The 57,671-nt window shown below is 63.2% G+C and carries 51 protein-coding genes, 2 tRNA genes and 3 pseudogenes (1 of these 56 running past the window's edge); 21 read left to right on the top strand and 35 right to left on the bottom strand.

The window, feature by feature from the left end; translation table 11 throughout:
* The 4 genes from J2X57_RS16810 to J2X57_RS16795 form a co-directional block, all read right to left on the bottom strand.
* Positions 1-452 carry the beginning of a hypothetical protein gene (locus J2X57_RS16810; RefSeq protein ID WP_309868881.1) on the bottom strand. Its footprint begins 496 nt before the window's first position, so the window shows 452 of its 948 coding nt (coding positions 1-452); its start codon is at positions 450-452; the stop codon falls past the left edge of the window.
* Positions 449-1,207, bottom strand: a complete 759-nt coding sequence (locus J2X57_RS16805; protein ID WP_309868879.1) for a PAS domain-containing protein — start codon at positions 1,205-1,207, stop codon at positions 449-451. Before J2X57_RS16805 ends, J2X57_RS16810 begins: the two co-directional genes overlap by 4 nt.
* 291 nt (positions 1,208-1,498) lie before the next feature.
* On the bottom strand, positions 1,499-3,067 hold the full coding sequence (locus J2X57_RS16800; protein WP_309868878.1) for a peptidoglycan-binding protein: 1,569 nt from the start codon (positions 3,065-3,067) through the stop codon (positions 1,499-1,501).
* A gap of 43 nt (positions 3,068-3,110) precedes the next feature.
* On the bottom strand, positions 3,111-3,647 hold the full coding sequence (locus J2X57_RS16795; RefSeq protein WP_309868876.1) for a hypothetical protein: 537 nt from the start codon (positions 3,645-3,647) through the stop codon (positions 3,111-3,113).
* A gap of 123 nt (positions 3,648-3,770) precedes the next feature.
* Here J2X57_RS16795 and J2X57_RS16790 point away from each other — a divergent pair, with 123 nt between their 5' ends.
* The gene (locus J2X57_RS16790) at positions 3,771-4,202 is read left to right on the top strand and encodes a hypothetical protein (protein ID WP_308851832.1); all 432 of its coding nucleotides are present in this window, start codon (positions 3,771-3,773) and stop codon (positions 4,200-4,202) included.
* Positions 4,203-4,239: 37 nt separating this feature from the next.
* On the opposite strand, the gene J2X57_RS16785 is transcribed toward J2X57_RS16790, so the two are convergent.
* From J2X57_RS16785 to J2X57_RS16660, 26 genes and pseudogenes are all read right to left on the bottom strand, one after another.
* Positions 4,240-4,773, bottom strand: coding sequence for a hypothetical protein (locus tag J2X57_RS16785; RefSeq protein ID WP_036114789.1), 534 nt, complete (start codon positions 4,771-4,773; stop codon positions 4,240-4,242).
* Positions 4,774-4,823: 50 nt separating this feature from the next.
* Positions 4,824-6,506, bottom strand: a complete 1,683-nt coding sequence (locus J2X57_RS16780; protein ID WP_309868874.1) for a type IV secretory system conjugative DNA transfer family protein — start codon at positions 6,504-6,506, stop codon at positions 4,824-4,826.
* 112 nt (positions 6,507-6,618) lie between these two features.
* Positions 6,619-6,930 carry a hypothetical protein gene (locus J2X57_RS16775; protein WP_309868873.1) on the bottom strand — a complete coding sequence of 104 codons (312 nt, stop codon included), beginning with the start codon at positions 6,928-6,930 and terminating at the stop codon, positions 6,619-6,621.
* A 98-nt stretch (positions 6,931-7,028) separates the two neighbouring features.
* Complete coding sequence (locus tag J2X57_RS16770; protein WP_309868967.1) at positions 7,029-8,462, bottom strand: XVIPCD domain-containing protein; 1,434 nt, start codon at positions 8,460-8,462, stop codon at positions 7,029-7,031.
* Positions 8,463-8,464: 2 nt separating this feature from the next.
* Positions 8,465-9,052, bottom strand: coding sequence for a hypothetical protein (locus J2X57_RS16765; RefSeq protein WP_309868871.1), 588 nt, complete (start codon positions 9,050-9,052; stop codon positions 8,465-8,467).
* 23 nt (positions 9,053-9,075) lie between these two features.
* Positions 9,076-9,438 (bottom strand): annotated as a pseudogene (locus tag J2X57_RS16760) (XVIPCD domain-containing protein); the annotation flags it as partial.
* 66 nt (positions 9,439-9,504) lie between these two features.
* A pseudogene (locus tag J2X57_RS16755) lies at positions 9,505-10,341 on the bottom strand (peptidoglycan-binding protein); the annotation flags it as partial.
* 87 nt (positions 10,342-10,428) lie between these two features.
* Entirely contained in the window at positions 10,429-10,938 is a 510-nt protein-coding gene (locus J2X57_RS16750; RefSeq protein ID WP_309868869.1) for a hypothetical protein, read from the bottom strand.
* Between the two features lie 124 nt (positions 10,939-11,062).
* Positions 11,063-12,361 carry an XVIPCD domain-containing protein gene (locus J2X57_RS16745; protein ID WP_309868867.1) on the bottom strand — a complete coding sequence of 433 codons (1,299 nt, stop codon included), beginning with the start codon at positions 12,359-12,361 and terminating at the stop codon, positions 11,063-11,065.
* Between the two features lie 19 nt (positions 12,362-12,380).
* On the bottom strand, positions 12,381-12,947 hold the full coding sequence (locus tag J2X57_RS16740; RefSeq protein WP_309868865.1) for a hypothetical protein: 567 nt from the start codon (positions 12,945-12,947) through the stop codon (positions 12,381-12,383).
* Positions 12,948-13,049: 102 nt separating this feature from the next.
* Positions 13,050-14,300 (bottom strand): XVIPCD domain-containing protein, encoded by a 1,251-nt coding sequence (locus tag J2X57_RS16735; protein WP_309868864.1) that lies wholly within the window; start codon positions 14,298-14,300, stop codon positions 13,050-13,052.
* Positions 14,301-14,381: 81 nt separating this feature from the next.
* The gene (locus tag J2X57_RS16730) at positions 14,382-14,972 is read right to left on the bottom strand and encodes a hypothetical protein (RefSeq protein WP_309868862.1); all 591 of its coding nucleotides are present in this window, start codon (positions 14,970-14,972) and stop codon (positions 14,382-14,384) included.
* A gap of 4,198 nt (positions 14,973-19,170) precedes the next feature.
* Positions 19,171-20,352 (bottom strand): type IV secretion system protein, encoded by a 1,182-nt coding sequence (locus J2X57_RS16725; RefSeq protein ID WP_309868860.1) that lies wholly within the window; start codon positions 20,350-20,352, stop codon positions 19,171-19,173.
* 87 nt (positions 20,353-20,439) lie between these two features.
* Complete coding sequence (locus tag J2X57_RS16720) at positions 20,440-21,351, bottom strand: hypothetical protein (protein ID WP_309868858.1); 912 nt, start codon at positions 21,349-21,351, stop codon at positions 20,440-20,442.
* Between the two features lie 26 nt (positions 21,352-21,377).
* Positions 21,378-23,849, bottom strand: coding sequence for a VirB4 family type IV secretion/conjugal transfer ATPase (locus J2X57_RS16715; protein ID WP_036114754.1), 2,472 nt, complete (start codon positions 23,847-23,849; stop codon positions 21,378-21,380).
* A 65-nt stretch (positions 23,850-23,914) separates the two neighbouring features.
* Positions 23,915-24,223, bottom strand: coding sequence for a VirB3 family type IV secretion system protein (locus J2X57_RS16710; RefSeq protein WP_309868855.1), 309 nt, complete (start codon positions 24,221-24,223; stop codon positions 23,915-23,917).
* Positions 24,216-24,665: a TrbC/VirB2 family protein gene (locus J2X57_RS16705; RefSeq protein WP_081907540.1), complete on the bottom strand. Its 450-nt coding sequence runs from the start codon at positions 24,663-24,665 to the stop codon at positions 24,216-24,218. The genes J2X57_RS16710 and J2X57_RS16705 overlap by 8 nt, the downstream gene beginning before the upstream one ends.
* A gap of 214 nt (positions 24,666-24,879) precedes the next feature.
* Positions 24,880-25,899, bottom strand: coding sequence for a lytic transglycosylase domain-containing protein (locus J2X57_RS16700; protein ID WP_309868852.1), 1,020 nt, complete (start codon positions 25,897-25,899; stop codon positions 24,880-24,882).
* 37 nt (positions 25,900-25,936) lie between these two features.
* On the bottom strand, positions 25,937-26,977 hold the full coding sequence (gene virB11, locus J2X57_RS16695) for a P-type DNA transfer ATPase VirB11 (RefSeq protein WP_036114748.1): 1,041 nt from the start codon (positions 26,975-26,977) through the stop codon (positions 25,937-25,939).
* A 17-nt stretch (positions 26,978-26,994) separates the two neighbouring features.
* Positions 26,995-28,269 carry a TrbI/VirB10 family protein gene (locus J2X57_RS16690; protein ID WP_036114745.1) on the bottom strand — a complete coding sequence of 425 codons (1,275 nt, stop codon included), beginning with the start codon at positions 28,267-28,269 and terminating at the stop codon, positions 26,995-26,997.
* Entirely contained in the window at positions 28,266-29,048 is a 783-nt protein-coding gene (locus tag J2X57_RS16685; protein ID WP_051943819.1) for a TrbG/VirB9 family P-type conjugative transfer protein, read from the bottom strand. Before J2X57_RS16685 ends, J2X57_RS16690 begins: the two co-directional genes overlap by 4 nt.
* Positions 29,048-29,977 (bottom strand): type IV secretion system protein, encoded by a 930-nt coding sequence (locus J2X57_RS16680; RefSeq protein WP_036114742.1) that lies wholly within the window; start codon positions 29,975-29,977, stop codon positions 29,048-29,050. Before J2X57_RS16680 ends, J2X57_RS16685 begins: the two co-directional genes overlap by 1 nt.
* Before the next feature lie 185 nt (positions 29,978-30,162).
* Positions 30,163-30,573: pseudogene (locus J2X57_RS16675) on the bottom strand (hypothetical protein); the annotation flags it as partial.
* Between the two features lie 758 nt (positions 30,574-31,331).
* Positions 31,332-31,883 (bottom strand): hypothetical protein, encoded by a 552-nt coding sequence (locus J2X57_RS16670; protein WP_043693060.1) that lies wholly within the window; start codon positions 31,881-31,883, stop codon positions 31,332-31,334.
* Between the two features lies 1 nt (position 31,884).
* Entirely contained in the window at positions 31,885-33,054 is a 1,170-nt protein-coding gene (locus J2X57_RS16665) for a peptidoglycan-binding protein (RefSeq protein WP_309868848.1), read from the bottom strand.
* A 12-nt stretch (positions 33,055-33,066) separates the two neighbouring features.
* On the bottom strand, positions 33,067-33,732 hold the full coding sequence (locus J2X57_RS16660) for a hypothetical protein (RefSeq protein ID WP_309868847.1): 666 nt from the start codon (positions 33,730-33,732) through the stop codon (positions 33,067-33,069).
* A 283-nt stretch (positions 33,733-34,015) separates the two neighbouring features.
* Here J2X57_RS16660 and J2X57_RS16655 point away from each other — a divergent pair, with 283 nt between their 5' ends.
* The 7 genes from J2X57_RS16655 to J2X57_RS16625 all read left to right on the top strand — a co-directional run bounded on the left by J2X57_RS16655 (position 34,016) and on the right by J2X57_RS16625 (position 40,120).
* Complete coding sequence (locus tag J2X57_RS16655) at positions 34,016-34,525, top strand: CinA family protein (RefSeq protein WP_036114736.1); 510 nt, start codon at positions 34,016-34,018, stop codon at positions 34,523-34,525.
* Between the two features lie 97 nt (positions 34,526-34,622).
* Positions 34,623-35,663 (top strand): recombinase RecA, encoded by a 1,041-nt coding sequence (gene recA / locus J2X57_RS16650; protein WP_036114733.1) that lies wholly within the window; start codon positions 34,623-34,625, stop codon positions 35,661-35,663.
* Positions 35,650-36,156, top strand: a complete 507-nt coding sequence (locus J2X57_RS16645; RefSeq protein WP_036114731.1) for a regulatory protein RecX — start codon at positions 35,650-35,652, stop codon at positions 36,154-36,156. Before recA ends, J2X57_RS16645 begins: the two co-directional genes overlap by 14 nt.
* A 71-nt stretch (positions 36,157-36,227) precedes the next feature.
* The gene (alaS, locus tag J2X57_RS16640) at positions 36,228-38,861 is read left to right on the top strand and encodes an alanine--tRNA ligase (RefSeq protein WP_308847972.1); all 2,634 of its coding nucleotides are present in this window, start codon (positions 36,228-36,230) and stop codon (positions 38,859-38,861) included.
* A gap of 302 nt (positions 38,862-39,163) precedes the next feature.
* Entirely contained in the window at positions 39,164-39,367 is a 204-nt protein-coding gene (gene csrA, locus J2X57_RS16635; RefSeq protein ID WP_036114720.1) for a carbon storage regulator CsrA, read from the top strand.
* A 77-nt stretch (positions 39,368-39,444) separates the two neighbouring features.
* A tRNA-Ser gene (locus J2X57_RS16630) sits at positions 39,445-39,537 on the top strand.
* Positions 39,538-39,715: 178 nt separating this feature from the next.
* Entirely contained in the window at positions 39,716-40,120 is a 405-nt protein-coding gene (locus J2X57_RS16625) for a globin (RefSeq protein ID WP_308851849.1), read from the top strand.
* A 104-nt stretch (positions 40,121-40,224) separates the two neighbouring features.
* Here the strand turns inward: J2X57_RS16625 and J2X57_RS16620 are convergent.
* Positions 40,225-40,301: transfer RNA gene (locus J2X57_RS16620), tRNA-Pro, on the bottom strand.
* A 157-nt stretch (positions 40,302-40,458) separates the two neighbouring features.
* On the opposite strand from J2X57_RS16620, the gene hisS reads away from it, so the two are divergent.
* Positions 40,459-41,850, top strand: a complete 1,392-nt coding sequence (hisS, locus tag J2X57_RS16615) for a histidine--tRNA ligase (protein ID WP_308851850.1) — start codon at positions 40,459-40,461, stop codon at positions 41,848-41,850.
* A 34-nt stretch (positions 41,851-41,884) separates the two neighbouring features.
* Positions 41,885-43,780 carry an aromatic amino acid lyase gene (locus tag J2X57_RS16610; protein WP_309868843.1) on the top strand — a complete coding sequence of 632 codons (1,896 nt, stop codon included), beginning with the start codon at positions 41,885-41,887 and terminating at the stop codon, positions 43,778-43,780.
* Here J2X57_RS16610 and J2X57_RS16605 read toward each other — a convergent pair whose 3' ends face one another.
* Positions 43,781-44,482, bottom strand: coding sequence for a response regulator (locus J2X57_RS16605; protein ID WP_051943797.1), 702 nt, complete (start codon positions 44,480-44,482; stop codon positions 43,781-43,783).
* A 149-nt stretch (positions 44,483-44,631) separates the two neighbouring features.
* Here J2X57_RS16605 and J2X57_RS16600 point away from each other — a divergent pair, with 149 nt between their 5' ends.
* Genes J2X57_RS16600 through hisIE form a run of 9 tightly spaced genes read left to right on the top strand, consistent with a single transcriptional unit; the run spans position 44,632 to position 51,964 of the window.
* Entirely contained in the window at positions 44,632-44,949 is a 318-nt protein-coding gene (locus J2X57_RS16600; protein ID WP_309868840.1) for a YerC/YecD family TrpR-related protein, read from the top strand.
* Positions 44,946-45,839: an ATP phosphoribosyltransferase gene (gene hisG / locus J2X57_RS16595; RefSeq protein ID WP_036114639.1), complete on the top strand. Its 894-nt coding sequence runs from the start codon at positions 44,946-44,948 to the stop codon at positions 45,837-45,839. Before J2X57_RS16600 ends, hisG begins: the two co-directional genes overlap by 4 nt.
* Positions 45,836-47,143: a histidinol dehydrogenase gene (hisD, locus tag J2X57_RS16590; RefSeq protein WP_308851851.1), complete on the top strand. Its 1,308-nt coding sequence runs from the start codon at positions 45,836-45,838 to the stop codon at positions 47,141-47,143. The genes hisG and hisD overlap by 4 nt, the downstream gene beginning before the upstream one ends.
* On the top strand, positions 47,140-48,198 hold the full coding sequence (hisC, locus tag J2X57_RS16585; RefSeq protein WP_309868838.1) for a histidinol-phosphate transaminase: 1,059 nt from the start codon (positions 47,140-47,142) through the stop codon (positions 48,196-48,198). The genes hisD and hisC overlap by 4 nt, the downstream gene beginning before the upstream one ends.
* Positions 48,195-49,259 (top strand): bifunctional histidinol-phosphatase/imidazoleglycerol-phosphate dehydratase HisB, encoded by a 1,065-nt coding sequence (gene hisB / locus J2X57_RS16580; protein ID WP_036114631.1) that lies wholly within the window; start codon positions 48,195-48,197, stop codon positions 49,257-49,259. Before hisC ends, hisB begins: the two co-directional genes overlap by 4 nt.
* On the top strand, positions 49,259-49,849 hold the full coding sequence (hisH, locus tag J2X57_RS16575) for an imidazole glycerol phosphate synthase subunit HisH (protein ID WP_308851853.1): 591 nt from the start codon (positions 49,259-49,261) through the stop codon (positions 49,847-49,849). The genes hisB and hisH overlap by 1 nt, the downstream gene beginning before the upstream one ends.
* Positions 49,846-50,598, top strand: coding sequence for a 1-(5-phosphoribosyl)-5-[(5-phosphoribosylamino)methylideneamino]imidazole-4-carboxamide isomerase (gene hisA, locus J2X57_RS16570; RefSeq protein ID WP_079523001.1), 753 nt, complete (start codon positions 49,846-49,848; stop codon positions 50,596-50,598). Before hisH ends, hisA begins: the two co-directional genes overlap by 4 nt.
* Complete coding sequence (gene hisF, locus J2X57_RS16565) at positions 50,592-51,362, top strand: imidazole glycerol phosphate synthase subunit HisF (RefSeq protein WP_036114622.1); 771 nt, start codon at positions 50,592-50,594, stop codon at positions 51,360-51,362. Before hisA ends, hisF begins: the two co-directional genes overlap by 7 nt.
* On the top strand, positions 51,359-51,964 hold the full coding sequence (gene hisIE, locus J2X57_RS16560; protein WP_309868836.1) for a bifunctional phosphoribosyl-AMP cyclohydrolase/phosphoribosyl-ATP diphosphatase HisIE: 606 nt from the start codon (positions 51,359-51,361) through the stop codon (positions 51,962-51,964). Before hisF ends, hisIE begins: the two co-directional genes overlap by 4 nt.
* Positions 51,965-52,095: 131 nt before the next feature.
* On the opposite strand, the gene J2X57_RS16555 is transcribed toward hisIE, so the two are convergent.
* Genes J2X57_RS16555 through J2X57_RS16545 form a run of 3 tightly spaced genes read right to left on the bottom strand, consistent with a single transcriptional unit; the run spans position 52,096 to position 55,409 of the window.
* Positions 52,096-53,724: a pseudouridine synthase gene (locus J2X57_RS16555; RefSeq protein ID WP_309868834.1), complete on the bottom strand. Its 1,629-nt coding sequence runs from the start codon at positions 53,722-53,724 to the stop codon at positions 52,096-52,098.
* Positions 53,721-54,578: an SMC-Scp complex subunit ScpB gene (gene scpB, locus J2X57_RS16550; RefSeq protein WP_309868832.1), complete on the bottom strand. Its 858-nt coding sequence runs from the start codon at positions 54,576-54,578 to the stop codon at positions 53,721-53,723. Before scpB ends, J2X57_RS16555 begins: the two co-directional genes overlap by 4 nt.
* Positions 54,579-54,602: 24 nt before the next feature.
* Positions 54,603-55,409, bottom strand: a complete 807-nt coding sequence (locus J2X57_RS16545; RefSeq protein WP_176167901.1) for a ScpA family protein — start codon at positions 55,407-55,409, stop codon at positions 54,603-54,605.
* 394 nt (positions 55,410-55,803) lie between these two features.
* Between J2X57_RS16545 and dinB the strand changes: the two genes are divergently transcribed.
* Together dinB and J2X57_RS16535 are read left to right on the top strand one after the other, a co-directional pair.
* Complete coding sequence (gene dinB / locus J2X57_RS16540; protein ID WP_309868830.1) at positions 55,804-56,991, top strand: DNA polymerase IV; 1,188 nt, start codon at positions 55,804-55,806, stop codon at positions 56,989-56,991.
* A 133-nt stretch (positions 56,992-57,124) separates the two neighbouring features.
* Positions 57,125-57,475, top strand: a complete 351-nt coding sequence (locus J2X57_RS16535) for a PilZ domain-containing protein (RefSeq protein WP_043693093.1) — start codon at positions 57,125-57,127, stop codon at positions 57,473-57,475.
* Positions 57,476-57,671 lie beyond the last annotated feature (196 nt).

The raw sequence follows: 57,671 nt of genomic DNA, 5'->3' as shown, positions 1-57,671 counted from the left end.
TTGGCCGGGTCGAGCAGCGCGGTCGGGCCCGATGCCGTAGACACGTGGACCATGCGGTCGCGCGTTTCCGCTCGTGCCACTTCGTCCAGCCAGCGATCGAGCGGGCTGGGAGGAAGGGCGGCGGTCATGTGAGGCGAATTCGCGGCGGCGGGCAGGTCGCGCACCGGCGTGCGAAGCAGCGACATCACATCGGACATCTGGCTGATGTTGGGCCAGCGATCCAGAAAGATGGCGGGAACCGACGAGGCGCGACGCGGACCCGCGATGACACAGCGCGGGCCGCCACGGACGGCGGGCGGGAGGTCGCCCAGGCTCACCGCGAAGAACACGTCGCATTTCTCACGTGGCGCGGTGTGCCATGTGATGCCCGCCAGACGGAGTCCCGCACGTAGCAACATGGCGTCGCCCAGCGGCATGGGGCCGAAGGCGATGGCAAGGGTGGCCTCGCTCATGCGGCCCCCGTACCGACCAGGGTGCGATCGCGACGCTCGCGGACGATACCCACGAGCCAGCGCACCTCGTTGTGATCGTCCGACACCGGCGAGACGTAAAGCTCGTTATCGAACGCTTCGCCATTCTTGCGGTAATTGCGGACCACGACCTGGGTGGCCTGCTTGAGTGCGATCGCACGACGCAGCGCCGAAATCGCCTGGGGATCCGAATCCGGACCCTGCAGGAAGCGGCAGTTGCGCCCGATACACTCCGCGGCTGTGTAGCCGGTCAGCTGTTCGAAGCGACGGTTGACGAAAGCGATGGGCTGATCGACCGCCTGTGCGTCGACCATGATGACGCCCGCACCGATCGCCTCGAGCGTGCTCTGCAGATCGCTGAGACGCCCACGGCTGACGCCGAAAAGACTGACATCCATGACGCTGATGACGCGGAACCGCTCGCCCCGCTGAGTGACGGTACGCGCCTGGAAGAGAAGAAATTTCTCAATCGCGCCATCGCGGCGAAGCTGGCCTTCGGTGCTCAGCTCCGCACTGTCGATATCCAGCAAGGGGGCGGCCTGGGGCAGCATGAGGGTGGCCGGCATGCGAAGGCGCAGCTCCGCGCCGAGCAGGTCCTTTTCAGTGATGCCCAGCCGATCAGCGAAATCACCGGCCGTCTGTACGACCCGACCCGATGCGTCGGTGATGCAGAGGCCGAGCCGGGTGGCCCGTAATCCCTCACGAAGAAGCGCGTTCTCTGCTTCCAGATAGTCCATGACTCGCGTAACCCCTGTCCGGCGTGCGATTGGATCGATTTAGGCAATTTTGCCGAATTTTACTACTTAAGTGTGACTTAGTGCACATATACGGCCGTCGCTCCCGCGACTTGAGGACGCAAATGTGAAGACGCCCCCAGTGGGGGCGTCTGATTTCGTCTGCTATGCGCGGCCACTGGGCGCGACTGGTCAACCCAGTCGTGCCATTTATGTGCATTCTGAGGTACGAGTGGATGGCGTGCTGTTACCGGCATCCGCTTATTGAAAATCGTCCCTCGGGTCACCCTCCCGTCATGTCCGGGAGGGGGCGCTCTGCACAGCTTCGTGGTTCTGCGTGATCGACTGCGACGGCTGGGCCTGCTGGCGCGCCAGGTCGCTCGCAACGAATGCCTCGGCGCTGCTCTGCGCCAAGGGTGTATTGGCCGCTTTCACCACATCGACCTCCGCATGCTGCTTGAAGGGCGAGTTCTCGGCGCCCTGCATGGCATAGACCTTGGTCGCGTCCTGGTTGAGCACGACCTGATCGATGCTCCTCATCCCGGCGACGGTCGCTGCCGACGTGAGCGAGCCCGCGATGTTGGTGGTGTGCGGGCCGGACTCGCGGCCATGCTGTGCATCGAGACCCTGCACACGGTCGAGCGCCTGGCGGAACATGCCGTTGGCGGGATGACTTGCGTCGGCGAGTGACGGTATGCCCGCCTGGCGTTGCGCGCTTTCGATCGCCTGGAAGGTCTTCGGGCCTGCTATACCGTCGGCCTCGAGGCCATGCGCACGCTGGAAAGACTGCAGCGCTTCCCTGGTCTGCGTGCCGAAGTGTCCGTCCGCGGCAAGCGGGCGCCCGTTCGAGCCGGTGATGCCCTGATCGCGCAGGTGGGCTTGCAGCGCTTCGACCGACGCGCCCGTGGCGCCTTCGCGCAGCGAAGCCGCCGTCGGCGAGTGTGTTGCGGAGGGTGTTGCCGGCGCCGGTGCCGGTGCCGCCGGTGCTGCCGGCGTTGCGGCGGGCTGCGCCTTGTCATGCTGCAGGTTCCGCTCGAGCGCCTTCAGCGTGGCCGGTCCAACGATGCCGTCCGCCTTGAGATGATGGTCCGTCTGGAACCGCTCGATGGCGAGCTTGGTTTCCTTGCCGGCGTGGCCGTCCACGACCAGTGGCTTGCCGTTGGTGTCGGTGTAGCCATGGGCGTTGAGCAGGGTCTGGACGTGCTCGGCTTTCTCTTTGCTCATCCGGTGGCCGCCGCCACCGGCCAGCGGGATCGGATCCGGACCGCCGGGCTTGTATCCCTTGTCGAGCGCGCCTTCCCATGCCTGCGCGGCGTTCTTGCGCTCGGCAAGGCCGTTGTGGCCGCCATTGATGTCCTTGCAGGCACCTGTGACATCGGTCTGATGACCGTGGGGCTGGACGCGATCCTTCCAGTAGTGGATGGCGATCTTTGCGGCGACATCGCGATCGGCGGCCAGCTCGGGGTGGTTGACCAGATCAAGCCCCAGCTCCTTGCCGACGGCCTCGTAGTTCGCACGGCCGGTCAGCTGCACATAGCCGCGACCGTGGAATTTCCAGCCGTCGCCCGGCTCGGTGTTTCCAAGATTTTTCTTGCCCCAGCCACCGCCGTAGATTTCGTTGGCGATCGCCTCCTGACCACCCGCGGCGACCTTGTTGGCTTCAGCGAGCGTGTTCATCCCGTTGCGGCCGGGGAAGACTTCGAGCAGGCGACTGCCGGAGTAGCCCAGGCCTTCGTTCATGCTCGAGTAGCCTCCGCACTCCACCTGCATCTGGCCCATGAAATTCGCCAGTTCCCTGGGGTCGGTAATGCCCGCCTTCGTGGCGGCGTCCATCAGATAGTCGGCGTTTTCTTTCGCGGACATGGTGTAACTCCTGGTTGACTTAAAAGGGAAGGTCGTCCGCGGCTTATTGCCCCGGGACGCCGTTCTTCTCGATCGCCGGATCGCTCTTGAGCTTGAGCGTCGCGTCGATCAGTGCATCGTCATCCGTGTCGGTGACCTTGCCCGCCTGGCAAGCGCTCTGTTTCACCGGTTTGTCCTGGCCGTCCTTGAGTACCACCAACCCGCCGTCTTGCAGGTTGTTCGAGCCTGAAACCGAATAAACGACGTATTTGAACCCAGCGTTGGTGAACGAATACGCATAACCGCCGGTATTACTACCGAAGCCGAGGTGAGTACGCGTGAATTCGGCCGGAGCATTGGCAGCGGGATAGGTGAGCTCCGGCTTTGCCGCATCGCGTCCGTAGGCGTAGTAGAAATGGCCGCTGCCGTGCGTAACGTCGCCCGCCGCGCACATGGAGACCGTCTTGCCGCCTCCGGCAAGCGGGCACGAAAACACCGGTTTGTCGCCGTTGGCGCACATCGTCGGCGCGGGCGCGGCAGCGCCGATAGCGGGGGCGATGAGTGCGGCGGCGAGCAGAAACGCGTTTGCATAGGTCTTCATGGTGGAACTCGACTCCTGGATGACGTGGTGGCGGGAAGTTCGCGCCGGCCTCAGATGTTAAGTGGCTCGACCTTAGCTTTTTCCATCAGCCGCGAGGTGAAGTACTTGTCTTCGTAGTGACGGATGTACGTCACCCTCCTTGCCCTCGATGTGCCCCGCTTCCTTATGCAGGATGAGCATGTCGCGCTGCCTGGTGGCACCGCCGCTTTCATTCTCAAAAACGGCTACGGCATCGGCACCGTCGGCGTCGCCGCTGGATTTGAAGGCGACGAGCTTCGTACCCGCGGGAGCAAAGGCGGCAACCTCCGTTGGCGCAGAGGGCTGCGCGGCCGCCGCTATCAGATTAGCGGGGAGGGCTATCGCTGCGATGGTTACCAGGGCAACGCGCATGCTGCGGACGTCCTGTTCGACGGGATGAATCGTGGTCATTTTATGGCGGATTTTTCGACAGTCGCGCATCTGTGCCTGCGCATATCATTGTTCGCCTGGATTCTGTGCCAGCCGATAAATCGGTGTCCGCGGCGCACATATTTTGCAGGGTCATGCCGCACATAGGTGTAACTCCTGTTGGAACGCCGTAATCGATGGTTCGTTATGGCGTGGGTATGCCCTGATCCTCGAGCACCGGGTCGCTCTCCCACTTCAGGGTCTTTTCTATCAAAGAACGGTCCGGCGCAACGCTGACCTTGCCGGCTTCGCAGCGGGATTGCCTGATGGGCTTCGTCTCGCCGTCTTTCAACACGACCAGCCCCTGGTCTTCCAGATTGTTTGACCCAGAAATCGAGTAGATGACGTACTTGAATCCCCTATTGGTGAAAGCGTATGCAAAGCCGCCGGTATTACCGCCGAACATCAAGTGAGTTCGAGTGAACTTGGCCTCGTCGCCCGCACCGGGATACCGCAACTCCGGTTTCGAAACGTCGCTTCCGTAGGCATAGTAAAACTGACCTCCACCATGGGGTGCACCAGCAGCGGCACAAAGTGAAACGGTCTTCTTGCTTCCGGCCAGGGGACACGAGAAGACCGGCTGGTCGCCCCTTGCGCACATCGTCGGCGCGGGCGCGGCGCCGACAGCGGGAGCGATGAGGGTGGCGGCGACCAGAAGCGCGCTTGCACAGGTCTTCATGATCGAATTCGACTCCTGGATGACGTGGTGGCGGGACGTTCGCGCCGACCTCAGATGTTAAGTGGCTCGACCTTGGCTTTTTCCATCAGCCGCGAGGTGAAGTACTTGTCTTCGTAGTAACGGATCTTCTCGCAGAGGACCGGATGCGGAATGCCTTCGTAGAGGAATACTTCCTTGTCCGTGCCCATCGCCTTGAGTTCCTGCGGCAGCATGAGCGCGCGCTTCTCTTCGGTATGGCTGGTCGAGACGTCACCCTTCTTGCTCTTGGTGATGTTCTCGCGACGCACCGTGGTGTAGCCCAGCATGTCGGAGTAGTCGTTGGCGTCCTGCTGCTCGCGCGGGGCGAAGACGATCTGCAAGGCATGGTTGGTGATGACCGTGCGTGAGACGTCCTTGCCGTAGGTCGCGTCCAGCTGCGCCATGCTCTGGATGATCGGTAGCAGACGGATGTTATAGCCGGCCATGTACGAAACGGCCGAGGCGATGATTTCGACCTTGCCGATAGAAGTGAACTCGTCCATGAGCAACAGGCACTGATGCTTCAGCTCCTTGTTGTTCTGTGGCAGTTCCTTCGTGTTGAGGTTGATCAGCTGGCTGAAGAACAGGTTTACGATCAGTCGGCTTTCGGACAGCTTGTTGGGCTGGATGCCGATATAGATCGTCATCTTCTTCTTGCGGACATCGGTCAGCAGGAAGTCGTCTTCGCTGGTGGCCGCGTCCAGCACCGGGTTGATCCAGGCGTTTAGCGGCTCCTTGAAGGTACCGAGGATCGAGGCGAACGTTTCGGCCGCCTGCGAAAGCATGTTGGCGAAGGCCGACTGGGCATTCGAACTCAGGAACGGCTGCTTCGACAGGGTGGTGTACAGCTCCCGCAGGTCGGTACCGTCGCCCGACGACAGGCGATAGATCATGCCGAGCGTGGGCTTGCTGCGCAGCATCAAGGGCAAGTTGTTCTTCTCGTCGAACTCCCACTTCTCGCAGAGGTAAAGCGAGAAGGCCATGAAGGCGTTACGTGCCTGGCTGACCCAGAACTTCTGGTCATCGGAGCCGTCCGGGTACAGCATCGTGGCGATGCTCATCAGATCGGACACGCGGAAGGCGGGGTCCTTTGAGACATAACTCAAAGGATTCCAGCGGTGCGTGCGACGGTCTTCCGCAAACGGGTTGAACAGGTAGATTTCCTGTCCCTGGGATTTACGCCAGCCGCTGGTCAGGTCGAAGTTTTCCTGCTTGATGTCCAGGACCACGATGGATTCCTGGTAGTCGAGCAGGTTGGGGATGACCACGCCCACGCCCTTGCCCGAACGGGTCGGGGCGGCGAGGATGACGAACTGCTGGCCCGGCAGGCGGACGAGGTCTCCCTTGAACTTGCCGACGAGAATGCCATTGTCCGCGGGGGAGAGCATCTTTTGCTTGCGCAGGTCCGACGCATGGGCGAAGCGTGCGTCGCCGTGCATGGCTTGCTTTTTCTTCCTGAGCAGGAAGTAGAGAGCTACCAGCCACGCGATGATCGGCAGGAGGAAGCCTATCATTCCTGCGGTCTCGATCTTCCATGCGTAGGGCTTGACTTCCGGCAAGCCAAGCGCCCGGATATAGGTCCAGTAGGTGTTCCATTTCAAGGATATGTCTCGCAGCCCAAGGAACAGGAGCGTGAGATAGCCGGAAAAAGAGTTGCCCGCAACAAGAGCCGCCGCGCCGAGGCCGGCTGCCCAATATCCCCTGGTTTTACTCATGCGCGATCTTGCCTTATGTCCTTGAATGTTTCGTGGTCGCTTCAATACCAACGCGCAGGCCGGTCAGCCGGCCGCCAATCACCCCGTCGAACGAGACGGTACGCCGCATGTTTCACGGACTCAGATCGGCACTATCCCTGGTGGAAACCGCGCTTTTGGAGCTGCCCCCGCCGCCCATCGGAAAGGCCTTGGGGCACACCCGCGCAAACATGGTCGCCGAATACGCATTGAAACAGTATTGGTTAGTCACAGTGTAGATGCCCAGCTCCTTACTGACGGGAGCCCAGCAGTCTTGCGGAACGCCTCTCGTGCAGAAGGTAAACGGGTCATTGTTGTAGTACGGTATATATTCATAATACCCGTCGGCCCAGGCGATGCCTGATGTCATGCAGAAAAGTAGTGCTGTCCAGAGTAACTTTTTCATCGTCGTTTCCCTCTGTGATGGTAACTATCAGTTAGCGCAGGCCCGGCGCCTTGCGGGGCCTTCATGCATGTATGTTGCCGCCTACGTAAGGCGTGGTATTAACGCGACGCGGCTCGCCCTCCCTGATCTGGTTGCATAGTCGGTTGCTCGCCTTGCTGGGCAACAGCCTGCGATACACTATGCTGACGGATCGCTTCGCTGCTTTTATCGATGCTCGTTGACAGCGCCTCTTGAGTATTGACCTCAGCTACTTGCTTGAACGGTGAGTTGAGGTCGCCCTGCACGGCGTACGCTCGACTGGCATCGGCATTGAGTGCCACGTGGTCGATCCGGGTAAGTCCCTGATGGACGGCACTTGCCGTCACGGCGCCGGCGAGCTGGTTGCTTTGTATGTCCGGCGTGCGGCCGTGTTCGGCGTCGAGCTTATGCACGCCGTTGCGCGCCTGTTGGAACATCGCGTTGTGAGGGTGCTCTGGCGAGTCGATCCGTAGGGGCTCATCGTGCTTGAACCAGGACGAAGGGTGGGTGACGGTATCCCACGCGTGCGACGCCTTTTGTCCCACGGCGTGCAGCCCCTCAGAGACGTCTTCCTTGACGTGCTGATAGGCCTCTTTTACCTCATGGGCAGCATGCTCGACGGATCTCTCGACGGCATGGACGCCAGCCTCGACCTTGTCCACCACAGCATGGCCCACTGAGGCGACTTCTTCGGCAATCGTCTTGGGTACTTCCCAAGGGGCTGAAAGACCTTTGCGTATGCCCATCACGTCGCCGCGATAGCGGTCGATCATGCCCTCATGCTCCTTGTAGAGGTTCTGGGCGCCGTCGTTGATGATGCTGTGGCCAAGTGTCTTGCTATCGGGTACGAAGTTGTCGATGGCATGCGACCCGAAGTCGATGGCTTTGACCGGGTTGCGCAGGTTTAAGGCGCCGCCATGGTCTCGATACCCTGCGTTGGAGAGCGTGTCGATATCCTTCTGGTCGGCATAGATGCGCACTTCACCGAAGTGAGGACTGCCGGCGCTTACTACGTCGCCTGCGCGTACATGGTCGATCACCTGATTGCCGCCTTCGGGCACGCCGAACAGGCTTGCAGCGCCGTAGGCGTTGAAGGTTTCGCCCTTCAGCCCGAACTTTGCGGCTTCGATTTCGGCGAGCGTTCCACCCAGCGAATGTCCTGTGACGGTGACCTTCATGGGGTGGTGATTGACTTCGGCATCGATCTTCTCGGCATCCAGAACGCGCTGCGTGAAGATAGCGGCGTCGTGTGCCTGCAGATTCACGCCGGTCAGCACCATGCCAGCATCGACGCCACCGTCGTGCACAGGCTCGCGCCCAAATTCCGTGCCGCGGTAGGCGATGACGACCTCGTTGGTATCGATCCTCCGGTACGCGGTGCCCTGAAACCCGGTCTCCGGGTTGTCCATGAAGTCGATCGCCTTATAAGCGACGCCATCCAGGATAATTTCCTTGTTTATCTCGGGATTGAGGTACGAGTTTTCCGCGAGCAGGGCGTAGTCCGTTGAACGCATGGTCACGGCGTCTTCTCCCTGGCTTTCAGTTCGATCGAGAAGGTGTGGTCAGCGTCTTCCTTGAAGTCTTCACGGCGTGCGTTGCCGGTGTCGACGCGCTGGGTGGTCGACATCTGGTAGGACCGGTCGGCGAAGAAACGAATCACTGGATGCTGAGAAACCAGATCGTCATGAAACAGGCTCGGTGAGAAGTAGAGCTTGTTCACTTGGAAGGTGACGTCCGCGCCGATGAGATTCCAATGGCAGACACCCATGCCGAAGTAATCCTCGTCCTGAAGCAGATCGAGGTAAATATCGCCCGTATACGTGTGGTCGTCCACACGGTGCAGTTCAATCGGCACACGCTTTTCGGGAAACTGGGCGGCGCCCGTGACCGGGGTCAGTGGCACACACTGGCGGTCGGTTACCTTGTACTGCACGGCGCCTTCGATCCGGTCGAAGTTGCCCGGAGCGTCCTGCACCGTCGCGACGATTTCGTAACGCTGGCGAGGATTCGGGTTGAGCTTGATGTCGGGGGTCTTCATGGTGGCACCGTAGGCGATAGGAGTCAGGGCGAGGAGCAGGGCGGCGATGGCGAGGCGTGGTTTCACCCGGTTTCGATCCTCTGTCATGGTCAGGACAAACCCGGCGTGGCCGGGCCCTGCGGCTGACGCGTGGGCTGTTTCTGTGCCTCGTCCTGCGCGGGAGCCTGCAACGCGATGGCGCTGCTTTGCTCCAACGGTGTGCTGACGGCTTTCTGCGTCTCGACTTCAGCGATTTTCTTCAGCGGCGAGTTCAGGTCGCCTTGTACGGCATAGGCGCGCGCGGCGTCTTCGCTCAAAACGACCTGATCGATTCGGCTAAGCCCTTGTGTCCTGGCTTCCGCAGTCAGTGAGCCGGCGAACTGGCTGCTCTGCTGGTCGGGCGTGCGCCCATGCCGGGCGTCGATGCGGTGTACTCCGTCCAGGGCCTGGGTGAACATGGCATGGTCGGGATGCCTCTTGTCATCGAGCCGGAGGGCGGGTGGGATCTGCCTGGTAGCGTCGACATGTTTCTGCTGGTCGATGGCGGCCAACGACCGTGGGCCGGCAACGCCATCGGCCTCGAGATGGTGGTCGCGCTGGAACGACTTCAGTGCCGCCTCGGTGCCAGGGCCGAATTTGCCGTCGGTATGCAGCGCGTTACCGGCACCGTCCTTGTAGCCGAGCCTTGCAAGATTGGCCTGCAGCATGCGGACATCTTCACCCTGCATGCCTGCCTTCATGGTGTGGCGTGCCGCGTCGGCCTGCGCCGGCTGACGCTCGCCTTTTTCCAGGCGATCCATGAGTTCGGGCGTCAGTTTTTTCTGCCACTGCTCGAAACGGGCCTCGCGGTCTTCGAGACCGTTGTACTTGCCGTTGACCGCCTTCGTAGCTGCTCTGACATCCTCACGAGCGTTCTCGGGAACACGGTTTTCCCAGTACCACGTGGCGATCTTGGAGGCGTTCTTCGGGTCGGCGGCCAGTTCGGGATGCTTGACCAGGTCGAGGTCAAGTGCCTCGCCCGCAGCGCGGTAGTTGTCCTTGCCGGTGAGCTGGATATAGCCGCGTCCGTGGTATTTCCATCCGTCGCCGGGCTCGTCGTTGCCGTTACGGCCGCCGTACATCAGTTCGGCCAGGTGCTCGGGCTTGCCTTGCAGGGCTTCCTTCCGCGCGGCTTCGAGCACCTTGGGGCCCTCGCGCCACGCGGACTGCACGGGGATCTGCGAGATGTCGCGGGTATAGCGAAAGCTTTCCTCGAGCCGGTTCAACCCATTGGACTCATGGGTAACCTGTGCCATGAAGTTGGCCAGTTCTTTCGGTGACGTGATGCCCGCCGCCGCTGCGTCGTTCAGCACCTGAGTTTCACGATCAATCGCCATATGTAGCTCCTGTCTGACACCCACTTTCGAGATCGCATCCTGCGAGTACAGCACCCATCGGCCATGACGGGCATGTCATCGCCCCGGTCAGGGCAGGGTCACCTCAGGGAGGTGCGACGGATCGAAGTCGGCGAAGGTCACCTCGCCCAGCGTCTCGGGTGTGAGCACCAGTTGCCGGTGCTCTCCCGATTCATTGTCTTCCACCTGACGAACCACGCGGGCGACCAGCCAGGTGCCGGCCGCGGGCGTGTAGCGAAAAGTGAATTCATCCGACCAGCGCTCACGACTGCCTCCGCCGTTTGCGATGGTGAAACCGCCCTCGTCGATGCGCGTGTACCCGTAAGGATCGCCGGCGAGTCCACCACTGGTCGAGCTGGGAATCACGGCGAGGCTGGACCCGACCCGTTCAAACCGGCCGTGCGCGTCACGCAGGAGAACCATCAGCTCGCGCGCGGGACCGTCGCCCAGCCTTGGCAGGCCGGAAACGGGAGGATCGAGCACGAGAAGGGCGCCCTGCCTTCCGTCTCCGGTGAGATCGCCGATCAACATGTCGAGGATTTTCGCCCCCTTTGTTGCGAACGCCTTCAATTCATCCATCTGGCACGTTTCCCGTCCTGTCCGTCCCACGATTCTAATGGACCGGGTTCTCCGCCTGTCCACTCTGGAATGGCATTTACGGTATTCGCCAGTACCTTCCGGTAGCGGGCCTGCCCGGCGTACATCAGACCGACCGCTGCGGTTGCTGCTGTTGCAGGGCCAGATCCTGCTGCTGCATCTGCCCCTGCACGGCGACGGCGGGCTGGCTGGCGGTGTGCTGGGCTAGCGTTGCGGTGCTCTGTTCCAGCGGGGTCGCCATCGCCTGTTGGGTCTGCACCTCGGCGATCTGCTTGAAGGGCGAATTGAGCTGTCCCTGTACCGCGTAGGCCCGGCTGGCGTCATCGCTGAGCGCGATGTGATCGATGCGCGTCATGCCTTCCCTCACCGCGCCCACGGTCACCGAGCCGGCCAGCTGGTGGCTCTGCTGATCGGGCGTCCGCCCGTACTGAGCATCGAGCTTGTGCACAGCATCGCGTGCCTGCAGGAACATGCCGTTATGAGGGTGGTCGGCGGAATCCAGGCGAGGGCCCGTGTGATTGAGCTTGTTGAGCGCGCCCAGCGTCTTGTCGCCCGCGACACCGTCTTTTTCCAGGTGGTTTGCCTGCTGGAAACGCTCGAGGGCAGCCTTGGTATGCGCACCGAAATGGCCGTCCGGCTTGAGTTCGTGGCCGTTTTCGTCACGATAGCCGAGTCGCTTGAGCGCTTCCTGCATGTCCTGCACGCGCTTGCCTTCATCACCTTTGCGCAGGACATCGGTCGCGTGTTCCGGTGCGTGTGGCGACGATGGCGCGGCTGCCTTTTCTGCCGCTGGCGCGGAGGGTACGGAGCGCACCGGCGCCTGATCCTTCGCCGGTGTGCCATGCAACGGGGCGGGTTCGTGCGTACGGAACTCGGGCTTGGCACGCAGGGCGCCTACGACCTCCATATTGGTGTCCCAGTAGCTGCCTTCTTTCATCGTCACCTTGCCCGGTCCGCCGTGGGTCTGCGAGCCGATGAACTCGAGGTTGCCGTTCGCGTCATAGCCCTTGACGATGCCGACGTGCTGGTCCGAGCCGGTACGATTTTTCAGCATGATGATGTCGCCGGCCTGGAGATTGCCGGGCGGCTTACCGCCCGCGGCGGGTGGGATCACATCGAAATGCTGCCGGCTGTAGGGAGTCACGTGATGGCCGTTGTACAGCTTTGACGTAGCGAACGCCTCGTTGCCGACGTCGTACCCGGCGTCCTTGAGGCCGCGCCAGACAAAGGCCGAGCAATCGACGCCGCGAAGACCGTCGTGATCGTTGTCCTGCTCGTTACGGCTACTGTCGGTCGTCCTGTTGCCGACCTTGTTCCAGGTCTGCATGTCGGGCCGGCCATACTCATACCCAACGCCTGAGTTAAAGAAGTGATCGTTGGCGTGTTCGTAGATATCGCGACTCATGGCATTGTCTCCGGCGAGGTCACTTCAGGCCCATGGAATAAACGTCGATCGCGTCCGCGTCGACCCACCCGGCGACGCAGCCTCCGGTGAAGTCACCGGAGGTGCCGATCCACTCGCACTTCGTGGCCGGAGGCGCACCCACCCACTCCACCGGAAAGCTCTGGCACAGATGATTGCCCTTGCAGTCCGGTACGTGATCCGCCGGGAATGCCTCAACATAGTAGCGCTGCACTTCACCCGACTTCTTCGCCACGCCGACAATGCAGAGAAACTGATGTGCCTTGAGTTTCGCCACCGGCTTCGAGTGGTCGGCGTCGAGTCGCGTGCCGAGCGTGGCGCCTGCAGCGTCGATCACCTGGCCGAACAGCATGTCGTTGTCGCAACCGGAGATCTCAACGGCATGACTGCCTGACGTACAGGCGGCATTGCCATAGCTGTCCTTGTGGCACTCCGCCTGCGCGCCCGGATCCATTTTCAGAAGCAGCGCCTGCTGGGCAGCGACGGTCGGGACCTGCGGCGTCGCCGCGAGGGCGGTGCCGGCGAACACACACAGTGCGAGCAGGCCCGAGATGCGTGGAGAGATCATGGATGTTCCCTGAAGTTGAAAGTATCAAGCCGTGTGAGAAGCCCCGGACCCCCGGAGCTTGTCGAAAAAAGGCGCTTCGCTGCGACCCGGAGGCCGCCGCCGTCACATACCGTGCCCCGTTCCCGGTAGATGAGGCAACGGTTGATGAGCGTGTTCCGTGCCTTGCTGCGGAGCTTTCGCAATGCGGTCGAGCACCTCGGTACTTTTCTCCACGGGGGTCGCCACGGCTTGCTCAGTGGGAACTTCGGCGACGCGTTTAAGGGGTGAGGCGGGATCGCCCTGCACGACGAAGGCGCGGCTGGCATCGTCGCTGAGCGCCGCGTGATCGATGCGCTGCATGCCCTCCCTGTGTGCGGCGACTGTCAGCGCGGCCGCGAGATTCTCGCTCTGCGTATCAGGGGCGCGTTGATGTTGCTCGTCCAGGCGGTGCACGGCATCGCGCGCCTGCGAGAACAGGGCATGGTGCGGATGTTCCGGCTGGCTCATCATCGGGGCCTGGCACATGCCCGGCATTTCGCCGACGGCGTATCCGTAGCCGGGGGCTTGACGGTGACGGTGGTGCGGCTTCACGGGCTCGGGCGTGAACTCACCCGATTCCTCCATGACGCTGCGCTGTTGCTCCATCTCAATCAGGGGGTCGTTGTCAGGGCCAGTGTTATCGTCGGGCAGGAGACGGCGCTTCGATGCCTTGGCCATTTCGCGAGCGGCGCGACTTTTCGCGTCGTGGCCGGGCGAGGGCAGGGGATGACCCACCTCGCCACTGGCCAGGCGATCCATCACTTCAGGCGTGAGCCGTTTTTCCCAAGCGCTGAAGCGGTCGGCACGATCCTGCAGGCCGTTGAGCTTGCCGTTGACGGCGCGGGTCGCTGCCCGGACATCGGTGCGCGCGTCTTCCGGCACGCGGTTCTGCCAGTACCAGACGGCGATCTTCGACGCGTGCGTCGGATCCGCGGCCAGTTCGGGCTGGGTAGTGAGGTCCATATTGAGGGCATTGCCAGCCGCCAGGTAATTGGCCCTGCCAGTCAGCGGAATATAGCCGCGTCCGTGATAACGAAACCCGTCACCGGGCTCATCGTTACCGTTTCGGCCGCCGTACATCAGTTCGGCAAGTTTCTCAGGCTGGCCGCGCAAGGCGTCCTTGCGAGCCGCATCGAGTGCGTGCGCACCCTGACGCCACGCAGCCTCCACGGGAATCTGGGTGATCCCCTTGGTATAGCGGAAGCTCTCCTGAAGGCGATTCAACCCATTGGACTCATGGGTAACCTGGGCCATAAAGTTGGCCAGTTCCTTCGGAGAGCGGATACCCGCCGCATAAGCGTCGGACAACACTTGTGTTTCGCGGTCAATCGTCATGTGTAGCTCCTGTTTGACTCTCGGCCGGCCTTGCTCCCTGCGTTGCCGTTACCCGCCGTCCAGGCGAGGTGTCACAATGGATCAGGGAAGCGTCACCTCCGGCAGCTTCGACGGATCGAACTCCTGAAAACTCACGGAGCCCAGATCCTTTGCCGACAGCTGGATGGCCTTCTGCCTGCCAGTTACGCTGTCTTCGACTTTTCGCGCTACCTGGGCGACGAACCAATCTTTCTTTTCTGCCGAATACGTGAACGTGTATTCGTCCGACCAGTGTTCACGACCACCACCGCCGTTGACAATGGTGAAGCTGCCCGGGGCGACCTTGCTGTAGCCGAAGGGATCGCCCGAGCTGCCGCCGCACTGCTCGCAGGGCACGAGGTGCGCATTGGACGCGACTTTCTGCAACTGCCCAGAGGCATCGCGCACCACTAATACCACCTCGCGTGCCGGGCCTTCACCGAGTTTGGCGTCCGCGGGTGCCGGTGGGTCGAGCACCAACAACGCATCGGGGCGGCCATCGCCATTGAGATCGCCTTTTTGCGACTCAAGGATGCGGGCACCACCGGTCGCGAACGCCTTGAGATCGTCCGCCGGAGCAGGCGCGCCCACGGCCCAGCCCGTCCACGACAAGGCGGCGACCCAGAGCAAACCGTAATGAGGGGAAAGCTTCACGTTCATCCTTTTCGCGTCGGAGCCGGACCAACCACATTAGGACGTGAGTTTAGCCGGAAGAGGTTGCGGAGGGACGTCTCCCGGTCCGTGCATTGTGCGTTGGGTCACACTGTGACCGTGGTGTCTGTGTAAACGACTATGGGCAATTCGGCTCCATCGCCAAGGCAATGGCTGTAGGCGGCATGCAGCGGGGATTGCCTGCCCCGGGAATACCGGGGGCACACTGGGCGCCGGCAGTCGACGCATGAACCAGCAAAATCAGGAGCACGAACTTAATACGTTTCATCGATCATCACAATTGGCCGTTATTTGGCGTGGTTCCACATTTCATTGCATCTGATTGCGCGGCACTATTCGCGCCACCAGTGTTCATCGAGCGGGTTTCTGGCGCCTGCACGGAGCCTGCGCCCGCCGGCCCTCCCCACCCCTAGCTGCGAACCTAAGTCACCGAACGAATGCGACAGCCATCGGTGGCGCCATGACATGAGAGTGGAAAGCAAGAGACCGACGCCTCCCTGCTGCAGTAAATCGATGATGGTAATCGAACCTGGATCTTAGGCTTTTAGCGTACGGGATGAGGAGCACTGCACTTGTAATAGATCACGTGGCAAGTCGTTCCCGATTTGCGGAGAAGCCGGTAATGTTGGAGGGATGCATCCTGGATTGCCAGCGCCAGGAATGCCGGCGCCGCACTGTGCCCATGGTGCCAGAGGTGAAAGCAGTACGAGTAACAGCGCGGCTTGGCAACCGTTCGGAATCATTCGATGTCCCATTGGATGTGTTCGTCCGTTGGCCGTCGGTTTGAGCACGATCCGTCGTGTGGAGCAAGCGAGAAGTGCTTGTTCATGCTTGATCCAATCCACGAGTGCTGCGGAATTCTGCGTAACAAGCGTTCGCTACCCGAAAAGCCAATATCCTGACGTTCATATCCACGTCGATACGCATGGGCACGAACTGTCGGAGGCGACGACTTACCAGGCAAAGCTGTGACGCGAATGCAGTCGGTTAGTTCACTCGTTCCGGCATGCTGCAGTCACTATAGACAACGCGGCAAGATGAATCGCCGCATTCGGTAAGTGCGTTCGACTTTGCCATGCTGACGGTTGGCGCAGTTGATGTGCCCATAATTCCGCCGGATGGCTTTTGCGCGATCGCCGCGCACTGGTTGTAATACGACACGGCGATGTCGCACGACGTCCCGCCACTTGAACTGCACTTCCGGAGCGCGTCGTGTTCGGCGGAAGACTTACTCACTGCCCCGGTAACGATGCCTACGTGTCCCCGTGGGTCGACCGAGACCGCCCCCCATCTGTCTTCCCATCTGGCAGTCGGAGCAGGTTGGGCCGGAAGCTGCTCGCTCCCCTGATAATAAGACGATCCCTGTTGGGTAGGAGGTATGCAGCCAGGGTTGCCAGCGCCTGGGATTCCAGGCGCACACTGCGCCCACGCCGCGCAAGTCATCAGTGTCGCGCTAACGAATGCCAGGACCTGTTTCATCATTGTGGAGTCTTTCCGGTTCCGGTGAGTGACGTAAATTTACTGCCGTCCTGGGCGAATCGGGAGCTACTCGCTCCGGAACATGCGGCGGAATCGAGCGAATCATAGCTAGACTGCCCATCGTGCCTAGTATCCACAATGGTATTTGCAGGCTAAGGTGGCGGCGTATTCACCGCAGCCTGCTTACTGTTAGCAATGGCCGCCTGATCCTGCCCACCAAGCTGGGATCCGACGCCACTGAACGACGAGTACGAAGCAACGTGACCCAGCATGCCCTGGAAGCATGCGGCGGCCATCGGCGGTGCTATGGCAATCAGCATCGGTGTCAAGGCCGATGCAACCCAGTTGCAGGGGTACGCTGTCGATCCTGTCGTTGTTGCCGATGCCTGCAAAAGCTCCCGGTCAGTTCACTAGTTCCGACATGCTGCAGCCAGTATAGGCAACTCGGCAAGATGAATCGCGGCATTGGGTCAGCGCAGTGGATCTCGCAATGTCAATGGTCGGTGCCGATGCAGTACCCATGGTTCCACCCGACGGTTTTTGAGCGATGGCGGCGAACTGGTCGTGATACGACAGCGATATCACACGCAGTTCCGCCGTTGTCACTGCACCGCTGAAGGGCTTCTTGCTCTGCTGACCACTTACTCACGGCCCCTGTGACTATGCCTGCACGCCCCGAGGGAGCGACCGCGACAGCCCCCATCGACGCTCCCAATGGCCAACTGGAGCAAATGGGGAAGTTTGGGCCGGGAGTTGATCGCTCCCCTGGTAGTACGGGGACGCCGGTTGCGTTGGAGGTATACAACCGGGATTGCCGCCGCCTGGAATGCCGGGTGCGCACTGTGCCCAGACTGCATCGCTCAAAAATAGCGTGATTGTCAGTAGCAGGACTTTCGTAAGTTTCAGTCGACTCCGCCTCACCCTGTTGGAACTCCTTGAGTAGGCGTAGTTTCCGCAAGCGCGTTATAGGGGCTGAAATTGCTCTCAAGGCTTGCAGAACCATGTTGCTGATGTCGTCGGTGGTGCCGATGCTGGCGAAGGCTCTCGTTCTGAAACACTGAACCACGCGCGGGCGCGCTGCGGAAGACTTGTTTCGGTTTGCATGCTCGTCAGTAGCGCCTTAAGCCCTTGCGCTGAGGCCTGTAGCAACCGCGCCAAATGGACTTGGACAAGGAGTGGCCGCAGGCCTAACGTCGAGAACAGGCCAACACGGTTGTTTGCACAACCTCTTACTGAACGCGTACGGCATATGTACACAGCGTAGCTTTGACTTTGCAAGCCTCGCCGTTACCGCACTTGCGAAAAGCTCGCGCAGTTGCTTCATTCGTATCTGCAGCAGTAGCTGGATAGACCAATCCACCGCCCGTTTTTTGAACGATCGCGGCGCACTGGTTAACAAACGATACCGTGACCTCACACCGCGTGCCACCGGAATGTTCACATCTTTGCATCGCCAGTTGGATAGCTTCGTCTTCTGACCTTCCCTTATCCGCGCCGCCCGCTGCCCCATTTTGATAGTCAATGGCGATCGCACCCCATCGGTCCTCCCACACTGCAGCGGGACCTGCGCTGGGAGACGCAAGACTCGGGTCGCCTGGTTGCGCGTACCGAGAGCCAGGTGCTGTTGGAGGGATGCACCCTGGATTGCCGGCGCCAGGAATTCCGGCTCCGCATTGTGCCCATGCTGCCAGAGGTGATAGCAGTACGACTAACAGCGTGGCTCGGCAACCGTTGGAAATCATTCCATGTCCCATTTGATGTTTTCTTCCGTTGACCGTTGAGATCTACTGAACGCGGACGGGCAGTGCGCACGGACTGTAAGGAAATCTGCATGTTCGCTCGTCCCCACATTTCGTCACGACTCGCGATTCCGCACGAGATCTTGTAGCTGCTGTCGCGCTGCTTAAGATACCCTTGGCTAACTGCGTGATAGCGGCACACTGGCTGTAATACGTGAGTACGACCTCGCAATGAGTTCCGCCTTGCTCCTCACATTGTAAAAGCGCCCTCCGGCACAAGATATGCGGGAAGCACACTGCGACCATGCCAACGAGCGTAAGCAAGATAGACGAGGGTATTTATGAAGTTTTTCTTGCCAGCTCGCGATCCGTCGTGCGGTACCTAGTCGACTCTGATGCGGCCAACTTGTTGCAACCTCTTGACGGACGAGGCGCGGCGGACACTGCGAGGCGTTAGTCGACTCTCTCAGCGAGGCTGCAGGCACTGTATACGATTTGGCACGAAGCCGTATCTCCACACTCCTCCTTGGCAGCAGCCTTGGCGACTTCAAGGGTCGGACCGCTAGCACTTCCCATCACTCCTCCCGTGGATCGCTGAGCGACGGCGGCACATTGATTGCGATACGCGACGGAAATGGCGCAGGCCTGGCCTCGGTTCTCGCGGCATTGGTCCAAAGCCTCACGCTTTGCCTCGGCCTGCGTCTTCATGCCTGTCGATACGCCGGCACTTCCTGTGCTGGCATCCAGGGCCACGGCGCCCCAGCGTTCTGCCCATCGCGCTGCGGGAGGTGGAGAGCTAGACGAGAACGAATTGGCATCTCCCTGTTGGCCGTAAGGGGAGCCAGGTTGCGTCGGAGGAATGCATCCCGGATTCCCCGCGCTCGGAATGCCGGGAGCGCACTGCGCCCAGACAGCATTGCTGGCAAATAGAGTGATTGTCAGCAGCAGGACTTTCGTAAGTGTCACTCGACCTCGCCTCGCCCCGTTGGAGCTCTCTGAGTGGGTGCAGTATCCGCAAGCGCCTTGTAAGAGCTGGCATTGCCCCCGAGATTAAAGTTTCCGCCGGTCTGACCTTGCCCCGTCTGGTTGCGGTGGACCGCTTGATCAGTGGGCGCAAGACTATTGTTGTTCATTGCAGCCTGCCTACCCTGAGCAATGGCCGCCTGATCCTGCCCGCCGAGCTGCGAACCCACGTTACCGAACGAAGAGTACGACGCAAACTGGCCCAGCGTGCCCTGGAAGAATGCGGCGGCCATCGGTGGTGCCATGACAATCAGTGTCGACAACAAGAGACCGACGCCGCCCTGCTGCAAGGCCATGCTGTTGATGCCGTCGGTGCTGCCGATGTCAGCGAACGTCGCGAGGTATTTCGCGGCGAAGGCGGCGGTGATGGCTTTCATCATCTTCATTGCGATGGCGACCATGACGGACAGGACGGCGAGAGAAAACACGGTGCCTATGCCGTATAGCAACCACTTGCTGAACAGTTGCTTGGTCTGCTCGAACAGCAGGCACATGATAAAAATGGGCCCGAAGCCTATGAAAAGCGCGAGAGCAATCTTGTTCAGCAAAAGCATCGAGCCAGCGATGACGCTGGGGCCGGCGATGCCGATGCCCGTAAACCAGCGGTTGCGATCCTTGGACGCCTGTTCCTCGTCGTTCTTCCCCGAGTTGCCAGGATCGACGCTGTCAATGATGGCCAGGGCGACTTCCATCTGGGCGAGGTTGTCGTCGATGGACTGAAATGGGCTGCTGCTGTCGGCTGTAACGTAGCTGGCGATTGTCGACGACATGCCGTCACTGAGTTTCCAGTAGACCGAGCTCGACGAGTAGGCGGCAGTCGTAGCGATGAAGACGATGAGCGTCGCGCGAAGCGCGTCGCCGACCAGCACCATCATGGGCTGGCGGGACTGACCCGTAACGATGCGGAAGCCCTGGAACATGATCCATACGGTAAGCACGACCACGGCGACGAGGCCGATGATGGACGCTGCACTGGAAAGCAGGCGCCACTGCATGTAGTCGATCTCATCGCGCAAGAAATTGTTGATCTGCGTGAAGAAGACGAAGTTGGTAGCACCGCCGAGCGGGTCGGCAAGCGCCACGGCCGACTTGCTCACAAGATTTCCCATCATGCCGATCATGTGAGCGAGTTCCTTTCCGGATGAAGTGTCGCGTCGCGGTGATGCAACGAACAGGTTTGAGTTGCACCGATGTGGTGCTGGCGAGTCTTATAGGCCATTGGAGTCGCCGATGGACAGCCTCTGCATGCCGCTGGGCGCGGTCGACTTGACGCTCTGCAGCGCGGCCTGGAGGGCGGCGCCACTGATCAGTCCGCTGATCGCCGGACCGAGATCGATCGTGTCGCCAGTCGGGAGCGAGATGTTCGTCCAGGAGTCGGCCTTCTTGCCCGTATTAGCGCCCCGTGCCATTAGCGCCTGGGCCTTACGGAGGTACTCGATGTTGGCATCGTATGCATAGTTGACCGTGGCCATCTGTTGCTGGTCGAGCGAGATCAGGTTGTAGAGGGCCGTGAGCTTGTTAGTGTTGTCCTCGAGCTTGCCGTACTGATTGGCATCGCTCGCCGTGATCTTCGAGCGCTCGATCAGGAGCTCGCGGAGCATGTCGTCTCGCTTCTTGTTGGTTTCGTACATCAGAAGCATGTACTTGTACTTCGCGTTCTGGATAGCAACGATCTTGTTACAGGTCGCCTGCTGCGCATCAGCTACGGCCTTGCAACCCGCGCCGTCGTCCAGCGCCGTGGACGTTGATGCCGGCAGCACCTCATCGGGATCGACCACGCGTGCTCCCGGTTGGCTGTCCTTGTAGGGCTGGTTGTTTTCACTGTTGCCGATGATCAGCTTCTTGTTGATCGCGTCGAGGTTGGCGTTGACGGTGTTGCCGCCGCCAGCGTTCGTATCACCGATGGCGGTCTTCAGTGCGGTAGTGTCGGTGTTCGTGCCTTTGGTGTTGCCCTTGATATCGGACAGCGTGCTATTCGCGTCACTGTCATGGACTGCCCATTCTTGCTGGGCGTGAACGGCGGGCGCAATAACGCAGGCAAGCAGAAGCGCCGCCACGGCGCCGAAAAAACGCCGGCCGGTGGCGTGTGACCGCACGGAGGTGCAATTGATCGTTGGCATGAGAGTCTCCATCGTCAAAGGGAATGTCAGATGGCAGCGCTGCGCGCGGGGCGCGTGGACTGCGGGCCGGAGGGCCTGGGCTTCTTGCCGCTGCCCTTGCGGTGCTCGTAAAACGATTCGAGCCATTGATCGGGGGTGAGATCGTCGGACGAGATGCCTTCATCAGCGGCACGCTGCGCGAGAATCTCGTGCATGATCTCGATGTTGTCGGTCGACGCGGAAATGACGGCCAGCGAATCGTCCATGCCGCGCAGATTGAGCTGGCAGACGGCCGATGCGTGACCCTGCTTGACCAGGAACCGACGCGAACGCTCGTCGAGGCTGACGACCACCTGGTATTCGGCTTCGGTCAGCTTCAGGCCGTTGACGTAGTCCTCGCGGCTCGCGTTCGGGTTCGGCAGCAGGATCATCGTTGCGGTCTGTTCGATCAGGGCGGCGGAGATGTCGCTGGCCAGGGCGTCTTCCGGGCTCTGCGTCGCGAAGATGCCCATGCCGTTCTGTTTACGGATGGTCTTCTGCTTGTTCTTCGCGAACTCTTTCAGGCCGCCCTTGCCGTCGAGGATCTTCCAGAACTCGTCCATCACGTAAATGAGGCGGCGACCGTCGATCAGCGCTTCGAGACGATGCAACAAGTAATTGATGACCGGCGCGCGAACTTCCGGATTGTCGATGATGTCGGTGTAGTCGAAGCCGATGATGTTGGACCGGGTGAGGTCGACCGTGTCCTTCGGGTTGTCGAATACCCAGCCCAGCGAGTTGCCAGCCGTCCACTTGCGCATGCGGATGAAGAGGCCGTCGTCGCCGAGGTTAGGCAGGCTCTTCTGGAAGTTGGTCATGTTACGCAGGTGCATCGGGGTGTCGAGCATGTTCTCGACTGCCCGGAAGATATCTTCTTCCTCGCGCGAACTGTAGATGCTCTTCGCCGCCAGAACCTTGATCAGATCGGCAAGGAACTGGACGTTTTCTTCGGTACGCTCGCAATGGAATGGGTTGAAGCCGGTGGGCTTGCCGTTCTCGAGGGCGAGATAGTTGCCGCCACAGGCACGCACGAAAATCTCGGCGCCGCGGTCCTTGTCGAAGAAAAAGATCGTCGGTGACGGATCGAGCTTCTGCACCTGGCTCAGCAGGAAGTTGATCAGTGCCGTCTTACCCGTACCCGACTTACCGATCACCATGGTATTGGCTATAGCTTTTTCGCCGAACGAATTCTCGGCGGGATGGGTGGCGTGGAAGTTGAAGTAATACGGCTGGCCATTGGTCGTCTGCAACGTGGTGACGGCGTCACCCCACGGGTTGTTTTCCTTCTTGCCGGTGGCGAAATTGTGCAGCGGTGACAGGCCGAGGAAGTTCAGTGAACTGATGTTCGCCAGCCGGGTGCGGTACTTCCAGTTGCCCGGGAACTGCGCGTAGAAGGCTGCCGTGACGGCCAGGTCTTCCTTCACAGAAACGAAGCCTGCGTTCGACAGCTCCGCGCGCGTGGCGGCAATCTGCTGCGACAGGGCTTCCTGGGAAGGCGCGTAGATGGTCATCGAGAAGTGGTATTCACCCAGCACGAAATTGCCGGAGGCCAGCTGGTCCATCGCCTGGTCCATCTCGACGATCTGGCTTACCGCCTTATCGCCGGAGGAGATCATCATGCCCTTGGTGCGTTCGAGTGCCTTCAGCGCATCCTGGCGGCCCATCGGGCTGAACGAGTGGGTGACGATATATTCGAAGTCAAGGTATTTCAGGCCATTGAGGATGCCAGGGAACGTCCCGTCAACGAATTCCTTGATGTTGAGGATGGCGCCGAAATGGTTGATGCCACTGGGTGTGGTCAGAACGAAGTCACCCGTCTTTGCCGAAAAGCGCTGGCGGCTCACCGGCAGGTAATCCTTCACGGGGGCGCTGAGCACCGGAACGGGCTCGTCGATGCGATTGAGCACGTAGCCGAAGAGCTCCAGCACCTCGGAGAACACGATACCGTTCGGGGCCTCGTACATACCAAGGCGCGATGGCGCGTAGTCTTTCAGCACAGCCTCGACGTTACCGGCGAGCTCGAGAATGGTGGCGATCGCCTGATTCTGCTCCGAGAGCAGGCGGGCGGCGTCGCTGGATTTTTCTGCGAAACGCTTGCCCGAGACGACCGGGCGGTAGAGCATCGTCAGGTATAGCTCATTCTGCATGAGCTTCTGGGAGGACAGCGCCTCATAGTACGCGTCCGACATCGTCTGATTGAACGCGTGGTTGAACTTGTCCTTCTGCTTCAGACTGCGACGGCGGCGAATGTCATGGACCCAGAAGGCCACATTAACGAAGTCCGGCGCGCGCAGGGTCTGCAGCATGCGGTTGAACGTATTGTGGCGGTGCTCGAGGTCCCACTCTTCGCGACCTACGAACGGCAATCCGGCCAGTCGCCAGACCAGCATGTAATCGCCCCCGGTCGTCTTGAGGACGGTCGGCGAGACGTGGGTGGATAGTGGAATGTGTTCGCCGATCGGAGCGTCTGGAGTGAACATGGCTGGTTACCGTAAGGAAACTCGAAAAGGCCCTGGCAGGAAATCTGCCAGGGCGTCTGTGTCGCTTATCGCTTCGCCTTCCCGGGCTCGCGATAGTTGTTCGGCGTGAACACCCACATGCCGTCGTGCTCCTGCACGTTCCGGATTTTCGTGCGGAACTGCAGGCGCAGCCCCAGCAGCCGGAAGATCATTTCGTCACGACGCGCCATCTGACGCATGATGAAGACGTTGATCGGAATCAGCAGGAGAAACCACATGTTGAAGTACATCGCCATCAGCAGTCCGCCGCCCGCACCGACAAAGAACGGCACGTAAGGAACGCCCATGAACATGGGCGGGCGCGTGCAGCCGCGAAAAAGCGCGTTCTTATACACTGAGGTGCAGCAGGCTCATGGCGGCGTTGGCGGCATCGAGGATCATGCCGACCTTACCGCTGGACGAGGTGCAGGCGGTGGTGCCGGTGCCGGAACCGGTGCCGCCGACGACCATGCTGGCGACCTGCGCCGCGGCACCGATCAGCACGCCACCGATCAGGGCGGGGGCCACGTCGGCGATGCGCTTATGCGCAAAGGCGATCTGGTAACCGGAGAAGATCACGGCGATCGTCACGACGACGATGGATGCCGCATTCAGCAGGCCGTTGATGCTCTGGAAGAAGCCGCAGACCTTCGTGCCGGTTTCGCCGGTACCGTCGCCGTCGGCACCGAAAACGATGGTCGGCAGCATCATGGCGAGCACGATGGCGAAGAAGGCGATCTTGCGGGACAGCGACGTTTTCGACGGATCGTAAATGGTGTTGAGGGAGGGCAGGGCCATCTCAAAAGTTCCTTAGTGGACAGTGTAAACGTGAATGCGGAGGTCGGATGACCGCCGCGCGGTGGTGGCGGCGCGAAGGCCACCGGCTGACGAAACGACATGCGGGAAAACCCTCTTCCCGCACGGGGCGGCCCAAAGGCCATCGCGACTACCGGACATGCCGATAACCGTGCGACACATGGTGGACATCCTTTGCATGGATGATCCGGAGTACTCAGAAGACGAAAGCGCCATCGCCCCCTCCTTGTCGAAGGTCGGCCTGATCCCGCCTCTGCCCCGGTGCTCCGCTACCGGATGACGGACTGATCGCCGGTGCAGGATCGTTGGGACCGTGGACTTCGGGCACGAAGACCGAATTGGGATCGTCCGCGGCGGCGGCGGGAGCATTGCCCACCTGATTGGCCGAAATGCCGATCTGCGCCATCGCGGCAGCGGTCGCCGCGTCGGTGGGGATCCGTCCCGGCTGCGGGGCAGGGAGATTGGTGGGCAAGGCTGCGCCGACCTGCGCCATGGCTGCCGCGGTGGCCGAATCGGCTGGAATCCGCCCGTTACCTTGCGAGTAGACGACAGCCGCTGGGTCGGCACTGACCATCGGCATCTGCACCTGACCGTTGACGCCGGCGGCGGACGCGACGGCAGGAGCGACCGCGGTGGAAAGCGCCGCATCGACCACACTCCGCATCGCGACGCGATAGGCGCCGTCGTCAGCGCGGATCACCGGTGTTCCGCGCGTGGCGGCTTTGCTCGCACCGTTGTTCACCAACTGGATCGGGATTGCGCTGGCATTGGTCGCCATGGCCTGGCGGGACATGGAGGCGAACACTTTCTGGACGTAACCATCCTGGTAGCCGGTCGTGAAGTTGCCGGAGTAGTAGCAGCTGAATGCCTTGCCCCAGTCGCCACCGGCGCTCGTGTAGCACTGAGCGAGGATTTTTGAACCGGCAACGAGGTTGGGGCAGAGTTCAAAGGCTTTTTCGTAGCTATCGAGGCCATACTTGCCGAAATTGGCACGATTGACCTGGGCCACTCCCAGGGAATAGTTGTAGCCCTTTTCTTCGAGCATGCGGACGGTCGCCACGGCCTCATCGAGATTCTGAGGCTGGCGAACGAGCTGCGCGCCGACGACGCCGATCGCAAACGGGTTGCGCGACGACTCGACATTGACCACGTGCTGCATCACCTCCGCCGGTACGGCAAGGTTGGGACACGCCATCATTTCCATTCCTGGTACCACCGTTACAACTCCTGATTAATCACCGGTTGTCCGAGCGTTACCCCCCGTCCGCCGATAGTGCGCGAGCCGGGTTGAAGTCAATGCCGGTGATGTGTCGACGCCCGGCATGGGCTTTGATGTGTACGACGATGTCGATAGTCATCATCAACAAACGTTTGATGGTCGAAAACTCAAGTCCCGACCCTTCATTGGATGCCTTGACCATGAGGGCCAGCTGGTCCCAGGTCTGCTCCACACTTCCTGCGTGACAGCTTGTGATCGAACCGGGATGCCCCGATGCGCAGTTTCGGATGAAGTAAAACGACTCGTCGCCGCGAAGCTCGGCAAGGATGATCCGGTCCGGCTTCATGCGCAGGCAGGCCTCCATGCAACTCTTCGCGGTGATGTTACTGGTGCTCTGGCCCCCCTTGGAATAGAGCAGGTGGACCACGTTGGGCTGGTCGATGAAGAGTTCTCGGGCGTCTTCAATGGTGACGAGCCGCTCATCGACAGGAATATGCCCGACCAGCGACTTCATGAATGTCGTTTTACCGCTACCCGTGGCGCCGGCGACGACGATGTTCTTCTTGCTGACGACGGCATGGCGGAAGAAATCCGCGTAACGACGCTCCGCACGAAGCTCGAGCAGCTCGCGATCGACCTGGCTGATCGCGTTGCCACCCTCCAGAATCTCGTCGAAGAAACCGTCTTCCTGGTACTGGGCGAGCGATTTGCTGTGCTTGGAAGGCAGGCGGATGGTGATCGACACACGTCCGGCTTCGACGGCCGGGGGAATGACGAACTGGGCACGCTGGCCGGTCGGGAAGGTCAGTGACACGACCGGATCGGTATCCGTGATGCGCTGACCGGTGTTGCTCTCGTTGACCACCGCGGTGCAGAACTGACGCGCACGCTCGAAGGTCAGCGACGGAATGTCGACCCGCTCCCATGCACCGCGCCGCTCCAGGTAAAGCTCACCTGGGCGGTTGATGCAGATTTCAGTGACATCCGGCGAGGCAAGGAAGTCCCGGACGCCCAGTACTTCGTACTGATAGTCCAGGAATTCGTTACCAACAGCGGCGAGGGCGGATTCGTTCATGCTCTATCGAATCCGCATCAATACCGGGCGACCACGCCGCTGAAATCGACGTCCTTCGCGACATAGATCGCCAGGACCGTACCCTGGTTGATCGTCACGGTGGCCGGGCGATTCGCTGCGCGTTGTACTGCGCTGTTGGCGATCTGTTGGATGGTCATGGCGGTGTTGCTCTCGAACGGGTTCTGCGTCACGACGCCATTGCTGATCGTCGTCTGCTTGGGACCATGCTCGGCGGCCTCGTACTTGAACGCGTCGCTGAACAGCGAAATGAGCAGGGCTGAGCCGATGCGGCTACCCCAGTGCGCGTTGTAGTAACCGGGGTGACCGGCGCCACCCAGCGTATCGATACCCGGGCTGGCCATCTTGACGTCGATCCCCGTCGGAGTGACGACACGATCCCAGATCACCGCGACGCGCGGGCCGTTCGGTTCCATCTCATACTTGCCCAGCACCTTCGAGCCCTTCGGGAGCAACAGGCGCTTACCCGTAAAGGAGTACACCGGCTCGGTGACCACGCAGGACGTGAAGCCCGGGATGTCGGTGATGATGCGGGTCTCGAGCACGCAACGAATGAACGTGCCCCGCAGCATCAGCGTGTCCGGATGCGTCAACGGTTCGGCACTCGAGACGTCGGCGAGTTCCTTGGCGCCATAGGCACTGTTGACCGGTACGCCGTTGTTCGGAAGCGGGCCGCCTGGAAAGCCTGGAATGCCAGCACCTCCCATGAAGCCCTGCGGGCCACCGCCGGCCTGACCGCCACCGCCGCCATTCGCATTGCCGGCGATCTGTGCTGCGTCGTTTGCGGCCATGATGCGACGCTCGAGCAGGGTCGGACCGCGCGACGCCTCGGGCATGGAGGCGGGGCGCAACTGTTCGGGGGTCGGCAGAGGCGGGGGCGGAGCCAGCGCGATAGGCTGCGCACGGTTCTCTGTGTTGGGAAGGGCGGGCGTCGGCATGACGCGTGGCGCTTCGGGAACGTTGACCTGTTCCTCGCGCGGCTTCTCCACGACCTGCTGCTTGGAGCTACCTCCGCTGAGAAGCAGGTATCCCGCGGTAAGCAGCAGAACGATGATGCCGGCGAGGAATACCAGCGCCCGCCTGTTCATCCGCCGAACGTCGTTCGCCGCAAGTGTCGGCGCGCCCGCGTCCAGGTCCGGCTGCGGCGCTTGCTGGCGCTGTTGTGAATAGGGGTTGCTGGCCAGAGGATCGGGACGGTCGCCCACGCCCTCGTGCGGCGGGACATGACCGGCCTGGTTCTCGTCGTCCGGATGATAAGGATTGTTCGGGGTCACTTCTTTGTGTTCCTTCGCAGGCCCACGACGTTCGAGTCGTGTCGGATGACAAGGTAGTTGTACGTGCCATGGACGACGAGCGTATTGCCCTCGACCGTGGTGTTAACGACCTGATCTTCACCGTGTTCCTTTTCGCGCATGTACACCGTGGGGAAATTGCCCGTCGGGAACTGCTTTAGGTCTGGCATCTTGATGTACGTAAAGCGCCCGTCATCGTACACATTGACTGGCACGATCCACGGTGCGGTCTTGCGTGTCTTGGCGTAGTCGTAGTCGAAGTTGTAGTCGCGACCCTTGACCAGCGACGTATCCAGTTCCGGGGTCTCGGATACCTTTTTGGTCTCCGCGATGAAGCTGGTGTCCGACGGATAGGTGAACGTCACCTTGTACTGCACGCCGGCGCGGCGCGCCTGTTCAAGCGTCTTCCAGTCCGTCGCTACTACCTTGAGCTCGAAGATATAGGAGTGCGTCGCCGTACGAATCATCATGTTCGTATCGACGTCGACGTTCTTCGGCTTGATATAGAACACGTTGTCGCGGCGCGTCAGTTCCCAGCCGCTGCTGAAACCGGTGCTGAAATCCAGCACCTTCTCGTTCGGGTTCAGCTCGATCTGCGTGGTGATGCCAAGGCCTGTACGCACGGTGTAGATGTGGTCGGGCTGGTATTCATACGGGGTCACGACCTGAGGGGTGACGACCTGGGCGCTGACGGCGCCTGCCAGCGAGGTGATCGCGAGGCAGGTGAGCATGGCCAGTCGGAGTGTGCTGGAACCTTTCATCAACGGCGCCCTCCATTGGCGGCGTTTTGCGGGACGGCCTGCGGCGCGACCGGCGCGGCAGATTCGGGAATGGGCGGTGCCGAGAGAGGCGCAGCCTGCGCGCCCTGCGGGATGGCGGAGGGTGCGCCCGACGTTTCTGGAGCGGTCGACGGCGCGCCAGTCGGCGCAGCGGAAGGATCCTGCGTGGCGGGTACCTCCGGCGGCGGGCCTTCGGCGTAATCGTTGTCGACGCGATATGTGGTGACCTGGAATCCGAGCGGATTCTCGACGCGATACTGATCGTCCATCTTCAGGTTCGGCTTATAGGTGAATTCCATTGTCGCGATCTTGCTGTCGAGAGGCACCGTCACACCAGTCTGCTTGTTGAAAACAGACCGCTGGAAGCGAACGGTCGCGCCCTTGGGCGTCGCACCGTTCCCACCGCCGATCAATACGATGCTGAGGATCTTGACGCGGATCGCGCGCTCGCGACCATAAGTCTTGAACGGGGCGTCGGGATTCGACTGGGCGTGCAGGTTGACATAGACCTGCGCGACGGAAGGCGACGACATGGTCAGCACCGTGGCCCAATCACGCATATTGATGATCGCGACGTCGAACGATTCACGCGCGAGAATGAAGTGCGCAATGTTGCTGCGGTTCACGGCCTCGCTGGCCGTGACGCGGCGGCTGAACACGTCGTCCGTCAGCTGGGCGACTGAGCTAAGGCCCGAATTCGCGTCCGCCATGACGATGTACGGCACTTTTTCCTTCAGCGGAAGCATGTAGAAATAGCCGCCGAGGAGGATCAGCGACATGATGATGGAGGCGAACGCCACCATCCATGCGCGACGTTCGCTGCGCCGGGCGAGGTCGCCTACCGCGATTTCGAAATCGACGGATTTCGCTACCGCGGCGTCGATCTTCGGAGATTCTTTTTTGTTACGCATTTAACGAATGCCTGCCTTGGTCACAACGCTGGATCGGATCAGTTAGCGGCCGTCTTCGCACCAGGAACCGGTGCGGCGGAAGTGTGGTTCGTCTGCGGAGCATCTGGCGTGGCGTTGTCGGCACTGGCCTTGCGTTCAGAGGCCGACGCGGGGGTGCCGGCGGCCGGGACGATGGCACTCGCTTCCTCGACCACGATGACCGGGCCGTCGATAAGTACGACGACACCCTGCGGCGCGTAGATGGCGCTCAGCTGAGAGGCAGCGTCGCGTCCTTCGGTCGTATGGATCGACGAGGTGCTTTTCGGCAGCGTGAAGTCGGACCGAAGTTTGTAGTTGAGCTTCATGCCGGTGTCCGAAGACCAGCGCGTCAGCATCACCTTCAGCGTGCCGTCCATCGGCGCCGCGTAATACGTGTACGGCACGGCGAGCGGGATCTCGACCACCTTGTCGTCGTACTTGTTGACCGGACGCCAGCGACCGCCGAAGTCCTTCGCCGGCGGCGTGCCGCATGCGGACAGCAGCAGGACAAACCCGGAGACGAGGAGGAGAGTAAGGGCAGGGTGCAGGATTTTTTTCACGCGTGGCTCGTAAGTCATGAAAAGCAAACAGAAAACATCAGCGGCCCTCGTCGCGGAAGCCCGGACGCGGGGTCGAGAAACCGTTTACATCGCTACGAAAATGACGACGGAACGTGCGGCCTGGCGACTTGCCAGACCGGTATCGGTCGATGAGCCGTGGCGCGACGCGCGCCAACGGCAAAAGACTCCCCTGGAGGAGCTGTAACCTCGGGCCAACCGGCCCCGAGCGATATGCAAATCATCCATAGAACATCCTGTATCGAGCGCCTGCGCGCCCTTGCATTACGTGCCAGCAAAGAATGGCCGCACGACCCCCGGAGCGATAAAGATATCGCCACTCGCAGTTGCCGCACCGAACCAGTGATTCCCCAAAACGCTTCTGCGGATCTCAGTCCACGTTGTTAAGATAGCGCAACGTCGCATTCCTGACTAGTGGGCTGTATAACCGTTTTCTGTGGCGAATATCACACAAATCCAGCCCTTATCATGTCTTTAACTAACCGAAAGTTGACGCAGATCACATTCTTGCTGTGCGTTAAGGCTTACGAAAACGTTTGGAATGTGTATGTCTCGTGAAGGTTGCGCTTGAAACCAAGGCGCACGCTTCCGTGCGGATGCAAACGTTGTCACTTTGCGATGTCACTCGTGCGACAGCCGTGTCTCTGGCTGAGTTTTTGCCGCATTCAAAAATGGGGGTGCCATGCTGAAGGAGGAGCGCCGGTGATGGCAATGTGCGCCGCCCTGAAAAACATGTGAGCAACGGCCAATCGTTGCCCTCAGTGGCCCAGGCGGTGCCAGCGTTTACCGACATAGACGCATACGCCGCCTTCAGGGCAGGGTTGCAGGCGCCCATGCGCGCGCGCTTCCTGCACCTCGTCGAACCACGCGGCGTCGTCCATACGCTTGTAAGTAGTCCAGCTGAGCACGCAGGCGCCACAGATCGCGAAGGCCGCCGCCGCGCCTGCGGCGGCCAGCGCCTTCCACGCGCTGATGGCGTGCAGGCGTCTCAGGGCGTGGACGTTCGCTTCCAGCGCCGTACTTGCACGTGTCAGCCGGGTCGACGCCTGCGTCATCGCACGCTCGAGATCGCCGGCGGCAGCGGCGGCGCTGGCGACGATCGCGTCGCCAGCGCGCAGGGCAAGCTCGGCGGTCGCGTCGCGTGCGCTTGTCTCCGCGGTCAGTGCGAGCGACTCCGCCGCGCGGACGAGTTCGGCGTGCGACAACTCCGCCTGTCGTGTCAGGCGCTCGCCCAGGCCCTGCAGGCCCGAAGCGAACATGCCGAGCTTGACCGTGATCTCTTCAGCGTCGGTCCGGGTCATCGGTAGCATGTCAGAGCGCCATCGCTGGAGCGCTTTGCTCCGCGACCTGAGTAGGCGCCTGTTCCGCTGCGGGCTGCACCGAGAGCGAATCGGTCAGGGCCTGCTGGTTGCTCCGTTCACCCTGAAGCAGCCAGGTCTGCCCGTCCAACGTTTCGCCATAGGTCCGACCGACCCGGCACAAGGCGTCCACGTCGCCCTCGGCGCCCGAACGGCACAATGCCTCGAACATGTCGTGCGTCGACGTCTGCCGCGTGACATTTCCATCAGGTCTGTCGGGTGCGCTGACATATGGGCCCCTGTTCTGCATGAGCGCTTCATGCGCCGTTCTGGCGTGATCGACGGTCCGCACTCCCGCGACCCCGTCGACGACCAGGTCGTGGTTCTGCTGAAACGCCATGACGGCGAGCCGCGTGGCGTTGCCGTAAGCGCCATCCGGGCGCACCGCGTAGCCGAGGTCATGCAGTTGCGTCTGGAGTTCACGGACCCGATCCCCACGAGCGCCTTCGCGCAGCGTGGAAGAAGCCGGCGCCTGGTGCGACGCACTCATCGCCATGAGGTCTTCGGTGCCGATGGTCTGGTTACGGATCCCTTCGACGAGTTCGGGCGTGATGACGGTCGACCAGTGATTCACCGCCGCGACGCGCTCGGCGTAGCCATTGCTGCCGCCATTGATGGCCTTGGTCGCCGCGCGTACATCCGAAGGATCGATGTCTCTGCATCGTTCCTTCCAGTAGGCGATGGCGACATCGGCGGAAACGTCGGGATCGCTCGCAAGATGCGGGTGCTCGACCAGGTCCACGCCCACGAGTCGCCCGAACTTTTCGTAATTGGAGCGTCCGGTCAGCTGGATCACGCCGCGCCCGTGAAAACGCCAGCCATCTCCCGGCTCCCGGTTACCAAGCTTGGGGTGGGTGTCGTAAAGGAGGTTTGCGATGGTCTCGGGATCTCGCGTAGCCAGTGCCGCGTCGACCTCCTCGCGGGTGTGTCTGGAGCTAAGGCCTTTGATCTGGCTGAGCGCGCGATCGGCGCTCGAATACATCATGCTTTCGTTCACGCGATGAAAGTTCATCGACTCCACCGAGGCCTGGCCCATGAGATTGGCCAGCTCAGCGGGCGAGGTGATTCCTTTGTCGATCGCGCGCTTCAGCAGTGTCGTCGAGTGTTGGTTGAATGTGCTCACGGTTCCCTCCGCTCAGAACGTGGTTGTGGTGTGTTTGACGAGCAGAGGCCAGAGGCGGTCGGGATCGAGGTCTTCCATCGGAGTAACGGGGAAATCGCGAGGCGAGACGATTTCGCCGTGGGCGGCGCCCAGGGGCGCGTCGGGGTCGGCTGACCGTTCAACAGGGAAGTCCTGGGTCATCGCATGGACGATCCACCGCTTTCTCATGCCGTCGTAAGTGAACTCGAACGTGTGATGTTGGCGATGGGTCGCGTTTGCCCATCGGATGGTGCCGGCGGCGATTTCCAGGTCGTAAATGCCCATCATTTCCTGCGGGCGACTCATATAAGGGTTGTTGACGCAGTCAACCGCGCTGTCGCTGCGAGCCGTTTCCTTCCACGTGCCCTCGTGATCGGTGAACACGATCAGCTTGCATGGGTTGTTTCCGCCATGACGGGGCTCTTCCACGTAACGTGCGCCGGGGTAGACGGCAACGACGAGCCCTTTCGTGCCGTTGCGGGTCAACTCGCCGGTTTTGAAGGCGAGCACCAGGTCGTCGGGCGCGAGAGCGGCGCGGACGTCGTCGGGGACAGTTGGCAGCGGCGGCGCGGGCAGCGCGAACGGCCGCGTGCTGACGAACAGGGCGGTGGCGACAGCGACGCGAAGCCGCGCCACGTTGCGAGTGACGTTCCTTTTCATGAGGGTGCTTCTTCCTGCGCCTGCCGAAGCAGACGGTTTGATGGGCAGTACGCGTTGGTAGGGGAGGGCGGCGCTCTGGACCGGCTTGCGACGACGAGTCGGCAACTCAGGATCGTCGTTTCATGCCAATCATGGGTTGCCATCGTAGCGGCGTTGGCCGGACGCGACAATGCGTCGTACATAGAACTTTTCTGAAAAATCGTCCGGATTGGGGTTGGCTTCGCATCGACAGCCCGCCACCTTCCGGGTTAGAAGTTCTCTCTTTGCCCGACAGGATCCCCGGATGGCCGTTGACCTCATGCCCACCGATGCCGAACTCATGGCGCTGGCCCAGGAGGTCGCCGCCGCCGCGCAGGAGCGCCGGGTGATGGTCGCGACCGCCGAGTCCTGCACGGGCGGCTGGATCGCCAAGACGCTGACCGACCTGGCCGGCAGTTCCGCGTGGTTCGAAGCCGGCGTCGTGACCTACAGCTATAGCGCGAAAGAGTCGCTGCTCGGGGTCAACCCGCGCACGCTGGAGCGGACGGGCGCCGTCAGCGAGGAGACCGTGCTGGAAATGGTGTCCGGTGCACTGGCCCGGTACGGCGCCGGTGTCGCGGTGGCGGTGACCGGCATCGCGGGCCCGTCCGGCGGCACGCCAGACAAACCTGTCGGCACCGTTTGGATCGGCTGGAAGCGCCGCGGGGGCTATGCCCACGCCACGCTTCACCATTTCGATGGTGACCGCGAGGCGGTGCGGCGGCAGACGGTCGCGGCCGCACTTGCTGGAATGACCGCGGAACTGAAGGGCTGAACCGTCCGGGCTATGGCAAACTTGGGGATTGCGGATCGCAGTCCCTGAGACGACGGTCCGGCAAGATACTCACCTACACACGAGACCGGATACCACGATGGACGACAATAAGCGCAAGGCGCTGGCGAGTGCCCTCGGCCAGATTGAAAAGCAGTTCGGCAAGGGTGCGGTCATGCGTCTGGGCGACCGTGTCGACGACAACATCGATACCGTGTCCACCGGCTCGCTCGGCCTCGATATCGCCCTGGGCATCGGCGGCCTGCCGCGTGGCCGTGTCGTCGAAATCTATGGCCCGGAATCCTCCGGTAAGACGACCCTGACCCTGCAGGCCATCGCGTCCTGCCAGCGCAACGGCGGCACGGCGGCCTTCGTCGACGCCGAGCACGCGCTCGATCCGAGCTACGCCGAGAAGCTGGGCGTCAACGTCGCCGATCTCCTCGTCAGCCAGCCGGATACCGGTGAGCAGGCGCTCGAAATCGCCGACATGCTGGTTCGCTCGGGCGCCGTGGACATGGTCGTGGTCGATTCGGTGGCCGCGCTGACCCCCAAGGCGGAAATTGAGGGCGAAATGGGCGACTCCCACGTCGGCCTGCACGCCCGTCTGATGAGCCAGGCCCTGCGTAAGCTCACGGCCAACATCAAGAAGACCAACTGCCTCGTCATCTTCATCAACCAGATCCGTATGAAGATCGGCGTGATGTTCGGCAGCCCGGAAACCACCACCGGTGGTAACGCGCTGAAGTTCTACGCCTCGGTTCGTCTGGACATTCGCCGTATCGGCGCGGTCAAGAAGGGTGACGAAGTCATCGGTTCGGAGACCCGCGTCAAGGTCGTCAAGAACAAGGTGGCTCCGCCGTTCCGCCAGGCCGAGTTCGAGATCCTCTACGGCGAGGGCACCTCGCGCGAAGGCGAGATCATCGAGCTGGGCGTGCGGGAGAACCTGATCGACAAGTCGGGCGCCTGGTATAGCTACAAGGGCGATCGCATCGGCCAGGGCAAGGAAAACGTCCGCCAGTTCCTGCGCGACAACCCGGCCATGGCCAACGAAGTCGACGCGGAACTGCGCGCGCGCCTGCTGGTCAAGGCCGGTCCGAAGTCCGAAGCCTCGACCGAGGCCGACGAGCTTGAGGAAGTCTGATAAAGGCGCGGGGAAGGGCGACGGCAAGGCCGATCGCCCCACCCGTACCGCGTACGACAAGGCGCTTGGGCTGCTTGCCCGGCGCGAACACTCCCGCCGCGAACTCAGGCAGAAGCTTGATCGCGGCGGTTTTACGCGTGACGAGTCGACTGCCGCCGTCGAGCGGCTGGGCGACCAGGGCTACCAGGACGACGATCGCTTCGCCGCCTCATTGTTTCGCAGTCGGGCCGGGCAGGGCTACGGGCCGGCACGGATCCGGGCCGAACTTCGCAGTCAGGGCGTCAGCGATGCCACGATCCGCCAGTTGATGGAGGAAACGGACATCGATTGGGACGATCTGGCCGCCGGTCAGCTGCGTCGGCGCTATGGCGGATCCTCGGCCGACCCCGCTGAACGGGCGCGGCGGGCGCAATTCCTCTTGCGTCGCGGCTTCGCCGCCGCCACAGTACGTGGTCTAACCCACGCCGATGCGGAAGACGCCGACGACGATTGAAGGCAACGAGCCTTGATTCTGGACGGGGCGTCGACGTAACGCGTCTCGCAGCTTCCAAGCCACGATCGCTCATGAAAACCGCCGAAATCCGTTCGACCTTCCTCGAATTCTTCCGTTCCAAGGACCACACCATCGTGCCTTCGGCATCGCTGGTGCCGTCGAACGACCCCACGTTGCTGTTCACGAACTCGGGCATGGTGCCGTTCAAGAACGTGTTCCTCGGCAGCGAAAAGCCAGGCTACGTCCGTGCGGCCGACGTCCAGCGCTGCCTGCGGGCGGGCGGCAAGCACAACGACCTCGACGCGGTGGGCTACACCGCCCGCCACCACACCTTCTTCGAAATGCTGGGCAACTGGTCGTTCGGCGACTACTTCAAGCGCGACGCCATCCGCTTCGCCTGGGAGCTGCTCACCGACGTCTACAAGCTGCCGGCCGAGCGCCTCTGGGTCACCGTGTACCACACGGACGACGAGGCCTTCGATATCTGGAACAAGGAGGTCGGTGTCCCGGTGGACCGCATCGTCCGCATCGGCGACAACAAGGGCGCGCCGTTCGCCTCCGATAACTTCTGGCAGATGGCTGACACAGGTCCCTGCGGTCCGTGTACGGAGATCTTCTTCGACCACGGTGCCGACGTGGCCGGTGGCCCCCCGGGCTCGCCCGACGAGGATGGCGACCGCTACATCGAGATCTGGAACCTGGTCTTCATGCAGTTTGACCGTGCCCCGGACGGCACGCTGACGCCGCTGCCGGCGCCCTGCGTCGACACCGGCATGGGTCTCGAGCGCCTGGCCGCCGTGCTGCAGCACGTGCATTCCAACTACGAAATCGACCTGTTCGCCCATCTGATCGCCGAGGCCGGTCGTCTGACCGCCACCGCCGACCTCTCGAACAAGTCGCTGCGCGTCATCGCCGACCATATCCGTGCCTGCTCGTTCCTCATCGTCGACGGCGTGCTGCCCTCCAATGAAGGTCGTGGCTACGTGCTCCGCCGCATCATCCGTCGCGCCCTGCGCCACGGCTGGATGCTGGGCGTGCGCGGCGACTTCTTTTGGAAGATGGTCGCGCCGCTGGTCGCCGAGATGGGTGAGGCTTATCCGGATATCGCGAAGAAGCAGGCGTTCGTTGAGCAGGCGCTCAAGAACGAAGAAGAGCGCTTCGGCGAAACCCTCGAGCACGGCATGCGTCTGTTCGACGACATCGCATCCCGGGCGGAAAAGGTGATTCCCGGCGTCGACGCTTTCCGTCTGTACGACACGTATGGCTTCCCGGTGGATCTCACGGCCGACATCGCCCGCGAGCGCGGCATGAGCGTCGACATGGACGGCTTCGAGCAGGCCATGGGCGAGCAGCGCACGCGTGCTCGCGCCGCCAGCAACTTCTCGACCAGGGCCCAGTTGCCCGCGGAAGTCGCCAGCGCGGTGTCGCCGACGGTTTTCACCGGCTACGACAGCCTCGAGCTGAGCGATGCCCGGGTGCTCGCGATCGTCCGTGACGGCAAGTCGGTGGATCGCCTCTCCGACGGCGAAGAAGCTTTTCTGTTGCTCGACCGTACGCCGTTCTACGCGGAGTCGGGCGGCCAGGTGGGCGATACCGGCGTCCTGCGCAATCCTTCGGGCGCGCTGGCCGTGGCGGATACGCAGAAGGTCGGTGGCGCGTTCTTCGCGCACTTCGGAACCTGGCAGGGGTCCGCGCCGCTGAACAAGGGCGACATCGTCGGTGCCGCGGTGGACGCCTCGCAGCGTCAGGCCACGGTGCTGAATCATTCGGCGACCCATCTGTTGCACGCCGCGCTGCGTACCGTCCTGGGCGACCACGTTTCGCAGAAGGGCTCGCTGGTGGCTCCTGAGCGCCTGCGTTTCGACTTCTCGCACTTCAAGGCGCTGACCGCCGACGAGCTCGCGCTGATCGAGCGCATGGTCAACGACGAGATTCGCCACAACGACGCCGCCGAAGTGCACAACATGGCCTACGACGAAGCCATCGAGTTCGGCGCCATGGCGCTGTTCGGCGAAAAATACGGTGCCGAAGTGCGCGTGCTGAAGATGGGCGACTTCTCGACGGAGCTTTGCGGCGGCACGCACGTGTCCCGGACGGGCGACATCGGTCTGTTCAAGATCGTGGCGGAATCCGGCGTCGCCGCTGGCGTACGACGCATCGAGGCGGTGACTGGCGCGGGAGCCATGGCACGTGTTTCGGATGAAGAACGGGTCCTTGGCGAGGTCTCCGGACTGCTTGCCGCGACCGGTGACGAAGTTGTCGAAAAACTCCGTCAGCTGTTCGATCGACAGAAGAAGCTCGAGCGCGAAATCGAATCCTACAAGGCCAAGGCGGCCAGCTCCGCCTCGGCCGATCTCGCCGCCTCGGCGGTGGATGTCGCCGGTATCAAAGTCGTCGCCGCCCGTATTGAAGGTCTCGATGCCAAGTCGCTGCGCGACAGCGTCGATGTGCTCAAGCAGCAGCTCGGCGATTGCGCCATCGTGCTGGCAGGTGCGGTCGATGGTCGCGTTGCACTCGTGGCAGGCGTCGGCGGCGCCGCGCTGGGCCGGGTCAAGGCCGGCGATCTGGTGGGCGAAGTGGCCTCGAAGATCGACGGCAAGGGCGGTGGCCGCCCTGACATGGCCCAGGGTGGCGGCGTCGACAGCCCGGCGCTTCCCGGTATTCTCGAAAGCATCCCTGCGTGGGTGGAAGCTCGTCTGCGCTGAACGGGAGATAGATGGACCCGTACCAAAGTGCCGTAAAGGCGCTTTGGTACACGTCTTCACGGCTGTGTGCGTTGCTTACGCTGGATTGGCTCAGCTAGTATGATCCGAATGCCGAACGTAATTTTCGGTGTCGGTCCTTCGGATCGGAATGGCAGGACAGCTGGTCAGCGACACACACAACTAGAGCCGGGGAAGGCAGTTCGGCCTTCGATGGTCGAAACGTCAATCCATCGACGGCAAGCACTCGGGGTGAGGTTGTCGTTGGTGGGGAAGCCAATACCTGATTTTATGGAGTATCAATCATGCTGATTCTGACCCGCCGGGTCGGTGAAACCCTGATGATCGGCGACGAGGTGACCGTCACCGTTCTGGGTGTCAAAGGTAACCAGGTGCGCATCGGCATCAATGCACCGAAAAATGTCGCAGTCCATCGCGAAGAGATTTACCAGCGCATCAAGAACGAAGGCGACGCCGGCGGCCATTCCGGGGACGACCACGACCAGTAAGGTCTGAGGCTTTACGAGTCGACCAAGGTTAAGTATCCTTGCCGGCTCGTGAAGGCAGGTCCTTTACGAAACATCCCGGAGAGTTGCCCGAGTGGCCGAAGGGGCTCCCCTGCTAAGGGAGTATAGGGTCAAAAGCCTTATCGAGGGTTCGAATCCCTCACTCTCCGCCAGTTACGCAAGACGCCCCTAACGGGGCGTTTTGCGTTTCCAGACCACCGTTTCCAGAGTCATGTAGGAGCGCGCCCCGCGCGCGACCCGTGACCCTCGCGCCCCATAATTTGACCGAGGTCGGGGCAGCCCGCGCCGCACCTTTCTAAGCTCGCAGCTTTTGTCCAAAGCGAGCCTCCCATGTCCTCCGGATACGACGACCTTCAGGTCAGCTACGGTCGCTGCCTGCGCACGCGCGGTTTCATCGGGCGCTTCTACGAGATACTCCTGTCCCGCGACCCCGGCCTCGCGCTCCTGTTCGCCACGACCGACTTCCAGAAGCAACACATGGCCCTGCGCCGCGGCATCAGCCTGGCGATCTCCTGGGCCGCCGGCGACGGTATGGCGAAACGCCCGGTCGATGAGATGATCCGCGTCCATGCCCGCACGGGCAGGGCGCCGGTACCGCCGGAGTACTACGCGTACTGGCTCGACAGTCTGCTGCAGGCGGTACGTGAGCGTGACGATCAGCTCACGCCGGAACTGGAGGTGCGCTGGCGTGAGGCGATGAGCGCCGTGACGCACGCCTTCGCCGTCGCCTACTGACGCGGATCGCCAGGCGGCTGTGCCTGCGGGTCGTTCGCAGGCCGGATCCCGCGCAAACAAAAACGCCGGCACTAGGCCGGCGTTTTCATAATGAACGAATTCATTGGTCGGGGAGACAGGATTCGAACCTGCGACTTCTACGTCCCGAACGTAGCGCTCTACCAGGCTGAGCTACACCCCGACGGGAGCCGCGTATATTAGCCATGCTCCCGATCAATGGCAACAGGTCGCTTCAACTTTTTTCACGCATTGCCTACCGGGGCGGGCTGTGGCCATCTGCTAATCTATGCGGCTGCCGCGTGGCGGCCTCCGTATAAGCCTGTCCGAAGAGGAATTGCATGGCACTCACCCCGGCCCGCACCATGCCCGGTGTCCTCGAGCTCCTGCCGCTCGATCAGATCGCGTTTCAGCGCATGCTGGACACGATCCGCCGTAACTATGAGAAATTCGGCTTCCTGCCGATCGAGACGCCGGTGATCGAGCACAGCGATGTGCTGCTGACCAAGACCGGCGGCGAGACGGAGCGCCAGGTTTACTTCGTGCAGTCCACCGGTGCGCTGGGCGCGGCGGCGGAGAAGGACAAGGGCGGCGTACCCGAGCTGGCGCTGCGTTTCGACCTCACCGTGCCGCTGGCGCGCTACGTGGCCGAGCACGAGCACGACCTCAGCTTCCCGTTCCGTCGCTACCAGATGCAGCGCGTCTATCGCGGCGAGCGCGCGCAGCGCGGACGCTTCCGCGAGTTCTACCAGTGCGACATCGACGTGATCGGCAAGGACTCGCTGTCGGTGCGTTACGACGCCGAGATTCCGGCGGTCATCTACAGCGTGTTCCGCGACCTCAACATCGGTCCGTTCACCATCCAGCTGAATAACCGCAAGCTGATGCGCGGTTACTTCGAAAACCTCGGCATCGCCGACGCCGAGCAGCAGATGCTCGTGCTGCGCGAAGTCGACAAGCTCGACAAGCGCGGTCCGGACTATGTGCGCGACACGCTGACCGGTGAGGCGTTCGGCCTGTCGGCCGACGTGGCGACGAAGATTCTCGCCTTCGTCCAGGTACGTTCCACCTCGGTCGACAACGCCTTCGCGCATCTCGACGCGCTGGGTGCCGGTTCGGAAACCTTCGAGCAGGGCAGGGCCGAGCTGAAGGAAGTCCTGACCATGATCCGCGACTTCGGCGTGCCGGAGACGCATTTCGCACTGAACCTGTCGATCGCCCGCGGCCTCGATTACTACACGGGGACGGTCTACGAGACCACGCTCAACGATCATCCCGGCATCGGTTCGATCTGCTCGGGTGGGCGCTACGAGAATCTGGCCGGTCAGTACACGAAGTCGCATCTGCCGGGCGTCGGCATCTCGATCGGCCTGACGCGTCTTTACTGGCAGCTGCGTGACGCCGGCCTGATCTCGACCGCGCAGAGCACGGTGGACGTGCTGGTGACGCAGATGGACGCGGCGCAGTTGCCGACCTATCTCGCCGTCGCGACGGAACTGCGCAACGCGGGCATCGCCACCGAGGTCGTGCTCGAGGGCGGCAAGCTCGGCAAGCAGTTCAAGTACGCGGACAGGGCGGGCATTCGCTTCGTCGTGGTGCTGGGCGAAGACGAGATCGCGAAGGGCGTGGTCACCGTGAAGGATCTTCGTCGCGAAGATCAGTTCGAGGTGGCTCGCGCCGACCTGGTCAAGACGTTGCGCGTCGAACTGGCCCAGGCCGAAATCGGTCGCTGAGCTTTCTCATACCCCCCACCGCACGGCATTCCCCATGACCAGCAGCATTCTTCTCGACGGACGTAGCCTCACGCGCGCCCAGGTCGCCGCTATCGCTCGCCACGGCGCTTCGATTCGTCTCGACGACGCGCAGCTGGTGAAGGTCAGGCGCGCGGCCGACTTTCTCGCCGAGAAGGTCGGTGGCGGCGAGCCGATCTACGGCGTGACCACGGGCTTCGGCAGCAATGCCGACAAGCTGCTCGGTGCGCATCGCGTGCGCGACGAGTTGCCCGGCGGTAATCCGGAGCCGCGCGAAGGCACGTTGCTGGAAGAACTGCAGCACAACCTGATCATCACCCACGCGGTGTGCGTGGGTAAGCCCTTCGCTGAAGACGTCGTGCGCGCGATGCTCGCCATCCGCGTCAACACGCTGATGAAGGGACACTCCGGCATTCGCGTGGAAACCCTGCGTGCGCTGGCCGAGCTGCTCAACCGCAACGTCATCCCTGTGATCCCGGAGAAGGGATCCGTCGGCGCCAGTGGCGACCTGGCTCCGTTGTCGCATCTGGCCATCGTGCTGCTGGGTGGTGGTGAGGCCTTTTATCAGGGCGAGCGCCTGCCCGGTGCCGAGGCGCTGAAGCGTGCCGGTCTCGAGCCGGTGCGTCTGTCCTTCAAGGAAGGTCTTGCGCTCAACAACGGCACGACGCAGATGCTGGCCACGGGCGTGCTCGCGCTCGACACGATGGACATGCTGATCCGCACGGCGGACCTGGCGGCCGCGATGACGCTCGACGCGTTCGCTGGCCGTACGGGCGCTTACGCCGAACAGGTGCATGCGCTGCGCCCCCATCCGGGGCAGGTGGCGGCGGCACGTAACATACGCGGTCTGCTCGAAGGTTCGACGCTGGCGGACATCGCGTACCACATGGTGCCGCGCTTCCGTCCGTGGCTGTCGGACTCGTGGGCGGATCCCGCCGACCAGGCGTATCGCTTCGACATCGGCTGGGACTGGGTGCCGGCCACGCAGAGGCATGGAAAGGAAGCGTTCTACTCCCGCTTCCTCCCGTTCAAGGGCGGCAAGAAGCATCAGCCGCAGGACGCGTACTGCCTGCGCTGTGCGCCGCAGGTGCATGGTGCCGTGCGCGACGCGTGGGAGCAGGCGTGTCGCGTGTTCGACGTCGAGCTCAACGCCGTCACCGACAACCCGCTGGTCTTCCCCGATGCCGAGAACGCCGAGGTCATCGAGGATCAGGTGATTTCCGCCGGTCACTTCCATGGCATGCCACTCGCGCTGGCGATGAGCTACGTCAAGGCGTCGATTCCGGTACTCGCCTCGATCTCGGAGCGTCGGACCGCCAAGCTGGTGGATCCCGCGAATAACGACGGCCTGCCGGCCTTCCTGATCGGCAATGAAGACGCCACGGATTCCGGTTTCATGATCGTGCAGTACACCGCGGCGGCGCTGGTCAACGACCTCGCCACGCGCGCGCACCCGGCCTCCGTCTATTCGGTGCCGACCAGCGCCAACGCGGAAGACCACGTGTCCATGGGTGCCAACGAGACCCGTCACGTGCTGGAGATGACCGAGGACCTCGGCCACGTGCTGGCGATGGAGCTGTATACCGCCGCGCAGGCGCTCGAATACCGCCAGGACATGCTCAACGCCGCGCGTACCCTTGCGATGCGCGGTGACTGGCAGGCGCTGGCGTCGAAAATCGCGGGAGCGCCGCGTACCGACTCGCCGCACTACGCGCGCTTCGAAACCGAAGTGCGCGCGCTGATGGACGCCCTCGCTGTCGCCGAGGATTTCCATGGCGGTGTCGCCGTGCGCGAGGCACTGGCGGCTCTTCGCCAGCACATCGCCTTCATGCAGCGCGATCGTGCGATGGATGGCGAAGTCCGCCTGATGTGCGAACTGGTGGCCTCCGGGCGTCTCGTCGCCGCGGCCTGATCACGGCGGGAAAAAGTTGAGGCTGGCGGCGGCCTCGTCTGTCGGGGACCAGTCGTCGAGTTTGTCGGCGCGGATGCCGGCCAGGTAATGATAGAGCTGGGCGTCGTTGACGAGGCCCAGCTTGCTCATGGCCGAGCGCTTCTGCCGGCTGATCGTCTTGATGCTGCGACCCATGGCCGAGGCGATCTCGGGCAATTGGTAGCCCTGCGCGTACCCGCGCAGCACCTCGATTTCACGGGGGGACAGCCGGGTGGCGAGTTCTTCTTCCTGCGCCGCCGCGCAGTCCGCCTCGTGGAAGAGCCGGCGGATGGCCGGGCTGAGGTAGGAGCGCCCGACGTTGGCCGCATGCACGGCGACCGGGATGTCGCGCAGATTGGTGCGCTTGTCGAAGATGGCCGCCACGCCCGCGTCGAGCAGGCTGCGCAGCATGGCCGTGTTCGACAGCATGGTGAGTACGACGATGCCGGTGTCCGGACGCATCGCACGGATGCGCCGGATCATGGGCATGCCATCCGGGCGGCTGCCTTCGGGCATGGAGAAGTCCGTCACGACGACGTCGCACGGGTAATCGGCCAGGGCGTGGAAGAGGGCGTCGGTGTTGTGGACGCGCGCGACGATGTCGTAGCGATGCGACTTCAGCACGGTTTCGACCCCCGCGACCACGACCGGGTGGTCGTCCGCGATGATCACGGTACTACGCATGGATAAGGCTCACGGCTTGGAGATGGCCGCCATGTTGGCCGGGTGCTGCGATGCGGTATATGGAAGAAAAGCGCAATTCTCTGTCGGCGCTTGCCACGAACCGGTTGCTCAAGTTAGGATGCGTTATCGTATTAACGCATTAGTACACTATGAAGCGTCGCTCACTCGACCCTGAGACGCCCGCCGATTCGGCGGAAACCAGCCTGTGCGAAGCCCTGGCCGGCCTGGCCACGATCAAGGAGATGCGAGCCTTTCTGCATGACCTCTGCACGCCGGCCGAGATCGAAGTCATGGTCGATCGCTGGCGCGTGGTGCCATTCCTGCTCGAGGGCCGTTCGTACCGCGAAATCCATGAGCGCACGGCCGTCAGCATCACCACCATTGGCCGGGTCGCCCGGTACCTCAACCAGGGCAGCGGGGGCTATATGGCCGCCGCCGCCCGCCGTAATGCCGGGAGTGCCGTATGAAGCCGCGTGATCGACTGCGCATCGCCATGCAGAAATCGGGGCGCCTCACGGAGCCCGCGCAGGAGTTGCTGGCCCGTTGCGGCCTCAAGTTCCGCCAGAGCCGTGACAAGCTGTTCTGCTTCGGCGAAGGCGAGCCGGTGGACCTCCTGCTCGTTCGCGATGACGACATTCCCGGCCTGATCGCCGAAGGCGTGTGCGACCTCGGGATCGTCGGTCGCAATGTCCTGCGCGAATTTCAGCTGTCCAATCCCGAGGCCGGCACGGGCATCGACGAACTGCGCTCACTGGGTTTCGGTCACTGCCGTCTGTCCATCGCCGTGCCGCAGGAAGACGCATACGAAAGCCCGGCGCAGCTCGAAGGACAGCGCATCGCGACGTCATACCCCGGGCTGACCGGCGAATGGCTGCGCGCGCACGGCGTGGATGCGAAAGTCGTCATGCTCAATGGCTCGGTGGAAATCGCGCCGCGCCTCGGCACCGCCGACGCCATCTGCGATCTCGTCTCCAGTGGCGCGACGCTGGTCGCGAACCAGTTGCGCGAGACCGCCGTGGTGATCGAGAGCGAAGCCGTCCTCGCCGGCCACGCGGAATTGCCGCTGGACGAGCGCGGCGAGATCGCCGAACTGCTGCTGCGTCGCCTGGATGGCGTCATCCAGGTGCGCGACTCGCGCCTGATCCTGATGCAGGCGCCGCGCGCCGCGCTGGCGGAGATCACCCGCCTCCTGCCAGGGACGCCGGTGCCCACGCTCACGCAGGTCGACGGCTCGCCCGATCAGGTCGTGCTGCAGGCGCTGTGTGCCGGCTCGGTGAGCTGGCGCCAGCTGGAAGACATGAAACGCGCCGGTGCCCGCGACATGCTGGTGCTGCCGGTGGAGAAGATGCTGGCATGAAACGGATCGACTGGAAGACCCTCGACGAAAATGGCCGCGACGCCGCGCTCGCCCGCCCGGCGCAGTCCCGCGCGGCGGAACTGCGTGATGGTGTGGAGGCGATCATCGCCGACGTGCGCGCCCGCGGTGACGATGCGCTGCGCGAACTCACCGCACGCTACGACGGCACGACGCTCGACGACCTCGCGGTCACCGAGGCGGAGTTCGCCGCGGCGGAAGCGCGTCTGTCGCCTGAACTGAAAGCGGCGGTGCGCGAAGCCGCGGAACGTATCGACACCTTCCACCGTGCCGCCGCACCGACCGAAGTCGGTGTGGATACGGCGCCGGGCGTACGCGTCGAACGCGTGCTTCGTCCCATTCGCCGCGTTGGCCTGTACGTTCCGGCCGGTGGCGCGCCGCTGCCGTCGACGGCGATCATGCTCGGCGTCCCCGCCGCCATCGCCGGTTGCCGCGATGTGGTGCTGTGCACGCCGGTGCAGGCGAACGGCCGCTGCGACGATGCCGTGCTGTTCGCGGCGAAAACGACGGGCGTGCACCGCGTCTACAAGCTCGGCGGCGCGCAGGCGATCGCCGCGATGGCCTATGGCACGGCGTCCGTTCCGCGTTGCGACAAGTTGTTCGGTCCCGGCAATGCCTGGGTGACCGAAGCCAAATTGCAGGCGGCCGGCGATCCCTCCGGTGCCGCTATCGATATGCCCGCTGGCCCGTCGGAAGTACTGGTGATCGCCGACGCCGGCGCCGACCCGCGCTTCGTTGCCGCCGACCTGCTGTCGCAGGCAGAGCATGGGCCGGACTCTCAGGTCTTGCTGGTCAGTCCGTCGGCCGGTCTTCTCGACCGCGTCGAGGCGGAGGTGGAGCGTCAACGCCGGGAACTCCCGCGCGCCGAGGTCGCCGCCATGGCGCTGTACGAGAGTCGCCTGATCCTCGTGAGCGATCTCGCGGAAGCCGTCGAGGTAAGCAACCGCTACGCGCCTGAGCACCTGATCATCCAGACGGCCGAACCGCGGGCGCTGCTCGACGACGTCGAATCCGCCGGCTCGGTCTTTCTCGGCGAATGGACGCCCGAATCCGTCGGTGACTACTGCAGTGGCAGCAACCATGTCCTGCCGACCTACGGCTACGCGCGCAGCTACAGCGGTGTCTCCGTGGGCAGCTTCCAGAAACAGGTCACCGTGCAGGAAGTCACCGCCGAAGGCCTGCGCAACATCGGTCCGTGTGCGGCGATCCTCGCCGAAGCGGAACAACTCGAAGCCCATCGTCGCGCGGTGACCCTGCGCCTTGCCGTTATGGATGCCGTCGCATGAGCGTGCTCGATCTCGCCCGTCCCGATATCCGTGCCATCACGCCGTATTCCAGCGCCCGCATGGAAGCGCAGGGAGGTACGGTGCTGCTCAACGCCAATGAGTCGGCACGTTCGCCGAACGTGCCGGGCGGCGAAGGCCTGAATCGTTATCCCGACCCGCAGCCGCGCGGTCTCGTCGAAACGCTCGCCGATCTTTACGGCAGCACCAGCGAGCGCCTGCTGGTCACCCGGGGCAGCGACGAAGCGATCGACCTGCTGGTCCGCGCGTTCTGCCGGGCAGGTCAGGACTCGATCGCGATCTCGCCGCCGACGTTCGGCATGTATGCCGTCTGCGCACGTGTGCAGGCGGCCGGGGTGATCGAATCGCCGCTGGATGCGTCCGGCAAGCTCGATCCCGACGCCTTGCTCGCCGCCGTCACCGACACAACGAAGCTCGTCTTCGTCTGCTCGCCGAACAACCCCACCGGCAACCTGGTCGAACTCGCCACCATCGAACGCCTGGCCCGCGAGCTGCAGGGCAGGGCGTTACTGGTGGTCGATGAGGCCTATCTCGAGTTCAGCGGCACGCGCAGCGCCGCCTCGCTGATCGACGACTTCGACAACATCGCCGTGCTGCGAACCCTGTCCAAGGCCTGGTCGCTGGCAGGTGCGCGAGTCGGCACCCTGATCGCACGGGCCGAGGTCGTGGCCCTGCTTCGCCGGATCATTCCGCCTTATCCGCTGCCGTCCCCGTGCGTGGACGCGGCGCTGGCGGCGCTGTCGTACGAAGGACGCCGCGTGCAGCGCCATCACGTGCACGAACTGCTCAACGAGCGCGCCCGGATGGCCAGGGCGCTCGCCACGCAGCCGGGTGTGCGTGAAGTCCTCCCGTCGCACGCGAACTTCCTCGCTGTACGCTTCGACGATGCGGCGGGTACCTATCGCCGCCTGCTCGCCGCCGGTGTCGTAGTGCGCGACATCACGAGATACCCGGGCCTCGGCGACGCGTTGCGCATCACCATCGGCACGGGCAACGAGAACGACCGCGTGCTTGCCGTGCTGGGAGCCGGGGCATGAGCCGCAAGATCCTCTTCGTCGACCGCGATGGCTGCCTCATCGAAGAGCCCGCGGACCAGCAGATCGACAGCTACGAAAAGCTGGCGCTGTTGCCGGGCGTAATCGCCGCGCTTCAGCGCTGCGTCGCGGCCGGCTACGAACTGGTGATGGTCACCAACCAGGACGGGCTCGGGACGGATGCCTTCCCACAGGCCTCGTTCGATGGTCCGCATGCGTTGCTGCTGCGTATTCTCGCTTCGCAGGGCATTACCTTTCGCGAGCAGCTGATCGACCGCAGCTTCGCTCATGAAAATCTCGATACGCGCAAGCCGGGTGTCGGTCTCGCACGGCACTGGCTGGCGGACGACGGCTGGATCCGTGCGCAGTCGGCCATGGTCGGGGATCGGGAGACCGATCTGGCGTTCGCCGCGAACATGGGCGTGCGGGGTCTCCGCGTCGGTCCCGAGGGCATGAGCTGGGCCGAGCTGGCGCACGCGTTGCTCGATGCGCCGCGTACCGCCGAGGTCGTGCGCAAGACGAAAGAAACGTCGATTCGCGTGTCGGTCGATCTCGACCGCGTGGCGGATCCGGAGATTCACACGGGTCTGGGCTTCTTCGATCACATGCTCGAACAGATCGGCAAGCACGGCGGCTTCGCCCTGCAGCTACGCTGCGATGGCGACACCCACATCGACGAACACCACACCATCGAAGACTCCGCGCTGGCGCTGGGGCAGGCTCTGAAGCAGGCCCTGGGCGACAAGCGCGGCATCGGCCGCTACGGCTTCGCGTTGCCGATGGACGAGAGCGCGGCGCGCGCTGAGCTGGATCTGTCGGGGCGTCCGTATTTCGTGTTCGAAGGCGAGTTCCCGCGTGAGCGCGTCGGCGATGTGCCTACCGAGCTCGTGCCGCACTTCTTCCGTTCGCTGTGCGAGACGCTGGGCGCCAACCTGCACCTCACCGTGCACGGCGATAACGCGCACCATATGGTCGAAGGCTGCTTCAAGGTGGTCGCGCGTACGCTGCGCCAGGCGATCCGTCGCGAGGGTGCGGACCTGCCGAGTACCAAGGGGAGTCTCTGATGCGCGTGGTCCTCGTCGACGCGGGAGGTACCAATATCGGTTCGGTGCGGTACGCGCTCCAGCGTCTCGGCACCGATGCCGAACTGACCTCCGACGCGAGTCGCATCCGTAACGCCACGCACGTGATCCTGCCGGGCGTGGGTGCGGCGGCTCCCGGCATGCGCATGCTGCGCGAGGCGGGCCTGGTCGATGTCATGCGCGGGCTGACTCAGCCGGTGCTTGGCGTGTGCCTCGGCATGCAGCTGCTGTGTGCCCGTTCGGAGGAAAGCGACACGGAGTGCCTGGGCATGATTCCCGCGACGGTGCGTCGCTTCGCGGAGCAGCCGGGTTTACGTGTCCCGCACATGGGCTGGAACACTCTGGTGGCGACCGGCGATCATCGTCTGACGGCCGGTCTGAGGCAAGGCGACACCGCGTATTTCGTCCACAGCTACGCCGTGCCCACGGGCGATTACACGCTGGCGTCGAGCGAGCACGGGACCCCGTTCTCCGCCGTCGTCGCGTCCGGTAATTTCATGGGTATGCAGTTCCATCCCGAGCGTTCGGCCGGTGTCGGCGCCCAGCTCCTGCGGAATTTTCTCTCGCTATGACACTTCCCATTCCTGCCATCGATCTGCGCGAAGGCAAAGTCGTGCGTCTGTTCAAGGGTGACTATGCCCAGCAGACGACCTTCGCCTTCGAGCCTGAAGCGCTTGCCGCGCATTACGCCGACGAGGGCGCTTCGTGGCTGCACGTGGTCGACCTCGATGGTGCCCGCACGGGCCGCTTCGAGAACCTTTCCACCCTCGCGGGTATCGCTTCCAGCGGACGTCTACGCGTACAGGCCGGTGGTGGCGTGCGTGATGAAGACGGTGTCCGTCGCCTGATCGACGCCGGCGTACAGCGCGTCGTGGTCGGCAGCATCGCCATGCGCGATCCTGAAACCGTCGCCGCATGGATCGGTCGCTACGGCGCGGAACGCATCGTGCTGGCGCTGGATACGCGTTTCCGCGATGGCCTGTGGAAGCTGCCGAGTGCGGGCTGGACCGCCGACGAGGAGCGCACGCTCGACGACCTGGTGCCCTGGTATCGCGCCGCCGGTGCGCGCCACCTGCTGTGCACGGACATCGACCGCGACGGCACGATGACCGGGCCCAATCTCGCGCTGTATCGCCACCTGGCGACGCTGGCGCCGGGCATGGATGTGCAGGCCTCCGGCGGAGTCCGTTCGCTGGAAGATATCGCCACGCTCGCGCTGCAGGACGTCTCCGGCGTGATTCTCGGGCGTGCGCTGCTGGAAGGGGCGTTCGCCCTGTCCGATGCCTTCGTGACCGCCGAGAAGGCGAACGCATCATGCTGAGCCGTCGTATCGTTCCTTGCCTCGATGTGCGCGACGGGCAGGTGGTCAAGGGGGTGCGATTCCGCGATCACGTGGTGGTCGGCGAGATCGTCGAGCTCGCACTGCGTTACCGCGATGAGGGCGCCGACGAGCTTGTGTTTTACGACATCACCGCGAGCCCGGAAGGCCGCCGTGTGGATCGCGACTGGGTCGAACGCGTGGCGCGCGAAATCGATATTCCCTTCTGCGTGGCCGGAGGCATCCGCAGCGTCGATGACGCGCGTGACGTGCTGCATGCGGGTGCCGACAAGATTTCCATCAACTCGCCGGCCCTGGAGCGCCCTGAACTGGTCGCCGAAATCGCCGACGCCTTTGGCGTGCAATGCGTGGTCGTCGGCGTGGACAGCCTGCGCGATGACGACGGGGAGTGGCGTGTGCGCCAGTACACGGGCGATCCGTCGCGTACGAAAGCGCTGCGCAAACGCACCCTCGACTGGATCGAGGAAGTGCAGGCGCTGGGTGCGGGCGAAATCGTGCTGAACTGCATGGGCACCGACGGGGTGCGCCGGGGTTATGACATCGAACAACTGGCCGCCGCGCGCGCACTGAGTCGCGTGCCATTGGTCGCGTCGGGTGGCGCGGGCGCGCCGGATCATTTCACCGAGGTGTTCCGTCTTGCGGACGTCGACGCGGCACTCGCCGCCAGCGTCTTCCACAGTGGCGACATCGGCATTCCCGCGCTCAAGCGCGAACTGCGTGCGCAGGGTATCGAGGTAAGACTATGAGCGAGACGACGACACCGGATTTCGCCAAGGGCGACGGTTTGCTCCCGGCCATCGTGCAGCATGCGCGGACCGGCGAGGTGCTGATGCTGGGTTACATGGATGAGGCCGCCCTGGCGAAGACGCGCGAGGTGGGTCTCGTGACGTTCTTCAGCCGCAGCAAGCAGCGTCTGTGGACGAAAGGCGAGACGTCAGGCGATACGCTGACGTTGGTCGACGTGCGTCTGGACTGCGACGCGGACACGTTTCTCGTGCGTGCGGTGCCGGCCGGGCCCACCTGCCACAACGGCACGACAAGCTGTTTCGGCGATGACGTGGCGCCGTCGCTCGGTTTTCTGGGAGAGCTCGACGCGCTGGTCGCGTCGCGGCATGCGGAGCGGCCCGAGGGCAGCTACACGACGACGCTGTTCGAGGGGGGCATCCGGCGTATCGCGCAGAAGGTCGGCGAGGAAGGCGTGGAAACCGCGCTCGCCGCCGTCGCCGAGGACGACGACGCCCTGATCGGCGAAGCGGCCGACCTGGTGTTTCATCTGATGGTGGTACTGCGTGCCCGCGGTATCGGCTTCGACGCGGTGGCGAAGAAGCTGGTCGAACGGCACCGCTGACCCGATGCAGGAGGGTAAAGCCGTCCGGCAGACGGCTTCTGTAGGAGCCAGCCCTGCTGGCGAATCAATCTCGCCGGAGACCTGAATCGCCAGCAGGGCTGGCTCCTACACGAGCGTTTGGCGCTTAGCGCTTAGCGGTTGCCGCTACGGTTACCACCGCCACCGCCACCGCCGCCGCTGCGATTGCCGCCGCCACCCGGACGCGGACCGCGATTGCCGCCGCCACCGGGGCGCTGGCCGCCGCCGGTACGATTGCCGCCGCCGCCGGCACGGTTGCCTGCGTTACCGCCGCCACCGGGACGACCGCCGCGGTTGCCGCCGCCTTCGAAGCGGGCGCCGCCGCCCGGAGCGGCGCGATTACCGCCGCCCTCGAAGCGCGAACCGCCGGACGAAGCGCGGTTGCCGTCGGCACGACCGCCGCCAGAGGCACGATTGCCGTCGGTGCGCGGACCGCCCGTGCGGCTGCCGCCCGGACCGGCCGAACGGTTGCCGTAGCCACCGCCGCCACCGGCGTTGCCGGTATTGCCGCCAGCGCGGCCACCCGGACGCGGACCACGGTTGCCCGTGCTGTTGCCTGCGGCATTGCCCTGGCCGCCACCGGTGCGCGAGTCGCCCGCGAACCACGTGCGCACGCCCGGCAGTTCCTGGCCCGGGGCGACGCGACGCTTACGCTGGCCACCCGCGGCGTTGCCGCGCTCCGGACGATCGATGTTGCCGTTGACCTCGCGACGCGGAGCGCCGCCACGGCCACCGGCACCGCCGGCACGACCACCACGGCCGCCGCGCGGATTGTCATCGCGCAGACGATCGAAAGCGGTTAGCTCACGGGCTTCGTCATGACGTGCCGAGCTCCACGCGCTGGCACCGCCGGCATTGGGCTTGTACTCGGTGACGTGGCGCGGCGCGCGGCGCTGGTGCACCACGGCGCTCAGCGTCAGCACCGGGGCGGGTGCGCCCAGGCCCGAACGCTCGCGCAGTTCCTTGATGGCGGTTTCGTCGAGCGACTCGCAGTCGCCACGGCGCAGGGCGCGCGGCAGTTCGACGGTGCCGTAGCGAATGCGCTTCAGGCGGCTGACGAGGAAGCCGGCCGAGTCCCACAGGCGACGGACTTCGCGGTTGCGGCCCTCGCGGATGGTGACGCGGAACCAGCTGTGGCTGCCGCCGCGGCTGATCGTGGCGATTTCGTCGAAGCGGGCGGGGCCGTCTTCCAGCTCCACGCCGGCCTTCAGGCGCTCGATCGTCTCGTCCGGCACTTCGCCGTGGACGCGGCAGAGGTATTCGCGCTCGAGGCCGCTCTTCGGATGCATCAGCGCGTTGGCGAGTTCGCCGTCGGTCGTGAGCAGCAGCAGGCCGGTGGTGTTGATGTCGAGGCGACCCACGGCGACCCAGCGCGCGCCCTTCAGGCGCGGCAGCTGTTCGAACACGGTGGGGCGGCCTTCGGTGTCTTCGCGGGTGGTCACCACGCCTTCCGGCTTGTGGTAGACGAGCACTTCGGCGTCGTTGCGGTTGTCGGTGGCGACGACGAACTGCTTGCCGTCCAGGACCACGCGGTCACCGGCATGCACGCTGGCGCCGATGGTGGCGACGGTGCCGTTGACTTCGACTTCGCCGGCCTGGATGCGTTGTTCGAGCATCCGGCGGGAGCCAAGGCCGGCGTTGGCCAGGACCTTGTGCAGGCGCTCTTCGAGCTGCGGACCGTCTTCGGTGGTGCGGCTCTCGCCGCGCTTCAGGCTGAGTAGGGAACGTTGCGGCGCATTCATGCGCGTGACTCCTCGGTATCTTTGCCGGCGTCGTCGTCTTCGACGTCGCCTTCGGGGTTCTCTGCCTCTTCGGCAGTGGGGGAAGCCGCGGCGACGTCATCGTCGCCGGCTGGCAGCTGGGTCGCGACTTCGACATCGTCGCCCTCGGGGGGCGCGGTCTCCGCGGCGGTGTCTTCGATCGTCGTGGCTTCGGCCACGACATCATCGTCGTCTTCGGTATTCGTCAGGCTTTCGTCGTCGTCCACGTCGACGGGCAGATCGGTCGGCATCGCCGCCTTGGCGGGAACGCCGTCCGCATCGCCCAGGCGAAGCTGGGGGTTGAGCTCTTCCAGATCGCGGATCTCGGAGAGCGGGGGCAGGGCATCGAGCGACTTCAGGTTGAAGTAGTCGAGGAACAGCCGGGTGGTGCCGAACAACGCCGGCTTGCCGGGAACGTCGCGGTGTCCGACGACGCGGATCCATTCGCGCTCTTCGAGCGTCTTGATGATGTTCGAGGAAACCACCACGCCGCGGATCTGTTCGATCTCCGGGCGGGTAATGGGCTGGCGGTAAGCGATCAGTGCCAGCGTCTCGAGCAGTGCGCGGGAGTAGCGGCTCGGCTTTTCGGCCCACATCCGCGAAACCCAGGGATGAACGTCGCGGCGGACCTGGTAGCGCCAGCCGGTGGCGACCTCCATCAGTTCCACGCCGCGACCGTCGGTGTCATGCGTCAGGGACTTAAGCGCCACGACCAGGTCGTCGTCGGTCACTTCATCCTCGTCGACGAAGATCGCCTTCAACTGCGCGACCGTCATCGGCTGGGTCGACGCGAGAAGCGCCGCTTCCACGATGGGTTTGAGTTGTTCGGGTTGCATAGGCCTTTCGGATGCGTGCTTGGGTCAGGCGAGCGCTTCGTCGCGCGCGGCCTCCGTCTGTACCTTCGTTTTCAGGTAGATCGGCCCGAGGGCCTCTTCCTGAACGATCTCGACGAGCATTTCCTTTGCGAGCTCGAGCATGGCCAGAAAGGTGACCACGACTCCGAGTCGGCCTTCGCTGACGTCGAACAGCGTTTCGAACCGGCGGAAACCGCCGCCTTCACTCAGCGTGCCGAGCAGGTCACCCATGCGCTGACGAACGCTGAGCGGTTCGCGCTGGATCGCATGGTGGGTGAACAGGTCGGCACGGCCGAGCACATCCTTGAGCGCGAGCAACATCTCCCTGAGGTCCAGCGGCGGCGGCACACGCACCACGTTGTGCTCGCCGACGAAGGCGTGGACCACCGCCGTATCGCGTTCCAGCCGGGGCAGTTCGTCGATATCCGCCGCGGCCTTCTTGAAGCGTTCGTATTCCTGCAGCCGACGGACCAGTTCGGCGCGGGGATCCTCCTCCAGTCCTTCCTCGGCGGGCGGCCGTGGCAACAGCAGTCTGGATTTGATTTCCGCCAGGATCGCGGCCATCAGCAGGTATTCCGCCGCCAGCTCGAGCCGCATCACCTCGCGCATCATCTCGATGTAGTCCATGTACTGCCGGGTGATCTCGGCGACAGGGATGTCGAGGATGTCCAGGTTCTGCCGGCGGATCAGGTAGAGCAAGAGATCCAGCGGGCCTTCGAACGATTCGAGAATGACCTCGAGCGCGTCCGGCGGAATGTACAGGTCCTGAGGCATCTGCAGCACCGGCTGCCCGCGCACGAGCGCAAGGGGCATTTCCTGTTGCTGCGGAATGCCCGCGAAGGCACCCTGAATGTTTTCGACCACCTGGACGTCGGTTGTCTCGTTAGTCATCGGCACACGTCAGAAGGGCCGCGAGTGCGACCGGGAACGCAACAATCGATGCCGTCCGGCGGCTTTACCGCCACCTCGCCCGGCCATGCCTCGCATCGTCGCCGACGAGCGGAAGGCTTTGCCGCTGGACACCCCAGGAGGGTCACCGCCTGTGAAGAATCGTCGGAAGCTGTCCGCCGCCGGTCCCGTCTGTCGGACCGGTGAGGGCGTGACGCCCGAATAAGTTCACCCGAATGGACACAGGGTATCGCCTGTTTCCGCGCAAGTCCAGCGGGTGTAGACGCCCGTCCTTCATCGTTTTGGCACAATACGCCTTATGCCTGCTCCCGATCGCGCCATCATCCACGTCGACATGGACGCCTTTTACGCGTCCGTGGAGGAACTGGACGACCCGACGCTCATCGGCAAGCCGGTGGTCGTCGCCGGTCTGGGGCGCCGCGGCGTCGTTTCGACCTGTAATTACGAGGCGCGCAAGTACGGCGTGCGGTCGGCCATGGCTACCGCCGAGGCCCGTCGGCGCTGCCCGGACGCGGTCTACATCTTCCCCAGGCATGACCGTTACGCGGAAATCTCCGCGATCGTCTTCGGCGTCTTTGCCGAAGTCACGCCGATGATCGAGGGCCTGTCCCTCGACGAAGCCTTCCTCGATGTCACCGCCAGCCTGAGACTTTTCGCATCGATCGAGGCGATCGGTCGCAGAGTGAAGGAAACCATCAAGGCGCGGACCGGGCTGAATGCGTCGGTCGGGATGGCGCACAACAAGCTGCTCGCCAAGCTGGCCAGCGAGCTGTCCAAGCCGGACGGGTTTCTCGTCATCCCGCCCGATCAGGTGCGCGGTTACCTGGACCCCCTGCCGATAGGGCGTATGTGGACGGTAGGCAAGGTGGCGGAAGAGTCGCTGCAGAAGGTCGGCATCCGCACCATCGGCGACCTGATCCGCTCCGACGCATGGCGTCTGAACAAGGCCGTGGGCGAGCGACATGCCGCTCAGCTGCGGTTGCTGTGTCAGGGCGAGGACCGCCGCCCGGTGGTTACGGACGCACCCGAGGTATCGATCGGCTCGGAGTGGACCTTCGAGTACGACGTCGAGGAGTTCGGTGTGGCGGAAGCCTGGTTGCTGCGCCAGTGCGAGCGGGTCGGTGCTCGAGCCAGGGGCAGGGCGGTCGAGGCGCGGACCGTCTCGGTAAAACTGCGAGAGCCACCGTTCGTGACGCACAGCCGACAGGCCCAGCTTCCCGTGCCCGGCAACGGAACCCCCGAAATCTTTGAAGTGGCACGCCGCTTGCTTCACATTTGGTGGGACCAGCACCCCCGGCCGCGTTTGCGGCTGCTCGGGGTGACGCTTTCGGGGTTCGATGCACGGCGCGGCGACGAGCAACAGGATATGTTCGCGGCTCCGGCTTCTAAAAAGCCTTCGGATGGCGTACAGGATTTGATAAACGGCCGCTTTGGCGCCGGGGCGCTGGTCCGCGCTGGTGTGTTGAAAACGCGTGGTAGCGAGTGAACGCCGACAGGATGGGCGGAACCTGCGACTGCGCTAATGTGTCCGTTTGTGACACGCAAGGTAAGTCGGTCGAGGTGCACTCATGCACGTTGCCACGAGTACAGACGTTAAACCGGTATGGACAAATACGTTGATGTCGTCTGACAAGGAAGGAACGCGCTATCGCCACGCGCGCATGAAAGTCCACAGTGCCGTCCTCATGAGTCGCGGCGGTGAAGCGCACCCGACCGATCTGGTCGACATCTCGGCTACCGGCGCACTGCTTCGTCGTCCGCTGGGCTGGCGGGGCGAGGCCGGCCAGACCTGGGTGCTGGACATGATCTTCGGCCACGACCTCCACATTCATATGGAGGCGTGCGTCGCGCGGGTGTCCGCCCGCCAGATCGGCCTGGAATACACGCTGATCCCGGAAGACAAGCAGGCCCCCCTGTGGGAGCTGCTGGGCGGCTACGCCGACACCCTCGAGGCCTGGCAAGACGAGTAGCTGGCAGGACGAGTAGGAGCGCGCCCCGCGCGCGACATGTTTCAAGGCGGTGGCCGGGAGCTGGCGCGTAGTCTTGAAGGCAGCGCCAGCGTCAGAAAGCGTCGCGCGCAGGGCTGTAGTGGCCGGGTATTTGAGGACCACGCATAGGAGCGTTAAGCCGCCATCCTCTCAAACTCGGCTGGCGGGCGGTAGTCGA

This window comes from Luteibacter sp. 1214 (assembly GCF_031455395.1).
GTDB lineage: Bacteria > Pseudomonadota > Gammaproteobacteria > Xanthomonadales > Rhodanobacteraceae > Luteibacter > Luteibacter mycovicinus.
This window is presented reverse-complemented; position numbering and strand designations above follow the sequence as displayed.

Coding starts and splice junctions, on each gene's coding strand:
- J2X57_RS16705 (WP_081907540.1), bottom strand. CDS start 24,665: ATGGCCCTGCCCTCCCTCAACACCATTTACGATCCGTCGAAAACGTCG.
- J2X57_RS16685 (WP_051943819.1), bottom strand. CDS start 29,048: ATGAAAGGTTCCAGCACACTCCGACTGGCCATGCTCACCTGCCTCGCG.
- J2X57_RS16535 (WP_043693093.1), top strand. CDS start 57,125: ATGTCGTCTGACAAGGAAGGAACGCGCTATCGCCACGCGCGCATGAAA.
- alaS (WP_308847972.1), top strand. CDS start 36,228: ATGAAAACCGCCGAAATCCGTTCGACCTTCCTCGAATTCTTCCGTTCC.
- J2X57_RS16720 (WP_309868858.1), bottom strand. CDS start 21,351: ATGCCAACGATCAATTGCACCTCCGTGCGGTCACACGCCACCGGCCGG.
- dinB (WP_309868830.1), top strand. CDS start 55,804: ATGCCTGCTCCCGATCGCGCCATCATCCACGTCGACATGGACGCCTTT.
- hisC (WP_309868838.1), top strand. CDS start 47,140: ATGAGCGTGCTCGATCTCGCCCGTCCCGATATCCGTGCCATCACGCCG.
- recA (WP_036114733.1), top strand. CDS start 34,623: ATGGACGACAATAAGCGCAAGGCGCTGGCGAGTGCCCTCGGCCAGATT.
- J2X57_RS16555 (WP_309868834.1), bottom strand. CDS start 53,724: ATGAATGCGCCGCAACGTTCCCTACTCAGCCTGAAGCGCGGCGAGAGC.
- J2X57_RS16735 (WP_309868864.1), bottom strand. CDS start 14,300: ATGACGATTGACCGCGAAACACAAGTGTTGTCCGACGCTTATGCGGCG.
- J2X57_RS16745 (WP_309868867.1), bottom strand. CDS start 12,361: ATGAGTCGCGATATCTACGAACACGCCAACGATCACTTCTTTAACTCA.
- hisD (WP_308851851.1), top strand. CDS start 45,836: ATGAAACGGATCGACTGGAAGACCCTCGACGAAAATGGCCGCGACGCC.
- J2X57_RS16605 (WP_051943797.1), bottom strand. CDS start 44,482: ATGCGTAGTACCGTGATCATCGCGGACGACCACCCGGTCGTGGTCGCG.
- csrA (WP_036114720.1), top strand. CDS start 39,164: ATGCTGATTCTGACCCGCCGGGTCGGTGAAACCCTGATGATCGGCGAC.
- J2X57_RS16795 (WP_309868876.1), bottom strand. CDS start 3,647: ATGAAGACCTATGCAAACGCGTTTCTGCTCGCCGCCGCACTCATCGCC.
- J2X57_RS16750 (WP_309868869.1), bottom strand. CDS start 10,938: ATGGATGAATTGAAGGCGTTCGCAACAAAGGGGGCGAAAATCCTCGAC.
- J2X57_RS16610 (WP_309868843.1), top strand. CDS start 41,885: ATGACCAGCAGCATTCTTCTCGACGGACGTAGCCTCACGCGCGCCCAG.
- J2X57_RS16715 (WP_036114754.1), bottom strand. CDS start 23,849: ATGTTCACTCCAGACGCTCCGATCGGCGAACACATTCCACTATCCACC.
- J2X57_RS16740 (WP_309868865.1), bottom strand. CDS start 12,947: ATGATCTCTCCACGCATCTCGGGCCTGCTCGCACTGTGTGTGTTCGCC.
- J2X57_RS16655 (WP_036114736.1), top strand. CDS start 34,016: ATGGCCGTTGACCTCATGCCCACCGATGCCGAACTCATGGCGCTGGCC.
- J2X57_RS16790 (WP_308851832.1), top strand. CDS start 3,771: ATGTACGTCACCCTCCTTGCCCTCGATGTGCCCCGCTTCCTTATGCAG.
- J2X57_RS16725 (WP_309868860.1), bottom strand. CDS start 20,352: ATGATCGGCATGATGGGAAATCTTGTGAGCAAGTCGGCCGTGGCGCTT.
- J2X57_RS16545 (WP_176167901.1), bottom strand. CDS start 55,409: ATGCCCCTTGCGCTCGTGCGCGGGCAGCCGGTGCTGCAGATGCCTCAG.
- J2X57_RS16600 (WP_309868840.1), top strand. CDS start 44,632: ATGAAGCGTCGCTCACTCGACCCTGAGACGCCCGCCGATTCGGCGGAA.
- hisIE (WP_309868836.1), top strand. CDS start 51,359: ATGAGCGAGACGACGACACCGGATTTCGCCAAGGGCGACGGTTTGCTC.
- hisF (WP_036114622.1), top strand. CDS start 50,592: ATGCTGAGCCGTCGTATCGTTCCTTGCCTCGATGTGCGCGACGGGCAG.
- hisG (WP_036114639.1), top strand. CDS start 44,946: ATGAAGCCGCGTGATCGACTGCGCATCGCCATGCAGAAATCGGGGCGC.
- J2X57_RS16770 (WP_309868967.1), bottom strand. CDS start 8,462: ATGCGTTCAACGGACTACGCCCTGCTCGCGGAAAACTCGTACCTCAAT.
- J2X57_RS16800 (WP_309868878.1), bottom strand. CDS start 3,067: ATGTCCGCGAAAGAAAACGCCGACTATCTGATGGACGCCGCCACGAAG.
- hisB (WP_036114631.1), top strand. CDS start 48,195: ATGAGCCGCAAGATCCTCTTCGTCGACCGCGATGGCTGCCTCATCGAA.
- hisH (WP_308851853.1), top strand. CDS start 49,259: ATGCGCGTGGTCCTCGTCGACGCGGGAGGTACCAATATCGGTTCGGTG.
- J2X57_RS16785 (WP_036114789.1), bottom strand. CDS start 4,773: ATGAAGACCTGTGCAAGCGCGCTTCTGGTCGCCGCCACCCTCATCGCT.
- J2X57_RS16680 (WP_036114742.1), bottom strand. CDS start 29,977: ATGCGTAACAAAAAAGAATCTCCGAAGATCGACGCCGCGGTAGCGAAA.
- J2X57_RS16625 (WP_308851849.1), top strand. CDS start 39,716: ATGTCCTCCGGATACGACGACCTTCAGGTCAGCTACGGTCGCTGCCTG.
- J2X57_RS16780 (WP_309868874.1), bottom strand. CDS start 6,506: ATGAGTAAAACCAGGGGATATTGGGCAGCCGGCCTCGGCGCGGCGGCT.
- hisS (WP_308851850.1), top strand. CDS start 40,459: ATGGCACTCACCCCGGCCCGCACCATGCCCGGTGTCCTCGAGCTCCTG.
- hisA (WP_079523001.1), top strand. CDS start 49,846: ATGACACTTCCCATTCCTGCCATCGATCTGCGCGAAGGCAAAGTCGTG.
- scpB (WP_309868832.1), bottom strand. CDS start 54,578: ATGCAACCCGAACAACTCAAACCCATCGTGGAAGCGGCGCTTCTCGCG.
- J2X57_RS16660 (WP_309868847.1), bottom strand. CDS start 33,732: ATGAAAAGGAACGTCACTCGCAACGTGGCGCGGCTTCGCGTCGCTGTC.
- virB11 (WP_036114748.1), bottom strand. CDS start 26,977: ATGAACGAATCCGCCCTCGCCGCTGTTGGTAACGAATTCCTGGACTAT.
- J2X57_RS16775 (WP_309868873.1), bottom strand. CDS start 6,930: ATGAAAAAGTTACTCTGGACAGCACTACTTTTCTGCATGACATCAGGC.
- J2X57_RS16805 (WP_309868879.1), bottom strand. CDS start 1,207: ATGGACTATCTGGAAGCAGAGAACGCGCTTCTTCGTGAGGGATTACGG.
- J2X57_RS16670 (WP_043693060.1), bottom strand. CDS start 31,883: ATGCTACCGATGACCCGGACCGACGCTGAAGAGATCACGGTCAAGCTC.